The organism is Microbulbifer maximicatervae (SeqCode) (assembly GCF_052466985.1).
On sequence record NZ_CP174298.1, the window covers coordinates 2,193,465 to 2,251,135 of the forward strand.

Annotated in this window: 58 protein-coding genes (2 of these 58 cut by a window edge); 18 read left to right on the forward strand and 40 right to left on the reverse strand. The window is 51.5% G+C overall.

Translation table 11 applies throughout. From position 1 onward, the window contains the following. Together ACJJI3_RS09665 and ACJJI3_RS09670 are read right to left on the reverse strand one after the other, a co-directional pair. On the reverse strand, positions 1-321 hold the start of the coding sequence (locus ACJJI3_RS09665) for a condensation domain-containing protein (protein WP_444916556.1). The gene continues 978 nt to the left of window position 1, outside the view; only the first 321 of its 1,299 coding nucleotides appear in the window; it begins with the start codon at positions 319-321; its stop codon lies off the left edge, out of view. Between the two features lie 481 nt (positions 322-802). Continuing rightward, a complete protein-coding gene (locus ACJJI3_RS09670) occupies positions 803-2,086 on the reverse strand; it encodes a hypothetical protein (RefSeq protein ID WP_444916555.1) in 1,284 nt (427 codons plus the stop codon). 318 nt (positions 2,087-2,404) lie between these two features. Here ACJJI3_RS09670 and ACJJI3_RS09675 point away from each other — a divergent pair, with 318 nt between their 5' ends. The 3 genes from ACJJI3_RS09675 (at position 2,405) to ACJJI3_RS09685 (ending at position 4,413) form a co-directional block, all read left to right on the forward strand. Continuing rightward, complete coding sequence (locus ACJJI3_RS09675; RefSeq protein ID WP_444916554.1) at positions 2,405-2,860, forward strand: hypothetical protein; 456 nt, start codon at positions 2,405-2,407, stop codon at positions 2,858-2,860. A gap of 154 nt (positions 2,861-3,014) precedes the next feature. After that, positions 3,015-4,106: a PA0069 family radical SAM protein gene (locus ACJJI3_RS09680; RefSeq protein ID WP_444916553.1), complete on the forward strand. Its 1,092-nt coding sequence runs from the start codon at positions 3,015-3,017 to the stop codon at positions 4,104-4,106. Then, the gene (locus ACJJI3_RS09685; protein ID WP_444942289.1) at positions 4,081-4,413 is read left to right on the forward strand and encodes a GIY-YIG nuclease family protein; all 333 of its coding nucleotides are present in this window, start codon (positions 4,081-4,083) and stop codon (positions 4,411-4,413) included. Before ACJJI3_RS09680 ends, ACJJI3_RS09685 begins: the two co-directional genes overlap by 26 nt. A gap of 19 nt (positions 4,414-4,432) precedes the next feature. Here the strand turns inward: ACJJI3_RS09685 and tmpT are convergent, their stop codons facing one another. From tmpT to ACJJI3_RS09700, 3 genes are all read right to left on the reverse strand, one after another. Further along, on the reverse strand, positions 4,433-5,071 hold the full coding sequence (tmpT, locus tag ACJJI3_RS09690) for a thiopurine S-methyltransferase (protein ID WP_444942290.1): 639 nt from the start codon (positions 5,069-5,071) through the stop codon (positions 4,433-4,435). Positions 5,072-5,311: 240 nt separating this feature from the next. Next, complete coding sequence (locus ACJJI3_RS09695) at positions 5,312-5,821, reverse strand: DUF1097 family protein (RefSeq protein WP_444912525.1); 510 nt, start codon at positions 5,819-5,821, stop codon at positions 5,312-5,314. 360 nt (positions 5,822-6,181) lie between these two features. Continuing rightward, positions 6,182-6,877, reverse strand: coding sequence for an SDR family oxidoreductase (locus ACJJI3_RS09700; RefSeq protein ID WP_444942291.1), 696 nt, complete (start codon positions 6,875-6,877; stop codon positions 6,182-6,184). A 13-nt stretch (positions 6,878-6,890) separates the two neighbouring features. Between ACJJI3_RS09700 and ACJJI3_RS09705 the strand changes: the two genes are divergently transcribed. The 5 genes from ACJJI3_RS09705 (at position 6,891) to ACJJI3_RS09725 (ending at position 11,417) form a co-directional block, all read left to right on the forward strand. Continuing rightward, positions 6,891-7,253: a DUF3301 domain-containing protein gene (locus tag ACJJI3_RS09705; RefSeq protein WP_444942292.1), complete on the forward strand. Its 363-nt coding sequence runs from the start codon at positions 6,891-6,893 to the stop codon at positions 7,251-7,253. An 8-nt stretch (positions 7,254-7,261) separates the two neighbouring features. Then, entirely contained in the window at positions 7,262-7,483 is a 222-nt protein-coding gene (locus ACJJI3_RS09710) for a DUF1653 domain-containing protein (RefSeq protein WP_444942293.1), read from the forward strand. Positions 7,484-7,867: 384 nt separating this feature from the next. Beyond that, positions 7,868-8,374, forward strand: coding sequence for a phosphatase PAP2 family protein (locus ACJJI3_RS09715; RefSeq protein WP_444898054.1), 507 nt, complete (start codon positions 7,868-7,870; stop codon positions 8,372-8,374). Continuing rightward, complete coding sequence (locus tag ACJJI3_RS09720) at positions 8,371-9,444, forward strand: MJ1255/VC2487 family glycosyltransferase (RefSeq protein ID WP_444942294.1); 1,074 nt, start codon at positions 8,371-8,373, stop codon at positions 9,442-9,444. Before ACJJI3_RS09715 ends, ACJJI3_RS09720 begins: the two co-directional genes overlap by 4 nt. Before the next feature lie 170 nt (positions 9,445-9,614). Then, the gene (locus ACJJI3_RS09725; RefSeq protein ID WP_444942295.1) at positions 9,615-11,417 is read left to right on the forward strand and encodes an acyl-CoA dehydrogenase; all 1,803 of its coding nucleotides are present in this window, start codon (positions 9,615-9,617) and stop codon (positions 11,415-11,417) included. A 28-nt stretch (positions 11,418-11,445) separates the two neighbouring features. Here the strand turns inward: ACJJI3_RS09725 and ACJJI3_RS09730 are convergent, their stop codons facing one another. The 12 genes from ACJJI3_RS09730 to ACJJI3_RS09785 all read right to left on the reverse strand — a co-directional run bounded on the left by ACJJI3_RS09730 (position 11,446) and on the right by ACJJI3_RS09785 (position 20,668). Then, entirely contained in the window at positions 11,446-12,813 is a 1,368-nt protein-coding gene (locus ACJJI3_RS09730; RefSeq protein ID WP_444942296.1) for an ATP-binding protein, read from the reverse strand. Continuing rightward, complete coding sequence (locus tag ACJJI3_RS09735) at positions 12,810-13,484, reverse strand: response regulator transcription factor (RefSeq protein ID WP_282931897.1); 675 nt, start codon at positions 13,482-13,484, stop codon at positions 12,810-12,812. The genes ACJJI3_RS09730 and ACJJI3_RS09735 overlap by 4 nt, the downstream gene beginning before the upstream one ends. Positions 13,485-13,518: 34 nt before the next feature. After that, positions 13,519-13,836, reverse strand: coding sequence for a PepSY domain-containing protein (locus ACJJI3_RS09740; protein WP_282931896.1), 318 nt, complete (start codon positions 13,834-13,836; stop codon positions 13,519-13,521). Between the two features lie 65 nt (positions 13,837-13,901). Further along, a complete protein-coding gene (locus ACJJI3_RS09745) occupies positions 13,902-14,465 on the reverse strand; it encodes a glycine zipper 2TM domain-containing protein (protein ID WP_413664972.1) in 564 nt (187 codons plus the stop codon). Between the two features lie 143 nt (positions 14,466-14,608). Further along, on the reverse strand, positions 14,609-15,310 hold the full coding sequence (locus tag ACJJI3_RS09750) for a DUF3106 domain-containing protein (RefSeq protein ID WP_444942297.1): 702 nt from the start codon (positions 15,308-15,310) through the stop codon (positions 14,609-14,611). Further along, complete coding sequence (locus tag ACJJI3_RS09755; protein WP_444898060.1) at positions 15,303-15,542, reverse strand: hypothetical protein; 240 nt, start codon at positions 15,540-15,542, stop codon at positions 15,303-15,305. The genes ACJJI3_RS09750 and ACJJI3_RS09755 overlap by 8 nt, the downstream gene beginning before the upstream one ends. Continuing rightward, positions 15,526-15,912: a hypothetical protein gene (locus ACJJI3_RS09760; RefSeq protein WP_444916544.1), complete on the reverse strand. Its 387-nt coding sequence runs from the start codon at positions 15,910-15,912 to the stop codon at positions 15,526-15,528. The genes ACJJI3_RS09755 and ACJJI3_RS09760 overlap by 17 nt, the downstream gene beginning before the upstream one ends. Next, a complete protein-coding gene (locus tag ACJJI3_RS09765; RefSeq protein ID WP_444912518.1) occupies positions 15,909-16,433 on the reverse strand; it encodes an RNA polymerase sigma factor in 525 nt (174 codons plus the stop codon). Before ACJJI3_RS09765 ends, ACJJI3_RS09760 begins: the two co-directional genes overlap by 4 nt. A 362-nt stretch (positions 16,434-16,795) precedes the next feature. Then, complete coding sequence (locus ACJJI3_RS09770; protein ID WP_413664967.1) at positions 16,796-17,209, reverse strand: hypothetical protein; 414 nt, start codon at positions 17,207-17,209, stop codon at positions 16,796-16,798. Between the two features lie 149 nt (positions 17,210-17,358). Continuing rightward, the gene (locus tag ACJJI3_RS09775) at positions 17,359-18,723 is read right to left on the reverse strand and encodes an L-cystine transporter (protein WP_413664966.1); all 1,365 of its coding nucleotides are present in this window, start codon (positions 18,721-18,723) and stop codon (positions 17,359-17,361) included. A 162-nt stretch (positions 18,724-18,885) separates the two neighbouring features. After that, complete coding sequence (locus tag ACJJI3_RS09780) at positions 18,886-19,347, reverse strand: TlpA family protein disulfide reductase (RefSeq protein WP_444894511.1); 462 nt, start codon at positions 19,345-19,347, stop codon at positions 18,886-18,888. After that, positions 19,265-20,668 carry a YihY family inner membrane protein gene (locus tag ACJJI3_RS09785; protein ID WP_444905921.1) on the reverse strand — a complete coding sequence of 468 codons (1,404 nt, stop codon included), beginning with the start codon at positions 20,666-20,668 and terminating at the stop codon, positions 19,265-19,267. The genes ACJJI3_RS09780 and ACJJI3_RS09785 overlap by 83 nt, the downstream gene beginning before the upstream one ends. Positions 20,669-20,840: 172 nt before the next feature. On the opposite strand from ACJJI3_RS09785, the gene arsC reads away from it, so the two are divergent. The 4 genes from arsC (at position 20,841) to sppA (ending at position 24,115) form a co-directional block, all read left to right on the forward strand. Continuing rightward, positions 20,841-21,185, forward strand: coding sequence for an arsenate reductase (glutaredoxin) (arsC, locus tag ACJJI3_RS09790; protein ID WP_444916543.1), 345 nt, complete (start codon positions 20,841-20,843; stop codon positions 21,183-21,185). Continuing rightward, positions 21,185-21,805: an NAD(P)H:quinone oxidoreductase gene (gene wrbA, locus ACJJI3_RS09795; protein ID WP_444898064.1), complete on the forward strand. Its 621-nt coding sequence runs from the start codon at positions 21,185-21,187 to the stop codon at positions 21,803-21,805. The genes arsC and wrbA overlap by 1 nt, the downstream gene beginning before the upstream one ends. Positions 21,806-21,815: 10 nt before the next feature. Beyond that, a complete protein-coding gene (locus ACJJI3_RS09800) occupies positions 21,816-22,163 on the forward strand; it encodes a DUF2069 domain-containing protein (RefSeq protein WP_413664962.1) in 348 nt (115 codons plus the stop codon). A gap of 86 nt (positions 22,164-22,249) precedes the next feature. Beyond that, a complete protein-coding gene (gene sppA / locus ACJJI3_RS09805) occupies positions 22,250-24,115 on the forward strand; it encodes a signal peptide peptidase SppA (RefSeq protein WP_444942298.1) in 1,866 nt (621 codons plus the stop codon). Positions 24,116-24,145: 30 nt separating this feature from the next. On the opposite strand, the gene ACJJI3_RS09810 is transcribed toward sppA, so the two are convergent. From ACJJI3_RS09810 to trpB, 13 genes are all read right to left on the reverse strand, one after another. Then, positions 24,146-24,439, reverse strand: a complete 294-nt coding sequence (locus tag ACJJI3_RS09810) for a DUF3175 domain-containing protein (protein ID WP_444942299.1) — start codon at positions 24,437-24,439, stop codon at positions 24,146-24,148. Positions 24,440-24,514: 75 nt separating this feature from the next. Continuing rightward, positions 24,515-25,723, reverse strand: a complete 1,209-nt coding sequence (locus ACJJI3_RS09815) for an MFS transporter (RefSeq protein ID WP_444942300.1) — start codon at positions 25,721-25,723, stop codon at positions 24,515-24,517. A gap of 36 nt (positions 25,724-25,759) precedes the next feature. Continuing rightward, the gene (locus ACJJI3_RS09820) at positions 25,760-27,790 is read right to left on the reverse strand and encodes a transglutaminase TgpA family protein (RefSeq protein ID WP_444942552.1); all 2,031 of its coding nucleotides are present in this window, start codon (positions 27,788-27,790) and stop codon (positions 25,760-25,762) included. Beyond that, complete coding sequence (locus ACJJI3_RS09825) at positions 27,790-28,722, reverse strand: DUF58 domain-containing protein (RefSeq protein WP_444942301.1); 933 nt, start codon at positions 28,720-28,722, stop codon at positions 27,790-27,792. The genes ACJJI3_RS09820 and ACJJI3_RS09825 overlap by 1 nt, the downstream gene beginning before the upstream one ends. 82 nt (positions 28,723-28,804) lie before the next feature. Beyond that, positions 28,805-29,716, reverse strand: a complete 912-nt coding sequence (locus ACJJI3_RS09830) for an AAA family ATPase (protein ID WP_444942302.1) — start codon at positions 29,714-29,716, stop codon at positions 28,805-28,807. 148 nt (positions 29,717-29,864) lie between these two features. Then, positions 29,865-31,046, reverse strand: coding sequence for an O-succinylhomoserine sulfhydrylase (locus tag ACJJI3_RS09835; RefSeq protein ID WP_444942303.1), 1,182 nt, complete (start codon positions 31,044-31,046; stop codon positions 29,865-29,867). Positions 31,047-31,229: 183 nt separating this feature from the next. Next, positions 31,230-32,717 carry an amidophosphoribosyltransferase gene (purF, locus tag ACJJI3_RS09840; protein WP_444916537.1) on the reverse strand — a complete coding sequence of 496 codons (1,488 nt, stop codon included), beginning with the start codon at positions 32,715-32,717 and terminating at the stop codon, positions 31,230-31,232. A 45-nt stretch (positions 32,718-32,762) separates the two neighbouring features. Further along, positions 32,763-33,257 carry a CvpA family protein gene (locus tag ACJJI3_RS09845; RefSeq protein WP_282931877.1) on the reverse strand — a complete coding sequence of 165 codons (495 nt, stop codon included), beginning with the start codon at positions 33,255-33,257 and terminating at the stop codon, positions 32,763-32,765. Between the two features lie 241 nt (positions 33,258-33,498). Then, the gene (locus tag ACJJI3_RS09850; protein ID WP_444942304.1) at positions 33,499-34,143 is read right to left on the reverse strand and encodes an SPOR domain-containing protein; all 645 of its coding nucleotides are present in this window, start codon (positions 34,141-34,143) and stop codon (positions 33,499-33,501) included. Beyond that, a complete protein-coding gene (folC, locus tag ACJJI3_RS09855) occupies positions 34,124-35,398 on the reverse strand; it encodes a bifunctional tetrahydrofolate synthase/dihydrofolate synthase (RefSeq protein WP_444942305.1) in 1,275 nt (424 codons plus the stop codon). The genes ACJJI3_RS09850 and folC overlap by 20 nt, the downstream gene beginning before the upstream one ends. 76 nt (positions 35,399-35,474) lie before the next feature. Next, positions 35,475-36,329 (reverse strand): acetyl-CoA carboxylase, carboxyltransferase subunit beta, encoded by an 855-nt coding sequence (gene accD / locus ACJJI3_RS09860; protein ID WP_282931874.1) that lies wholly within the window; start codon positions 36,327-36,329, stop codon positions 35,475-35,477. Positions 36,330-36,489: 160 nt separating this feature from the next. Further along, on the reverse strand, positions 36,490-37,299 hold the full coding sequence (gene trpA / locus ACJJI3_RS09865; RefSeq protein ID WP_413664953.1) for a tryptophan synthase subunit alpha: 810 nt from the start codon (positions 37,297-37,299) through the stop codon (positions 36,490-36,492). A 92-nt stretch (positions 37,300-37,391) separates the two neighbouring features. Further along, on the reverse strand, positions 37,392-38,615 hold the full coding sequence (trpB, locus tag ACJJI3_RS09870) for a tryptophan synthase subunit beta (RefSeq protein WP_108732438.1): 1,224 nt from the start codon (positions 38,613-38,615) through the stop codon (positions 37,392-37,394). Positions 38,616-38,712: 97 nt separating this feature from the next. Here trpB and ACJJI3_RS09875 point away from each other — a divergent pair, with 97 nt between their 5' ends. Next, positions 38,713-38,910 carry a hypothetical protein gene (locus ACJJI3_RS09875; protein WP_444916534.1) on the forward strand — a complete coding sequence of 66 codons (198 nt, stop codon included), beginning with the start codon at positions 38,713-38,715 and terminating at the stop codon, positions 38,908-38,910. An 11-nt stretch (positions 38,911-38,921) separates the two neighbouring features. Here the strand turns inward: ACJJI3_RS09875 and ACJJI3_RS09880 are convergent, their stop codons facing one another. From ACJJI3_RS09880 to leuC, 8 genes are all read right to left on the reverse strand, one after another. Then, complete coding sequence (locus ACJJI3_RS09880; protein WP_444916533.1) at positions 38,922-39,530, reverse strand: phosphoribosylanthranilate isomerase; 609 nt, start codon at positions 39,528-39,530, stop codon at positions 38,922-38,924. A 125-nt stretch (positions 39,531-39,655) separates the two neighbouring features. After that, positions 39,656-40,549 carry a tRNA pseudouridine(38-40) synthase TruA gene (gene truA, locus ACJJI3_RS09885; RefSeq protein WP_444916532.1) on the reverse strand — a complete coding sequence of 298 codons (894 nt, stop codon included), beginning with the start codon at positions 40,547-40,549 and terminating at the stop codon, positions 39,656-39,658. A gap of 131 nt (positions 40,550-40,680) precedes the next feature. After that, a complete protein-coding gene (locus tag ACJJI3_RS09890; RefSeq protein ID WP_444942306.1) occupies positions 40,681-44,064 on the reverse strand; it encodes a motility hub landmark protein FimV in 3,384 nt (1,127 codons plus the stop codon). Between the two features lie 197 nt (positions 44,065-44,261). Next, positions 44,262-45,257, reverse strand: coding sequence for an Asd/ArgC dimerization domain-containing protein (locus ACJJI3_RS09895; RefSeq protein WP_444916531.1), 996 nt, complete (start codon positions 45,255-45,257; stop codon positions 44,262-44,264). A gap of 189 nt (positions 45,258-45,446) precedes the next feature. Then, a complete protein-coding gene (gene asd / locus ACJJI3_RS09900) occupies positions 45,447-46,562 on the reverse strand; it encodes an aspartate-semialdehyde dehydrogenase (RefSeq protein ID WP_444942307.1) in 1,116 nt (371 codons plus the stop codon). Between the two features lie 69 nt (positions 46,563-46,631). Next, positions 46,632-47,690: a 3-isopropylmalate dehydrogenase gene (gene leuB / locus ACJJI3_RS09905; protein WP_369974284.1), complete on the reverse strand. Its 1,059-nt coding sequence runs from the start codon at positions 47,688-47,690 to the stop codon at positions 46,632-46,634. 30 nt (positions 47,691-47,720) lie between these two features. Then, complete coding sequence (gene leuD / locus ACJJI3_RS09910; protein WP_108732431.1) at positions 47,721-48,368, reverse strand: 3-isopropylmalate dehydratase small subunit; 648 nt, start codon at positions 48,366-48,368, stop codon at positions 47,721-47,723. Continuing rightward, positions 48,368-49,816 carry a 3-isopropylmalate dehydratase large subunit gene (gene leuC / locus ACJJI3_RS09915; protein WP_444942308.1) on the reverse strand — a complete coding sequence of 483 codons (1,449 nt, stop codon included), beginning with the start codon at positions 49,814-49,816 and terminating at the stop codon, positions 48,368-48,370. The genes leuD and leuC overlap by 1 nt, the downstream gene beginning before the upstream one ends. Positions 49,817-50,013: 197 nt before the next feature. Here leuC and ACJJI3_RS09920 point away from each other — a divergent pair, with 197 nt between their 5' ends. The 3 genes from ACJJI3_RS09920 (at position 50,014) to ACJJI3_RS09930 (ending at position 52,970) form a co-directional block, all read left to right on the forward strand. Continuing rightward, the gene (locus ACJJI3_RS09920; protein WP_282931865.1) at positions 50,014-50,886 is read left to right on the forward strand and encodes a LysR family transcriptional regulator; all 873 of its coding nucleotides are present in this window, start codon (positions 50,014-50,016) and stop codon (positions 50,884-50,886) included. Positions 50,887-51,049: 163 nt separating this feature from the next. Beyond that, a complete protein-coding gene (locus ACJJI3_RS09925; RefSeq protein WP_444942309.1) occupies positions 51,050-51,787 on the forward strand; it encodes a TIGR04219 family outer membrane beta-barrel protein in 738 nt (245 codons plus the stop codon). Positions 51,788-51,917: 130 nt separating this feature from the next. After that, complete coding sequence (locus ACJJI3_RS09930) at positions 51,918-52,970, forward strand: NAD(P)H-dependent flavin oxidoreductase (RefSeq protein WP_444942310.1); 1,053 nt, start codon at positions 51,918-51,920, stop codon at positions 52,968-52,970. Between the two features lie 39 nt (positions 52,971-53,009). Here the strand turns inward: ACJJI3_RS09930 and ACJJI3_RS09935 are convergent, their stop codons facing one another. Together ACJJI3_RS09935 and pcaB are read right to left on the reverse strand one after the other, a co-directional pair. Continuing rightward, positions 53,010-53,750 carry a carbon-nitrogen hydrolase family protein gene (locus ACJJI3_RS09935; protein ID WP_444942311.1) on the reverse strand — a complete coding sequence of 247 codons (741 nt, stop codon included), beginning with the start codon at positions 53,748-53,750 and terminating at the stop codon, positions 53,010-53,012. Between the two features lie 322 nt (positions 53,751-54,072). Next, entirely contained in the window at positions 54,073-55,422 is a 1,350-nt protein-coding gene (gene pcaB / locus ACJJI3_RS09940; protein ID WP_444942312.1) for a 3-carboxy-cis,cis-muconate cycloisomerase, read from the reverse strand. Between the two features lie 671 nt (positions 55,423-56,093). On the opposite strand from pcaB, the gene ACJJI3_RS09945 reads away from it, so the two are divergent. Together ACJJI3_RS09945 and ACJJI3_RS09950 are read left to right on the forward strand one after the other, a co-directional pair. Then, positions 56,094-56,864, forward strand: coding sequence for a class I SAM-dependent methyltransferase (locus ACJJI3_RS09945; protein WP_444927224.1), 771 nt, complete (start codon positions 56,094-56,096; stop codon positions 56,862-56,864). Continuing rightward, a protein-coding gene (locus ACJJI3_RS09950) for a TauD/TfdA family dioxygenase (protein WP_444942313.1) crosses the window boundary here: on the forward strand, positions 56,857-57,671 show its 5' portion. 121 nt of this gene lie beyond the right edge of the window; only the first 815 of its 936 coding nucleotides appear in the window; it begins with the start codon at positions 56,857-56,859; its stop codon lies off the right edge, out of view. The genes ACJJI3_RS09945 and ACJJI3_RS09950 overlap by 8 nt, the downstream gene beginning before the upstream one ends.

Consider the following 57,671-nt stretch of genomic DNA (forward strand, 5'->3'; position numbering starts at 1 on the left):
TATGTCAATAAATTGATTTTGCTGCCTAAGGTATTCACTTTCGTATTCTAATGGTTCATTTAACTGCTTTATGCTTAGAGGCACCTTTTCAAAGCTGACATCACAAACCCAAAAAGGCTTGGCGCCCATTTTGATCCTCGCCCGAAGCATTGGGTGTTTTCCATGTAAAAAGATAAAGCCTCTGCATAACTGTTCGACAGTAACAGAATCGCAGAGACGAACAAACGATATTAGCTGAGTTCCACCACGAGACTCACTGGTCAATTCAACAAATAGAGCTTCTTGGGGGCCCAACTCACGTGAGAGTGGCTCATTCTCCATGCAGGCCTCACATTTGCTAATGGGTAGATCACCTGTGATACAAGAAGCACTCTCCTCAGTATAGGAAAATAGTTAGAAACTGTTTGTTGATATTGGCTATTGATACAGAGAGCGTATCACTAAGACAGCCAGCACAATCACAATGTAGTTAACAATCGATTGATTCCTTCGTCTATACAGATTAAAAGGTTAAAAATACATTGCTAATGTATAGATATCTTATTATTCCTTACTTAAATAGGATTCAACTAATCTTCATATGAAAAGCAATTCTTAATGACCTCTACAAGAATTTCTTTCCACCAAACCGTCATCACTACGATGGAGAAACTCACCGCAACCGAGTACGAAATAGCAAATACGCTTAGCAATTTATGTATTTAAATTAACAGCTTAAACAACACAAAATAAGAACAATTCAATTCTCTTGTGAAACCCTTACATAAAAACAAAAAAGCATTCTAGAAACCCTGAATAAAAATCAACGAATTAGACTACCAATAATATCCATATACCGCTTTACATACAGAAGAACACTATTTCGACTCAAAAGTGGTTCACAGTAACCAAATACAAAAACTGAATTCTTATTGGTTGTATACGAAATTACCATCAATGGGTTTATTCCATTAGTTTGAGTCACCATTCCTTTTTCGATATCAAAAAATTTCATCCTCCCACCTAATTTGTTCAAACTCCCTACATTAGATATGCAAATACCAGCAAAGAAGGATTCAGAGCCAGAGATTGTCTCTCTTGCCATAGCCTCCACCTCAGCAACAGTGTATGCAGACACTATTTTTTTTGCCAATGGACGTTGTTTAGTTAATACCGTGTATATTTGGGACTGTAAATCTTCAGCAAAATCTATAATATCAACCGATGTAGGATCTTCAGGAATAGATAACTGAATAGTTTGCGAAAAGGAACCAATGTGCTCTAATGGAATCGGGGGGGTACATAAGCCTCTTCCATCCAAAGCTAAAATAATCTCCTCTCCCTTTTTATAGGTCGGTAGGACTACTGAAGCAATGGAAGCAATTGCACAAAGAATTGCGGTTAACTTTACTCCTCGGTCCTTACCTATTTTTGCTAGCTGATGGAGATCTTCAGGACACAATAGTCTCGCTATTGCACCAGCCTGCCGTTTACTTGCCGGTGCAACCTTCTCAACAGGCCAGTTTAATTTTTGATCATCCGCATCATGAAATATATGTTTTTCACCTGCATATCCAGCAGCTTCTAAAATTTTAGCGATACTTTCTCCAAGAGGTTGTGTTTCATTGCCTTTAAAGGGTTTATTTTTTTGCACTAACTGATCCAACTGTAAAAACAGAGTCATAATAGAACGACCATCCATAATCGCATGAATGTTGTTGACAATAACCCACTGCACTAAACCTTCATGATTGCAAAATATACTTAGACAATATGCATATCTATCACTATCTATATATTTTCTGGCTTGATTTGAGTATTCTCCCTCAAAATCCATCTCCTCATCTAGCCGGTACACATCTATAGGGATTTCGGAAAAATCCACATCACAAACCCACCGATATTTATTATCTTTCTCGACTCGAGCTCGCAAGAGAGGATGATACTGATGTAGTATTTCAAGGCCAGAACGTAGCGTATCAATTGCTAGAGGCTCACAAACTCGAATAAAAGAAATAAGTTGCAGCCCCCCTTTTGACTGCCTAGACAGCTCTACATAAAGAGCTTCTTGGCGCCCCATCTCCCGAGAGGGTATCTCCGATTTCATGGCTGAAACTACCGTACCTAATAGGTATTCATACCAATTATAGAAAATAATAAAATTACATATAATTCAAACAATTACGGCATAATAAGAGAAGTGACTCACTATCTCGTAGCTATGCACACCTAGCGGCTTTGTAGATAAGCTCACTTTCAGTTGATATCATAATGACAGCGTTGCATCTGCTCACTAATGATAGCGCTAAATATTCAAACAAGTCGCCATGGGTATTTTCAATATACAAAATAGAATTAAATATTAACCCAGGGTCACCAGCTAGATAATCAAAGTTCTCAATTGAAATTAGACAAGGATAGCAATATGAAAGATAACATGGGAATACAAGAGGTTATTGACGAACTATATAGTGGAATCTCTGGCCCTTCAGGTTTTCAACGCGACTGGGAAAGACAGGCATCATTATTTTCCTCTGATGCGAAAATGATTCGCACATTTGTGGATAGCAATGGCAAGCCCCAGTCTACGATCCTCAGCGTCCAAGAATATCCAGAAAATTTTGAAAACCTAATTGCAAATCGCCCTTTCTATGAAGCTGAAATACACAATATTATCGAGCAATTTGGAAATATTGCTCACGTCTTCAGTGCTTATGAGGCCTGGAGCGATAAGGAGAAAACCCAATTCCTAAAAAGAGGGATAAATAGTATCCAACTTTTGAACGATGGCGAATCCTGGAAGGTAGTGCATATGATTTGGGATGACGAAAGACCCGGGCTGACAATGGAATCGAAATATAACCCCGCAGTCACTGCCTAAGCAGTATTTACGAGTACAATTAGACCCTAAGAGGCATTGCCTCTTGGGGAAACCAAACCCAGACTTATTTTCCTCTCCAGGTAAATCCGCTAAGGCTTGCAATCCTTCAAAATTAAGGCGTAAACTGTACATTAATACAGTTATCGCTAAAAAAATGTCAGATCATCCTTCCACTAAAGCGCCATCCCCATGCAAGGGCCGAGGAACCGCTTCTAACCTCCCTGGGCGCTTTGCTGAACTATCCAGCTCCCGTGAAACTGATGGCTGGCAAATGGAGCCTGATCAGCCGGTGAGACTAATAACCTCATCCATTGAGGAAAAGGCGAAAACTATTATCTCAACTAATCAATCACCAGACATCCCTTTCTCCCAATCGATAAACCCCTACAGGGGATGTGAGCATGGGTGTATCTATTGTTATGCCCGCCCAGCCCATGCCTATATGGATTTATCGCCAGGCCTCGATTTCGAGACCAAGATTTTCTACAAGCCGAATGCTGCTGAGCTTTTAGAGAAAGCGCTACGAAAGAAGAGCTACCAGTGCAGTCCCATCGCTCTGGGAGCCAATACCGATCCCTATCAACCTCTGGAACGAGAGAAAGAGATAACCCGTAGTTTGTTGGAGCTTATGCAGGAGTTTCGCCAGCCGGTAACCATTGTCACCAAAAGCCAGCTAATCTTACGAGACCTCCCACTGCTGGCAGAAATGGCACAAGATAACTTGGCCCAAGTCGCCATTAGTGTGACCACGCTAGATAATGCCCTTAAGCGTAAGCTTGAGCCAAGGACCGCTGGACCTGCTGCTCGTCTGCGAACAATTGAACAGCTTAGTACAGCGGGCATTCCTACCGCAGTACTCGCTGCGCCTATGATCCCCGCTCTCAATGACTGTGAGCTGGAGTCGATTCTTGCAGCTGCACGGGAATCAGGGGCTGTAAGAGCCGCATATATCCTATTGCGCCTCCCCTATGAAGTTGCCCCTCTATTTCGGGAATGGTTAGAGGTACACTACCCAGAAAGAGCAAAGCATGTCATGAGCCTGGTGCAGCAAAGCCGTGCAGGTAAGGACTATCAAAGTGAATTTTCCCAAAGGCGAACTGGCACTGGCATATTTGCTCAACTACTCCAAAGACGCTTTCAAGTGGCTATGAAAAAGCTGGGTTTGGATCATCGGCGCCTTACCTTGGATTGCTCCCAGTTCAAGCCGCCGCCTCGCACTAATGAGCAGCAGGATTTATTTTCTTGAATCTATGGGCCATATAAAAAAGAAGGAAGAGCTGAGCGTGAATTGGTTTCTCTATCTTGTTCGAACGGCCAGAGGAACACTCTATACCGGTATAACCAATGATTTGGAGAGGCGTTTTGCTGAGCACTGTAGTGATGGCCCAAAGGCGGCAAAAGCACTACGAGGTAAGGGGCCCCTTACGCTCGTGTTCTCTGTGGGGCTACCCGATAAATCAACCGCCTTGAAAATGGAGATAGCCATTAAGAAGTGGCCAAAATCAAAAAAGGAAAAACTAATACTTGGCTCTCATTCCCTGCCAGAAATTTAACCTGCAGAGAAAGCCATTATCACTTTGGTGTTAACAACCATGCCTCTTCTCTTGCAGGAACCTTGCCTTTAAGTCCACCAACAACGCCTCTTGTCGCTAATACTTGTAGGCTATAATCGGCATCATAATATTCGTAAATCAAACGGCTCCCAACAGAAAAAGGTGGGCCAGGCATCTGAGTTTGTTCATACTCGAAGGATACGAGGAGTTGAGGTGCGACTTGGGTAATAGCCATTAAGTGTCTGACATATTGCTCACGAATATCTGTGGGGAGGGCTACCAGTGCAGCCCGATCATAAATCGCTACAACCGGCCCCAACTCCTCTCTACCCAAATCGAATATATTGCCAACAAAAATATCGATGTTGGCACCAGAGTAGCACTTCAGATTACCAACCTGGCTTACCTGTGGGATTACTGCCATTTCACTGAAGAGCTGCTTCACGGCCTCCTCATTGAGTTCACAGCCAGCGACTGAGATATTCTGCTCTAATAACCAAGCAATATCTTTGGTTTTGCCACATAGCGGCAAGAAAATCCGATCACCCGGAGACAGGGAGAGACTGGAAAAGAACTCTGTCAACAACGAATTGCCGGCCGCCTCGTGAAAGCCAATATCATTTCTTTTCCACTTATCATGCCAAAATTCTTCCTTCACAACTGGCTCCTACAATCCAAGGTAAAAAAATAGATAAGAAACGAATTACATCAATGAAGAAGTGTCCTGTAGTATTCCATTTCGATACTACTTTCAGACTCATAGGGTTCAGTAAACGCCAAAGCCGTAACAAATACCATTGCTGTAGATAGCAATATACGTTTTAACATTGAACTACACCTCTATTCAATCTTACTGACCCCCTTACAACCCTTTCCCTCAAGCACTCAGATTAATCTTTCAACAAGTCCTTACTGCTCGTTGCTGACGCGGCCATAAAATATCAATCAGGCCGGCAAATACTGCACCGATAGATACCGTTGCAATCAGTTGAAAATAGGCATCCAAGGTAATGTCCAACTGCGCAAGAAACGCAATAATGATACCAATGGCATAGCTGGTGACATTCCGAATACCGGTCACCATTCCCATTGCCCATACACTGATAATTGAGAAGAGAAGTGCAATCGGCCCAACCAGAATACTTGGGTCAATTTGCCATTTATGTGCCGCTGTTTGAGCGCCCAACCCCAACCCCAGCCCGGTCACCACACATGCGAGATTGTAGGCACCTGCCCGCCAATCACGCCCCCTGGAGTAATAGGCAATAACACCCAACACCGCTACCCATATTGGCATTCCGCCCAGATAACCGACGAGTGCCGCAACAATGAGAATTGCAAGGATTGGTGACTTCAGTAACTGGGGGGACAAGCTTTTACGCTTGGTTAAAACACTGGGCCACTTCATGATTTCCACTCCTTCGAGGACACCCTGATAAGAGGTAAGATTCCTTGCCTAAAACGTAAAACCCGCCAACACTCTGAAAGGATCTATCAGAACCATTCCTTGATATGAAGCTATTTTCAGGTAGTTCCCACTCTGGGGGATAGAAAACTTCTTCCGTATTCTTGCCCAATCTTGCAATCAGCAGGCAGTAGCACGAAGCAGACAAAACAGACTCACCCGCCGGCCAAATGCAAAAAAGTTGAAATGCATAAATTCGACTGATCAAGGCTACTCAAACGACCGCGTATTCAGGCCGGCAGAGTGTGGGAGCTGCATTCTATTAGATTCTCAAAGGAGTTTTGTCACAGCCCATTACAAGCTTTACCAGGGAATTTCTGTCCCGTCATAGTTATAAAATCGACCCGTTTTTGCTGGCGTTGCTGATAAAAGCAGCTTTTTTAGTCCGCCGACACTTTCCTCAGCAGAAATCAGTGCTCCGGGGCCGCCCATAGCCGTTTTTACCCACCCCGGATGCAAAGCGAGAACCGTGATTCCTCTCGGCTCTAAATCGATAGATAAGCTTTTGACGACCTGGTTTACGGCTGTCTTTGAAGTTCGGTAGATATATCCCCCGCCAGAGCGATTATCAGCGATACTCCCAACCTTGCTGCTCATCACCGCGATTAGCTTGTGCTCGCTGGCCGCAACATTGTCACAAAAAGTTTCTGCCATCATATAGGGGGCGATAGTGTTGGACTCTAAAACTCGACGCCACTCTGCTCGGTCAACAGCGCCAAATCCCACGCCCTTCGGCCCGTAGTAACCTGCATTGTTGAGCAATATGTCTATCGGCTCTCCTTGAAAGGCCTTACCTAGAGAGATCATCTGTTCGTAGTCGGTCACATCTAGGCGAATCAACTGTATCGAGGGGTAGCGCTCTTGCAACACCGCGAGCTCAGCGGCTTTCTTCGGTTCCCGGCAACAAGCCAGGACCTTCCAGCCAATTTCGGCAAACTGGGCACACAACTCAAGCCCAATTCCCCGATTGCAGCCAGTAATTAAAATCGTGCCGGACATTGGCGCTCCTTAAATGGTATTCTTGCGGGAAAGCGATCATAGCAACTGTATAGCAATGTATTACACTCTCAGCGACATACTGTGGCTTTCCCTGTTCTTTGTGGTTCTTTGGTATATCTGGGCCAGTATGGCCGCTAAAGAGCACGTCCGGCGAGCCGCTTCTGATCACTGCCGACAGCTCGGTGTCCAACTGTTAGACGACACCGTGCTTTTGGTTCGTACTCGAGTCAAAAAGGATAAGAGGGGGTTTTTCAGCCTTCACCGCAGTTACAAGTTTGAGTTTACTTCTACAGGCGAACATCGCTATTCAGGCACTGCTGTACTTCACGGGAATCGCATCCAACAGTTACAGCTTGCCCCCCACCACGTAAGTTAGAGGTACCCATGCAACGCGGCCTATATCGTCACTACAAAGGAAATCTGTACGAGGTTTTACATACCGCAAAACATAGCGAATCCGAAGAGGTTATGGTGGTGTACCGAGCCCTTTATGGGAGCTATGGCGTCTGGGTACGACCAATAGACATGTTTAATGAAACAGTTTCTAAAAACGGCGTTAAATCTCCACGCTTTGAATTAGTCCAGGCATTTGACATAGCTGCCTGACCTGCCTGAAATATCATTAATTTTGGAGGGGCCATGCTTCCTCCAAAGTCACATTATATGTCTATTATTTTTTCCAATAAGATAAGCAACTTTCTTCAGTTATATTTGCACCCAATCCAACTCGATTTTTTGTCTAATTTGCTGTTACTCAAGTGTACTATCAGCTCACAAATGGCCCCGCCCCCCCCATCATTCATTAATCGAATTACTTATAATTTTGAATTGGAATAAGCTTGCGCCAACTAATCGTTGGATTTTTCAGCCTTTGAAATAAGCTCTTTCATTCTATTCTTCCCGCCTGGTCAAGATTTCATTATTGCGACATAAATCGGTCAAGTCCGTGCAATAATCGATTTGTAACTTGTCGGCATGCGAGGCTTACCGATGAATCTAAAGAGTTTTGATGTGTCCATAGTGCTGTATATGGTTGAGCGGGCATCACGCCCCAGCTCTCGCCGGCGCTATCTGTGGCTATCTAAATCTGGGGATGGGTGGGCAGCCGGGGCACTTTTATTCACCTATGTATGGCTCAATTCAGCCATTCAACTGCTGTACTTGGCATGTACCGCAGTTGCCTTGGAGCGCGGATTGTACTGGGGGATAAAAAACACGACACGACGACTTCGTCCACCTCAAGCAATCCCGGGCATGCGTCCCGTAATTGTGGCGCACGATCGTTTCAGCTTACCGTCGGGCCACACCTCATGCGCCTTCCTATTTATAACCGCGATGTCTATACAGGTGAGCCCCATGTGGAGCTTCGGTTATATCTGGGCCACCGGGGTCGGAGCCGCCAGGGTTGGCCTGGGAGTTCATTTCCCGTCTGATATTTGTGCCGGCGCTATTTTGGGGACCAGTGTCAGTTTAATTGTGAGTGCTGCCTTTATATGAAGATACTTTACGGCGTTCAATCCACGGGCAATGGGCACATCAGTCGCTCCCGTGCGCTGGCTAAGCAATTCGAAAAGTATCCAAATCTCGAGGTCCAGTGGTTGTTTTCAGGCCGTCCTAGAGAAAGCTTATTTGAGATGTCTTCTTTTGGAGACTATTGGTGGCGGGAGGGAATGACTTTTATCCACAGTCATGGCCGCTTGAATAGTTTCGCAACACTGCGAAACATCAATGCAGTAAGAATCATCAAGGATATAAGAACACTGCCGGTTAATAATTTTGATTTAATTATCAGTGACTATGAACCTGTTACGGCCTGGGCAGCGAAATTTAAGAAAAAACGCAGCATCGGTATCGGCCATCAATACGCCTTTGAATTCCCGATCCCTGCACCTCGAAATAAGTGGGCATCCCGCACAGTACTAAGATCATTTGCCCCAACACAAGAGAGTATCGGTTTGCATTGGCACCACTTCGGCAACCCAATACTACCGCCAATCGTCCCTCAGAAACCTGAACTCTCCCAGGAGTTGGGTGAACATATTCTAGTTTACTTGCCTTTCGAACAGCCTATTCCGATGCTGGACGAACTTTCCAGGCTGCCCTATCGGTTTATCGTCTACGGTATACCCCACAATTTACCTACCTCTAGTAATATTCAAGTTAAGGCCCCCTCAATTAATGGCTTTCAGAAGGATCTGGCAACCTCTAAAGCAGTAATCTGCAATAGCGGATTTGAATTATTGGCTGAAACCCTGGCTCTGGGAAAACCCATTCTCAGCAGGCCTCTCGCCAATCAATTTGAGCAGGAAGCCAATGCCAAAGCGCTCGATCAGCTCAAACTGGCCACAATCGTAAAACAGATAAATGCCTATACGATCGACAAGTGGCTAGCCAACTGCCCCCCTCCACTTCGGATAGTTTGGCCTGATGTGGCTCAATCACTGGGCAACTGGATTGCTTCCGGGTGCCGACAAAGCCCAGCTGAACTATCCTCCCAACTGTGGCGCAAGGTGGTACCAAAGCCCGTTGCAGAAGCAGCACCAGTATTTCAAAGAATATCCGAGTAAAAGCACTCTAATAATCGCCAAGTCTATTCATAGAATCAGTCATTGCCCAGTGCACCCTCTCCACGTTTACATATACACTTGAATCGTAGTGTTCCAGCATAAAAATATTCAATGGAAAACTACCTGGAAATTAAACGGATTACCCAAAAAGAATAATGTAAGAGGTAAACATGGCCCATCAGCTGCTCAACGAGCGTGAAATCGATTTTTTGCTTTACGAATTTTTAGATACCGAGGCCCTAATCAATCGCCCTCGGTACAGTGAGCATTCCCGTGAAATTTTTGATGCAACACTGAATACTGCACACACCATTGCAGAAAAGTTTTTCGCTAATCACAACGCCAAAGGCGATGAAATTGAACCGAGCTTTGATGGTGAAAACGTCAGCGTTATCAAAGAAACCAAACAGTCCTGGGATGCTTTTGCCTCTGCAGGATTTCTTGCCGCTCACTGTGATGCTGAGGAAGGCGGGCTGCAATTGCCAGAAGTTATTCTGCGCACAGCACTCGCTTATATGGCTGCAGCAAACGTTGCCAGTGCTAGCTACCCGTTCTTGACCATAGGCGCGGCCAATCTGGTTCGCACTTTCGCCAGTGAGTCGCTTAAAAAGCAATTCCTTCCACAAATGTTGGACGGGCGTTTTGCCGGGACTATGGCACTAACTGAACCGGATCAGGGCTCCGCGCTGTCAGACATTCGCACTAGCGCCGTACCAGAAGAAGACGGCAGCTACCGCATTCATGGGCAGAAAATGTATATTTCTGGTGGCGATCAAAACCTCACTGAGAATATCGTTCACCTGGTTCTGGCAAAAATTAAAGGCGCACCCGCAGGTGTGAAGGGAATATCACTTTTTCTGGTTCCCAAATTCCTTCTGGACGAGCAGGGGAATCCAGTAAAACGCAATGATGTAAAACTCGCAGGCCTGCTACATAAAATGGGCTACCGCAATACCACATCAACGGTATTGAGCTTTGGTGAGGACAGTGGCGCTGTAGGCTACCTGATCGGTGAACCCCACCAGGGCCTGAAGTATATGTTCCAAATGATGAATGAAGCCCGTATCAGTGTGGGAGCTGGCGCTTCTGTACTTGGATACCAGGGGTACACTTACTCTCTTGAGTACGCTAAGGGCCGCCCACAAGGACGTATGCCCTCTAACCGAGATCCTGAATCCAAACAGGTCCCTATCGTCCAGCATGCCGATGTTCGCCGTATGCTACTGATGCAAAAAGCCTATTCTGAAGGTGGCTTAAGCTTGAGTATTTATGCCACCTCACTTTACGAGGATGAGCATACAGCTCCTACAGAAGAGCAGCGCAACAATGCTGCAACACTGCTCGATCTGCTAACTCCCGTAGTAAAATCCTGGCCTTCCAAGTACTGCCTAAAAGCTAATGAGTTGGCGATTCAGGTTTTGGGGGGAGCGGGTTATATTCGTGAATACCCGGTAGAGCAGTTGTATCGAGACAATCGCCTTAACGCAATTCACGAAGGTACAGAAGGCATCCATGCCCTGGATTTACTGGCCCGGAAAGTACCGTCAAAAAATCTTGCTGGCTACCAATTGTTACAGGCAGAGATCCGCAATACGATTATGCAGGCCAGGGATAAACCTAAGCTCGAATCTATGGCCAAAATGCTGGAAGAAGCCCTGGAAAAATTAGATGAGACAAGTTTTGCATTATTCTCCCAGCTTCAGGAAGATGTGGATCGCGGCCTGGGTAATGCCACCCTATACCTGGATTTATTTGGCTGTACCGTAGTCGCCTGGTTGTGGCTGCAGCAGGCAGTTATCGCTGAAAAAGCACTGGAAAAGAATCCTAACAGTGAAGCTCAGGATTTTTACCTGGGTAAATTACACACTGCGAAATACTATTTTGAATGGGAGCTGCCAAAAACAGTGACAGCTATCGCACTGCTGAAATCAGGCAATAGCGTTCCTTTCGACATGCAGGAAAATTGGTTCTAGTTAAACGACTTGTCGAGCAAAACGGAAATTACAGTTGTACCGTAATTTCCGTACCTCCCTGAGGAAGAGGGGCCGCATTTATTTGCCCTTCATAGCTCTCAACAATATCCACTACCACGGCAAGTCCAATACCCTGCCCAGGTTGCTGTTCATCGGCACGAACGCCCCGCTGGGTAACCGCTTGCCATTTCTCACTGTCCAGCCCTGGGCCATTGTCTTTAACCCGAATAGACAGTTTGCGAGTATCTTCCATATTCTCAACGGCAACCGATAATTTCCCGTCACCATATTTATAAGCGTTATCCAGCAAGTTACCCAGGACTTCCATCAGGTCACCTTCGTCACCATAAAACAGGGTGTTTTCAGCACAGGAACTTTCGACATCACACGGCTTACTGCGATACACCTTTTCAAGCGCATCCAGTATTTTATGGAGCAGTGGCGCGACTGGTGTCCCCCGTATAATGGATTTCGGCGAACTGGTTACTGCCCGCTGCAGTTGATAGCTGATAATACTGTCCATCCGCTGCACCTGATCCGTTAGCGTCTTGCCGGCGGTTGTTGAATCTCCAGAAAATTTGAGACCTTTCAATACCGCTAATGGCGTCTTCAGGCTGTGGGCCAGGTCAGCTAATGTATGCCGGGTTTTTTCTCTCTGGCGGCGCTCATTTTCAATCAACAGATTTAAGTTATCTGTCAGTGGGCGTAGCTCCCGAGGAAAATTACCCTCCAATCGATCAGCACCCCCACGCTGCATTTCCTGAAGCGCATTAGCCAGGGCTGTCAGCGGGGCAAACCCCCAGCGCAGAACCAACCACTGTGCAAGGATTAATAACAATGCTCCCAACCCCAACCAGTGCCACATGGTTGAGCGAAACTGCCCCACTTGAGCCTGTAGCGGGGCCGCATCCTCGAGCACTGCAAAGGTAAACAAATTTTCATCTTCCAGCCCCCAGGCAACCCCTTGGCGGAAACTGCTATAACTTCCCTCTTCTCCCGGAACCGATACCTGCGAATAGGACTGCTGCCCCTGGGAAAGCGGATAGAACTCCAGCTGCGGCATTGCCAGGGCTGACTCCGAACGCCAGATAATCTCACCCTCCCGATCAATAACAGCGCCCACCAAGCCGGAATCAGGCTGGTTGAAGCGTTGCTCGGGCAAACGCGGGGGCAGAATCAGGGTTTTACCTTCCGGCTCAGCAACCGCCAGCAGGGTGTAAATGTAGACCTGCAGCTCCCGCTGCTTGGCTTCATTCAGGGACGTGCGGTAGGCGTGCTCAAGGACTCCAGAGATAAGAAGAATAAAGCCGACCAGCACAAAACTGGTAACCAGGGCCAGACGCCCCTTTAAGGAACCCAGAATATAGGAAAGCAGGGGGAAATTGATGGATCTCACTGCGGAATCACAAAGCGATAGCCGCGCCCGCGCAAAGTCTCGATAGGCTTAAGCTTGGCTGCCGCATCAATTTTTTTCCGCAGGCGTCCAATAAACACCTCTATCACATTGCTGTCCCGGTCACAGTCCTGCTCATAGATATGTTCTGTCAAGGTAGTTTTTGACACCACCTCATCCGGATGTAGCATCAGGTATTCAAGTACCTTGTACTCAAACGAAGTCAGGTCCAATTCAACTTCATCCACACTAACCCGTTGCGCACTGGTATCCAGAACGATAGGTCCGGCTTTAATCGTCGGCGATGAGAAACCTGCGGAACGGCGAACCAGGGCATTCAACCGTGCGAGCAGTTCTTCAGTATGGAAGGGTTTTACCAGGTAATCGTCCCCGCCAGCTTCCAGGCCGGAGACCCTTTCCTGCCAGTGTCCCCGAGCCGTTAAAATCAGGATAGGAAAATGCTTCTCTTCACGGCGCAGTGTTTCAATAACCTGGATACCATCAATTTTGGGTAAACCCAGGTCCATTACTGCCACGTCATAGGGATATTCCCTTCCCAGATAAAGTGCCTCTTCTCCATCGGGGGCTTCGTCAACGGTGTACCCGGCCGTGCGCAGGGACTCTGCCAGCTGCTGCCGCAGTAATGCTTCATCTTCAACTAATAGTGCGCGCATAGTAATTACCTTATTGCGGCTCGCAATTATTCTGCTAGCGGGATATACGGCCGCTCTGTTTATCGACAAACACCACATAAACCTGGCTTTTGGCCGACAGTCCCTTCACCCGATACACGGCTCGCCCCTGTTTTTTGGTCTCAGAAATGGCGAGAATTTTTCCACCAAAGCGTTGTTTTACGATTGAAGCAGCCCGATCCCTTGAGATTTCTCCCCCTTGAACACGAAGAAAGTGGGGCTGGAAACTCTCCCGCTCATAAGCGGGGTAGCTGTGTACCGTGGCACTGCAGAGCGCCGGCAAAAACACAGCGGTAAAAGCAATAAAGCCAAGTAAGGTACGATTCAGTTTCACGGCGCGGCTCCTGTGGATATCCAATTTTCCACCCTTTATAAACTCCCTGCCGCCCTCAACCGGGCTCAAAGAGCCGGTGAGACGTCGACATGGACCCGGATTCTATCGCCCGGATGATGGTCAGTGCGAGTCAAGTAAACTTGCCCATTATACCGATAGCGGACATCGTATCCGACTAATTCCCTTCTTGTAGAGTATTCATCTACAACATGGCAACGGGACTCTGTTGCATAGTGGACTGGAGCATTGGCACGGCTGATCTGGTTACCTACCAGGGCGCCCACCAAAGCCCCTGCGATTGTGGCGCCGCCACGATTGTGACTGCGATGATAACCGTAGCGTCCACGGTGGCCGTGATCGCCTAAGTTATTGCCGATTGCAGCACCTATAAGTCCCCCCACTACAGTACCTGCCGGGGAAGTCGGCTCGCGATAGGCAACCTGTTCATCGCGACACTGAGTCGTCGGTGTAACAACCTGAACATCGGTGTAGACGGGAGTAACCTCGGTAACTCGCGCATAATCATAGCCACCCGCAGCATAGCCTCGGGGGCCCGCGCTGGCAGTAGAACTTAGACCCACCAGTGCCGCAACTGCCGCACCCGCGATTAGCTGTTTGTATAGTTGCACGATATATCTCCCGCTAGTCATCAACGGGAGCCAGATTACTTAAGATGATCTGAATAGACGCTGAATTACACTGTCGTACCAGCGTAGCAGCGAGGTAAAACGATAAGCCAGCCTCTCAGGATTGGAATTTGAATGGCAGGGCACTATTCAGGAGCCCCAGATGAACTATCAGTCTCCTCATCACCCTCTCGTCGGTCACTGGCCTCTCGATCACGCCTAGGCCGAGAATCCTGGTGCCTTCTCCCCCTTTCGTGCTCCCTTCTGGGCCTATCTCCTCTCGCCCGGTCGCCCCTTGGTCGGTCTTCTCTGTGCCGGTTTCCTCTAGGTCTATTCTCATCGGACCTATCCCTCCTAGGCCCATCTTCCCTGAGTCTATCCCCTTGCGCTCGCTCTCCCCGAGCCCTATCACCCCTGGGCCTTTGCGGTTCACTCCTATCGCCCCTAGCTTCCCGCCAGCGCTCGCGCACTTGCTCTCTCTGTTCGGGGGACATCTGCCGATATCTCTCACGAGCCTCACGGATACTCTCACGTCTGCCTTCCGGCAGGGCACGGTACTGTCGATAAGATTCCCGCAGCTGATTACGGCGTTCCTGGGGCAGAGACTGCCATTTTTCATAGCGCTGCCGAGCATTGTCACGCTGCTCAGGGCTCATTGAGTTCCATCGACGCGCACCCCGCAACAACCTCTCCTGCTGGCTATCAGACATGTTGGGCCAGCGCTCTTCCATGCCCTGTAACAGCTTGCGATCACTATCACTTAGGCTTTTCCACTCCACCGACCACGCCATACCAGCCCAAATCAGAGAGGCTGCCATCAAACAAGTTGCGACCAGGGTTTTAATCATGACTGTCCCCCAGCCATATATCTTTGCTTTTGGTGCCTTCTTGGGTTTGCCCGGGACCTTGAACCAACTCGGGATCTTCAGGGATAACGACATCACCTTGTTCATCGACCCACTCTTCCAGGAATAACAGGAATTCCTCCGGCAGAGGCTCAGCTTCCTCCGCCTCGGTAGTACCTGGAAATACGAGCGCACACATAGATATGATGAATAAAACACTACGAAGAGTGCCCATCCAACTCCTCCGCCAACCACTGATAAAACTCCATATCCTCAATCATCTCGATATCCATATCTTCATCCAGCAGCCAATCACCACTCACTAGCAGCTCTGTACGACTTTCATTATTGATAACAGAACTGGGCCACCATAGAGCAAGAAATAGCACTGCGGCAGAAGCCGCTGCAACTGGAAGGTATGGATACAAGGTATTGAGTGAAAAGTACCGTTTTTTATTATTTTGATCTTGCGCTGCGGAGCGGATTCGCCGCAACTCAGCCAGGGTTTCCGTATCGAGCGATCTCTCTCTACGTATAACAGCGGCACTGGCCGCTCCGAGTATACGCTTCTCGTTAGTCGATGAATTGTTTTCTAAATTACTCATTCCATCGCCTCCAAATGAACCCGCAGGCTGCGCAATGCTCGAGAGAGGTGAGTCTTCACACTTCCCTCGCTACAAGCCATAGCCCCTGCTGTCTCACTGACATTAAAGCCTTCAACGCAGCGCAACAAAAAAGCCTGCTGTTGACGCAGAGGTAACTTTTCAATGGCGCGGTCAATGGCATCAATCGTACGTTCACCGATTAGGACACTATCCGGGCTGCGGCCGTTGGGGTCGGGAAATTCACTCAGATCCCATTCATCGCCTTCGCTATTAATAGGAAGTTTATCTTTCAACAGCTGCCAACGGGACAGGTTTTTCTTGCGACGATGCCAATCGGTTATGCGGTTATTAAGAATGGTAAAAAATAATGGGCGCCACTCCGCACGGTCTCGGCAGCTATAGCTTTTGACGAGTGCAAGCATAGAGTCCTGAACTATATCCAGCGCATCATCACGGTCCCCTACAGCATATTTCGCCATAGTGAATGCCCGCTTTTCAACTGAAGCGAGAAACTGATCCATAAAAGCCGATTGAGGTCCCTTGACGAGGATGCAATCCTTCTACGGCTATTGCGGAGCCTCTAAATAATTCCGTGATATTTCTTTGCCTGTCAGGGCAGCTCACAGTCTAGGCGCAGCTTCACAGGAGTGTTTAAACCTTTCGAGAAGTCGCAGCGCAGAGTATGAACCACTCTGAAATCCCCGTAGGACAGACTTAGAAGGCCCCAGCTACTGCATAGCTCTTGCAAAGGACTAAGGCCTTTATCAGCAGGCTGCGCCTAGCGACTGCAGTCTTCCAAGACTATAGAAATATCACGGAATTATTCAGAGGCTCCTTAGTTTGCCGCAACCCACTAGATAATGCCTGCTACAACCAACAATCACTAATCGTTATTGTTGTCACGGGATCTACGATGGTGCTTTTTTGTCCGCTCGCCGCGTTCGTTCTTCCGATCGTATCTATTATCTATTCGCTCGCCTTTTTTATCGAGGCGCTCGTTTATTTTCTCACCTTTGTTATCCAGGCGCCTATCGATACGATCACCTTTTTTATCTAAATGTGCAGCTAATTTGTCTCTCCCATTAGCGGCAGCCTGCTCAGACCGCTGGTCCAAGCGCTCATTAATACGATCACCTTTATCATCAAGGCGCTCTTCAATGCGATCCCCCTTTCTGTCGAGACGATTTTCGATACGGTCGCCGCGATCATGTCCATCATCCTCACTGCTTTCAGCTTGCAGCGAGAGGGGAAAACCAAGGCTAAGCGCCAGTACTGACAGTCCTATCAGTTTATTCATAAGTTGCTCCAGTTCCGTGAACAAAAAACTCAATGCGTTAACAGCACTGACTATAACGTCAGGCACTAGAGCTGGTTGACAGGACTCCTATGAAAAATCGGCAAAATCAGAAGACAAAAATAATCGGTGCGCAAAGTACCGTTCTCTGCTCAACCCTCTACAACTTCCGGGCCGGGCACTTCATCACCGAGCCAGCGTTGTGTCAGGGTGCCAGCAGTCATAGCGCCGTTAACATTCAGCGCGGTTCGCGCCATATCAATCAGAGGTTCAACAGAAATCAGCAGAGCCGCGATAGTGACTGGCAACCCCATCGCCGGCAATACCACCAAGGCTGCAAAGGTCGCCCCGCCACCAACGCCCGCTATACCGAAAGAACTGATCATTACAACCGCCACTAAAGTAGCGATCCATACCGGGTCCCATACATTGATCCCCATCGGCACTGCCACCATCACTGCCAGCATAGCCGGATAAATGCCGGCGCAGCCGTTTTGCCCAATAGTCGCACCGAAAGATGCAGAGAAATTGGCAATTGCTGGAGACGTACGCAGCTGGTCTACCTGAGTCTCGACATTCAGGGGAATAGTTGCAGCACTGGAGCGGGAGCTAAAGGCAAAAACCAGCACCGGCCATACCTTGGTGAAATAGTGCAGTGGATTGATACCATTAATCAGTAGCAGCAGACCGTGCACCAGGAACATCAAACCAATAGCCGTAAAGGAGGCCAGTACAAAACTCAATAAGTTAAGAATATCCCCCATACTGGATTTAGCGATCAGGCCGGTAACCAAAGCCATCACGCCGTAAGGGGTAAAAGCCATCACTAGTCGCACCAGCTTCATAACCCAGACTTGAGCCACATGAACGAAGCGCTCAATCGCTGCGCCCTCTTCGGGAAATTCACGGCGAACCGCCAAGGCTGCCAACCCTAAAAGCACCGCGAATATAACCACCGCTATAACAGAAGTAGAGCGAGCCCCGGTCAGGTCCAGAAAAATATTGCGCGGCACAAAAGAGGTAATAATCTCAGGAATGGAAAGGTCTGTGACCTTGCCAATGCGCTCATTCAGCACTTCCACTCGCGCAGCTTCCCTGGAACCCTCAACCAATCCCGCAGCCGACAAACCAAATAGCTCGGCCATAGCCACGCCAATTAGAGCGGCCACCGCCGTTGTTCCCAATAGCACCCCCAGGACTGAAATACTGATTTTGCCCAGCGCCTGGGTATGGCTGACTTTAACTACCGCCACTAATATGGAAGTCAGCACCAGGGGCATCACGAGTAAATACAATAGATTTACGTAACTGTCCCCTATCATCTCTACCCAAGGTATCACCTCTGCGGGTGCAGCCCCCCATCCGCGAGACAGTTGCAGGGTGCCTCCAAAGATAACCCCAAGAATAAGGCCTGCCAGCACTGCTGGTGCGAGGGAGTCACGGCCTCGCTGCCAGCGAAAAAGTCCGTATATAAAAACAATAAATAGAAGCAGGAAAGCAAATGAACTGATATGCATAAGGTCTGGGTCCCACCCGGAACGAAAGGGGAAAGTGGCGGCATGCTATCAGCGATCCGCCACAAGCCTATAGATGTGTTAGTTATAGTTTTATAAAGTTTGGGAGCTTCTAATAATCCACTGTTACCCCGCCGGCTTTTACCAGCACTCCATTAGTACTCGCTATAGATTGAGAGCCGAAATGAAGTCGTCTCTATCCTGCGGCCCAACCAATGTTTTATGCCAGCGACCATCGGTACCAATAATGAACGTAGAAGGCAGCACCTCCGGCTTCTCCTGCCCCCAGCGCCCTTGCGGTTCGGCCACTAGAACGGGAAAAGTAATACCCAACTTATCCGCCTGTTTTTGTATTTCCGCAATCGGTAAATTGTCGAAGTTCACCCCAACAACAACGACATTGTTGTTACCGTCGGCCAGTTGGTTAAGGACCGGGATCTCCTCTCGACAGGGCTTACACCACTCTGCCCAATAGTTAACCAGCAAAACCTTACCCGATACATCCAACTCTTCCCCATCAATGGCTAGAAGCGATTTATCGTCTTTAGCGCAGGCGCTTATTCCGCATACCAACAAAAGAAAGGTGACCGCTGCTGCTCTTGCCATCTTCACTTTGACTATTTTCATCAGGCCCACTTTCTCCCCCGCTTTCAGAGTTTGTTTGCTTATCATCAGTCCCGCCGTCGTGGCCCAGCTCAAGGGGCTTATCTTCAGCTTCCTTTTGCTCGGCCTCCAGGAACAACTCTCCAACAGTGATACCTAATTGCTCCCGGGTTGACTCTCTGGCATTGGCAAAGCGTTGCTCTACCTCTCCATACCAGGGCAATCCATCCAGACTCGCAGGAATTCCACTGGGCATCCAATCCGAACTCAGCCAACCTGCCAATTCAACCAGGGACACCGTATTCAGGTCCCTCAGCAAAACATAATCATTGCGATCAGTCTGGGTCACCATACGATTAGCCTGAAGGATATTCCGCAACCTTCGCCACTGAACAAACTTGATTCCCATACGGGAAATATCTCGCTCCTTCAGAGGCCTCCCCTTCGCGCATTTCTTATACATCTGCCAGAGAACAATAAGGAGGGCAACCAGGTCAGAATGCTCCCGCTCCTGGGTCGCAGCTTGATAAACCGATAGTGTGCGCACCAACACACAGCCGGCCAATACCAGTATCCACATCAAATAAATCCAAAGCAGGAACAGGGGAACAACAGCGAATGCCCCATAGATTGCCTGGACCGAACTCCGCGCTACCAACAAGCCGAATAAGTACTTCATAACCTCGAAAACAATCGAGATTATGATCCCCCCCTCTATTCCGTGGCGCAACGGGACATAGCAATTGGGCACAGCTATGAACAATAGGGTAAAAACTATGGAGCTGAAAACAAACGGTAGAATCCTGAATAACAACGAAGTTACCTCAAAGGAATCCGCTCCACCCAAGAAAAATTTTTGTGAAAAGACAAAAGTACTTGTCGCCAGTCCCGCCCCTAATAGGATTGGACCGAGACTCAATATCGCCCAGTACAAAAGAAAACTCGAAACGCCGCTGCGGCCTTTTTGGACGTCCCAGATAGAATTAAAGGTCCCCTCGATACCGCGAAGGGTCAAACCCGCAGTAATAATCAGCATCGCGATACCAACGCCAGTCAAACGCTGTGCCTGTTCGGAAAAACTGCTGATATATTTTTGGATCTCGCGCCCACTCTGAGGCAAAAAGTGGGTGAACAGTTGATCCTGTAACCTACTCTGCAAGCCGGCAAAGTCGGGAAACAGTGACAACATGGCGTAGCTCACCGTCACCAGGGGAACTATGCCAAACAGTGTCAGGTAAGTGAGAGCAGCCGCGCGTTGCCGACAATCCTTTTCATCAAACAGTTTCCACAGTGACGTCGCAAAGCGCAGCCAGTGGTTTCCCCAATCCTTTACGGTGCTTCTCATTGTGATCTCTCTATGCCTGAACATCTCGCCCAGGCCGCAGTATTACTGCCCCAAATAGCCAAGGAGCTCCCGAAAACCCCGCAGGACGTTGGGGGAATTATTCAGAAGCGCCTTAGAACTCCGCAACATTCTTCGGTTAGAATACGCCAAACAGTAACAGGATGCCGCCACAATGTGGACGATTTACCACAACCCCCGCTGCTCAAAATCCCGCCAAACCCTACAGCTATTGCAGGATAACGGTATTGAACCGGAGGTGGTTCTCTATCTACAAACCCCACCTTCTGCCGAGGATATTCAGAAGTTACTGCACAAACTGGATATTGATGCACGACAGTTGTTGCGCACTGGTGAAGAGCCCTACAAGCAGTTAAACCTGAAAGACAAAGATCTGGCCGAATCCCAGTTAATTGACGCAATGGCTCAAAACCCTATTTTGATCCAACGTCCAATCGTTATAAAAGGCGACAAAGCAGTGATAGGACGGCCCCCTGAAAATGTACTGGGGCTGATCTGATGGATCGGGACAACGAAGGCTATGTCCTCATCCTCTACTACAGCCGCACCGGTGCCACGGCGCGTATGGCCACCGAACTGGCTCGCGGCGTAGAGGCCAGCGGGATTACCGCTCGCCTGCGCACCGTGCCCGGCGTATCCCCAGACACTGAAGCCAGCGAGCCGCCGGTACCCACCGAAGGTGCCCCCTACTGTACAATCGAGGACCTGCGCAATTGCTCCGGTTTACTGATGGGCAGCCCCACCCGCTTTGGCAACATGGCCTCTCCGCTGCGCTATTTCCTTGACCAAACCAGTGATATTTGGCTCGATGGCAGCCTTACCGGTAAGCCGGCTGCGGTATTTACCGCCACTGGCAGTCTTCACGGTGGTCAGGAAACTACGCTGGTATCCATGATGCTGCCCCTGCTGCACCACGGCATGTTAATCGCCGGCATCCCATACTCCGAAGCCGCCTTAATGCGCACCCGCACTGGCGGCACACCCTATGGTGCCTCACACTGGTCCGGTGAACATGCCACATCGCTTTCCGATGACGAAGTAACCCTGTGCCGGGCACTGGGCAAGCGAGTCGGCAGCCTGGCACAGACGCTGGATAATTCGCATAACGGCGACAACTAGAGGATAAAGTGTGAACGATTCTGTACAGCGCAAGCTCAAGATAGCGCTGCGAATTAACTGGATTTGTTATATCGGCATGCTCGTACTGTTTGTCGTCTGGAATCTATTCCTCGAAGGCGGCTCATTGTTCCTGTGGTGCTTGCAGACCATACCACTGCTGTTGGTACTACCTGGGTTACTAAAGCAGCACTATCGCAGCTATCTGTGGCTCTGTTTTATTCTTTTGCTGTATATCACTGCCAGTATTGTCGACGTAATGATGCCTACACGCGGCTGGCAGGATGGCGTACTGGTAGTCCTTAGCCTTATCCTATTCTTTTCATCAATGATGAGCAGCCGCTGGCATCGCATGCAATAGCCACCGGCAATACTCACATTGCTAATGATTTTGTAACTGATAAATAGACAACGCTTGCCCCTCAGCGCACTAAGGAGTTTTGAGGTTTGACTGATTCATCCAATGAGAAAGGACTGTTCCGCAGCTTTTTTGGTGCCATTGGCGGCTCAATTACCTGGCTGAGGCGAGTGTTTACCAACCTGGTATTCCTGTTAATACTGGTATTCCTGGGTATCGCAATTTTTGGCAAGGACGAACAGCTGGTAGTCCCACAAGGCGCGGCCCTGCGCGTGGCTCCGAGTGGATTTCTGGTAGATGAGCTCAGCCAGCCCAGCGGATTACCGATTTTCTTCGGCGGCTCCCAGGGGCCAGCGGAAATCAGGGTTAAGGATCTTGTCGACTCTATCGACAAAGCCGCACAGGACAAACGCATTTCCGCACTGGTGCTGGAGCTCGACAATATGGTCGGCGGCAGTCTCAGCAAGCTCGACGAGATTGGCGCAGCCCTGCAGCGCTTCAAGGCTGCCGACAAGCCCATTTACGCGGTGGGTGATAACTACACCCAGGCGCAATATTTCCTCGCCAGCCACGCCGACAAGGTGTACCTGAATCCAATGGGTTCCGTGATGCTCACCGGCTTTGGCGTCTATCGGAATTACTATAAAAGCGCACTTGAAAAGCTCAAAGTCAATTTCCATGTGTTCCGCGTTGGCGACTACAAGGATTTTATCGAACCCTATACTCGCGACGACATGTCTCCGGCTTCCCGTGAGAATAACCAGCGCTGGCTGCATGAACTCTGGAGTGAGTACACCGAACAGGTAACCGGCCTTCGCAACTTGCCAACTGAGAGCATCGATCTATTTATCGATGAGTTACCCCAGAAACTGCAGCAGCATGAGGGCGACTGGGCACGTACTGCTCTGGCCAATAAACTGGTCGACCAACTCGCCAACCGCAATATGGCAGTGCAGGAATTACGCAAAACCATCGGTGAAGATGAGAATGATGAGCGCAGTTATAAAGCCATCGATGCCCTCACCTATTTGCGCAGCCAAAAGCTCAGCGAAGTCACCGCCAAGAAAGAACCCAATAAGATTGCCTTAATCACGGCAAGCGGTTCTATTGTCGATGGCCGTGCCCCCGCCGGCAGAATCGGCAGCGAAAGCCTGGGAGAACTAATCGCACAGGCGCGCAAAAAAGAAGTTGATGCACTGGTTCTGCGCATTGACAGTGGCGGCGGTTCTGCCTTCGCGTCAGAAGCAATTCGACAAGAGTTACTCGCCACCCGCGAAGCGGATATCCCTGTCGTTATCTCCATGGGCAGTCTGGCCGCATCTGGAGGCTACTGGATTGCTACCGGTGGCGATCGAATCTGGGCCTCTCCCGCAACCCTGACAGGCTCCATTGGCGTATTTGGCGCCTTCCCGACCTTCGAGGATTCGCTTGAGGCACTGGGTATTTATACCGATGGTGTGGGCACTTCAGACTTGGCCGGCAGCATGCGCTTGGATCGTGCCCTACCCGAGGCAGCCGCCAGTATCCTGCAACAGGGAGTTGATAATACCTACGCCAGGTTCCTGAGAATTGTGGCCGAGTCCCGTGGCAGCACTCCCAAGGAAGTGCACAAAATTGCCCAGGGCCAGGTCTGGACCGGTCGCGCGGCTAAAAACCTGGGGCTGGTAGACGACCTGGGCAATCTCAACGACGCCATTGCCGACGCCGCACAGCTTGCTGAGATCGAAGAATACGATGTAATAGAGATCCAGCGCGAGCTGACTCCCGGCGAAAGATTCCTGCGCGCCCTGAGCGATAATGTGGATGCACGTATCGCCGCCAGCCTTGAGGCAAACCTGCCACTCGGCGCCTGGTTAAACAGCTTACAACCGGTTTTGGCACCAATCGGCGAACTGCAGAGCTTCCGCGACCCACGCGGACTCTACGTGCGCTGCCTGCCCTGCCTAGCCCCCTAAAAGACTTCATCGCCTCTACCCTGCGCCGGCTCAATGCCGGCGCGGACGCCCATAAAGCTCACGCAATTCATTTTTCGCAGCCTCCAGGATTCTGCGCCTGCGCGCAGGTAGGTGGTGGCCCGCACGGTTGATATAAAAAGTGAGCATAGACATGGCTGAGCGGAAAGGCTCTGATTTGCGCTGCTGACTGGCCTCAGCTGCACTCTTCAGGGATTTGGCTATCGCTTTGGGGTCATCCAGGCTAAATACCCCCTCCTCAAGATGAAGTGCATGGCTACTGGACGTGACTTTCTGTGACCACCTGGCGCTTTTCGTTGAGACCAAACCTCACCTCCACAACAGCGGCTCCTTAAATATATGGTGGTTCAATGGGATTTGGTCATTGATGGGCAATCCAACCTATACCTCACTATCGGTAATTTTCACCTGCCGCAGGGCGCCGCTCAGGGCAACCAGCGCAAAAGCCAGCAGACTCAGGATTCCCGCCCACAACAAGGTGGTCAGAGGCGCCGCTACCTCACTCAGTACTCCCGCTGCCAGCGCACCCAGAGCCGCAGATCCAAACAGGGCAAACTGGTAAATAGAGATAATGCGACTGCGATATTCTGCCGGCGCCAGCAACTGTACAATTCCTCGCCCCAACCCTGCGGAGGCTGCCGCAACCGCCCCCCAGCACAGGCACAGCAGGATCAGCCCAAACTTGGTGGGCCCCAGGCTGATAGCAATCAAGAGTGCAGCGCTGTAAAGCAAGCACATCAAAATTCCCCGCCCAGGCTCCTGTCCCTGGCCCCGTCTCAACATGGTCACCGTCGCGATCACCGTGCCCGCTATAAATGCCAGCTGCAGGGTCGCGTAGTAACCAGCACCGCGACCGTAGTCTTCAGCCAGTAACGGTAAGACCACCAGGAAAACCCCAATATGCACAAAGCCATTGAATGCCATCAATGCGGTCAGCTCTCGCAAAACCGGATGTTTCCAGGCCTGACTAAGGCCATCCAGAATCAGGGTGTGGGGTCGCTTCTCTGGTGCCTTTTGACGCTCTAGAGGCTGGCGCAAGGAGAGAAGCAATAATGAAGCCACTAGCACAACGGCAATCTGTACACCCAGCAAGTGCTGCAAGCCCCACTGGTCAAATCGGCTCGCTAGCAGCATACCCACTGCCTGGCCGCCGTACTGCGCCAACATCATCCAGGTTACGGTTTTTTGCACGCCTCGCTCAGTGGCCTGCCCCTTGCGGTTGCGGGCACTGCGCTGCACCAGGTTGTCCCGTGCCGGCTGTAAAAAAGCACTGCACACCCCCAGGCAAATTCCGTAAACCATCAAGGTGGATAAATTCAGGACATGGAAGGTGAAATACAACAACAATGCGGTATGACAAAGCGCCAGGCCCAAACAGGCCAGAGCCGACACCAGAGCCGGGTCTCGCCTATCTGCCAATGCACCGCCAAACAACAGGAATACCAGGTTTGGCAGCAATACTGATGCCTGAATCCACCCCAATTGCAGGGCGGGAAGATCCACGATCGTCAGCGCAATCCAGGGCAGTAATATCACCTGCAACCCGGTTGCCAGGGAGGTGCCGCTATAGCCCAGCAGAAATCTTTGCAATCGGGTTGGCATTCTAAATACGAAATAACTCAATGATTAATAACCTGCCAACTCACGCTTGTGCGGCGTCAAATTTGTCGAGTGCCGCAACCAGAAATGCCAGCTTGATAGCTTCCGAAGTATTCTCAGCCCAGAGCCATCACCACCATAGGCGGCAGACTCAAAAGCCTCTGTCACTGCTGCGGCATAACCAGACATCTCCGGTTTTTCCTCGGCAATCCGGCGGGCATAGGATCCTGCAGTCTCACCGGAATGCCGCTGGACCCCATTGCGGGCCATGCGCCGGCAAAAGCGCTGGTAGAGCTTCTCCGCAGGCGCCAACTTGGGGCCTCCAGCGGAGCGGGCCGCCCATAAACTGATACCCAACAAAAGCACAAGAATCGGCGCCCCCAGTAATAGGGCGATACGCATTGGAGACAGATCACCAAATAGCCGCTGTAACAAATTCTGCTGTCGATCGGCATCGAAGCTCACTACGGTTTGATACCAACGGTAGTTGATCATATCCCACTGTAAGCGCAACTGGCTGAGAATACCGATACGGTGTAGAGGAAATAGGGAGTCCTGCATAAACTCCTCACCGGCTGCACTCTCCAGACCGTCGCGCACCCGCTCCGGAGCTACTGCCGCTGTGGGGTCTACACGTTGCCAGCCTTGGCCGTCGAGCCAAATTTCAGCCCAGGCATGGGCGTCGTACTCTCGCACCAATAAGTACTCTTCTCCACTGACCCACTCACCGCCCTGGTAACCAGCCACTACTCGCGCCGGTATCCCCGCTGCGCGCATGGCAAACACATAACTACCGGCAAAGTGCTCGCAGAAGCCCTGCTGGCTATCGAAAAGAAACTCATCAATAGTATCGCCGCCCAGTGCTGGAGGCTTCAGGGTATAAGTGAAAGCACTGTGGAAGTGCGACAGCAGCTGGGAGGAAACCGCCTCAGCACTGAGCCCCTGGTCCCGCAGGGAAGCCATCCACTGACGAGTACGGCTATTGCCGAAACTGGGAAGTTGCAAATTCCTGCGCCGCTCCGCATTGCTGAGAGTAGCACTGAGCGACAGGGTTTCTCTCGGCCAGGAACTGACTTGGTAAGAAAAGCGGTTGAAAACCGGGGTCCGTTTTACCAGGCGATCATCTGTTGTCTCTCCCACACCCGCGCTCTCTGAAGCCGGTTTTGCCATAGCGAATAGCCAGGGGCTGCGGCTCGCTTCCTGGATAACCTGGTAGCGATAACGAGGACCCACTTGCGGAAGCACCTGCTCACCACTTCGCCAATACACTCGCCCGCCATTTCGAGGGTCAACACCATAGCCCTGGCGCCAGGTACGCCCATCAAATTCCGAGTACACCAAGCCCCTCCAGTAGCGCTGCTCTGGCGGGGGGACAGGTCCATCAAAGGAGATACGCAAGGTCGGCTTGCTGGATTTGGAAAGCTCAGTAAAGTCTCCCGGGGCCATCGAATCACTGACACCGGTACGCCCAGCGGAGGTATTCTGCGGCACAGACCAAAGGGGCCCCAGCCGCGGCATCACCAAAAACAACAACACCATCAACGGCGTGGCCTGTGCCACCAACCGCAGGGATAACCCCAGAGCCCGGCGCGGGCGCGCACTAAAGTGTCCCAGCTGCGCCGCCAGGGCTGCAGTAATTACCAACACACTCAGTAAACCGTAAAGTGCATAGGGAATGGTCTGCTCTTGCACAAACAGAGTGGCGGCTACGAAGTAGGCCAGCAGCAGACTGACAAAGGCATCCCTGCGGCTGACCAGCTCGAGATTTTTCAGGGTGAATGACAGCGCCAAAAGTGCAATCATCGGCTCCAAAGCAAACAAGCGCCGATAGGACAGAGCCAGTCCCGCCACCGTCAACAGAATCACTGTCAGTTTAAGAGCCCGGCCGGGTAAATCCCTGCGCCCGCGAAAAACTTCCAGGCGCCAATAAACTGCAAAGGCCCAGGCAAAAGCCACCCACAGTGGCAGCATTGTGAATTGCGGCAACAGGGCGACAAACTGGGCAGCAAAAATCCACAGTAAACTTTCCCTGGGCAATAAATCCTTATTCGCAATCATCACTGGCCTCGCCCTGGGTACAGGGCCAATGCCTGCAAGACCTGCTGCTGATGCTCGGGACCGAGCGAAGGCTCTATTGAAATGCCAGGCAGGCACAAACCGTATGCAATGCCTTGCTTTTCCGCTTGTAGGGTCCAGTCACAGAGATTGCTCAGGCGCATCTCTATATCCCTACCATCGAGTAAACCCCAGTCGAGCCACAAGCGCGTGTCAGTTTTGCGCTCATAGTCCTTGCTGTAAAGATCGCGTCCGGCCGCGTATTGCTTCCAGGCTACATGGCGTAACGAGTCACCCGCTTGATAGGGTTTTAGCGCGGCAAAACCATCTCCCCCCCGCTTCACCTCACCAAACTCCCCCTCGGCAACAGTCTCTCCTAGCGGTAGAGGGCCCGCAGAAATTGGACGGGGGTAAACCAAAAATTCAACATCCAGGTCAATGCGGCTCCAGCAGCGAAATAACCCGAGAGGGAAACGACTTTCAACCCTCAACCGAGGTGCCTGCACTCGCCCACGTTTTACTACCGGCATAGAGATACAAATATCCGCACTTTTCTGCTCGCACAAATCCACGCGACTGCCCTGCTCCGGTGGCCAACTAAGCTCGAGCCATTCCCGCTCCCGCTTGCCCTCACAACTGACATTAATTTCCGCCTCGGCAAAATCACCAGCAAAAGCTGCTCGGGTATCCACGAGGCGCAAGTGCACGCCACTTAAATTGGCAAAGGTGTGTAGTGGTAGCACCGCCAAAATGCTGACCAACAAAAATGTCAGAGCGAAAACCAGATTGTTTTCATAATTGGTGCCCAGCAACCACAATAATGCCACCACTATTAGGAAACCTAAGCCTGCGCGCGTGGGCAGGATAAATAATCGGCTGTGGTTCAAGGTAATCGCTCGGGCCCGCGGTGCCCGGCGACTAAGCCAGCGCTGCATAAGGTTGCGCCAATATTCCACCAGTAGGTGTATCGGATTGCGGGAAGGGTTCCGACGTTGGGGGTGACTTACACTCATCGACTCAGGCCGCAATCACATCCACTTGGCGCATCAGACGCTCAACCAACTGCTCGCCGTTGCTGCCATCGCTCTGTAATCGATGTCCTGCCACCGCCGGCAACACAGCCTGGATATCCTCCGGCAAAACATGGCCGCGATTGTGAATCAACGCCCAGGCTTTGGCTGCGCGTAAAAGGGCCAAAGCGCCTCGGGGTGATAAACCCACTGCGCAATCCGGGCTCTGGCGGGTTTGCAAAACCAGTCGCTCAAGGTAATCCAACAGGCTGTCAGAAGTTTTCACCTGCGTAACCAGGTTTTGCATTTTTCCGAGTGTGGCGACATCAATTCTGGGTTTTAACTTCGCCAGCTGCTGCCTGGGATCGGCCCCCAAATACAAAGCTCGTTCCGCCTCCCGGGTGGGATAGCCGAGACTGATACGCATTAGAAAGCGATCCAATTGGGATTCCGGCAATGCAAAGGTGCCCGATTGTTGCATCGGGTTTTGCGTGGCAATCACAAAAAATGGCTGGGGCAGTGTGCGGGTCTCGCCATCGACACTCACTTGGCGCTCTTCCATGGCCTCTAACAGCGCACTCTGGGTTTTTGGCGATGAGCGATTAATCTCGTCCGCCAATAACACCTGACTAAATACAGGTCCCTCGTGAAAGTGAAATTGGCTGGACTCCCGATCAAAAATCGAAACACCAAGAATATCCGCCGGTAACATATCGCTGGTGAACTGTACCCGCTTATACGTTAACCCCAGCACCTGTGCGAGTGCATGGGCCAAGGTGGTCTTACCCATGCCCGGTAGGTCTTCAATTAACAAGTGGCCTTTTGATAACAAACAGGCCAGCGCCAACTTCACCTGGCGCTCTTTACCCAATAAAACGCTGCCGATATCAGACACTATGGCGGAAACTATTTTTTGCACGGCAAATCCATTACTGCTCAATTTTTCTCAAGGGGGCTATTTCTGCACACCGGCAGGGGCGCGACAAAATGCAAACGCTACCGGTAGCAGCGAACAGTATTTCACTGTCCGCTAATAATCATAGGTAGCTGGGCGCTTACGCCAGCGCTTATAACTGGGATAATCCACGCATCAGGTCGCGCTTGAGGTCCTCAACATTTTCCAGCCCTACCGAAACACGAATTAAATTTTCGGTAATTCCGGCGCGAGCCTTATCTTCATTACTAAGGCGGCCGTGGGTTGTCGTGGCAGGGTGCACGATAGTGGTTTTCGCATCCCCCAGATTGGCGGTGCAGGAGAGGATTTTACAATTGTCGATCACTTTCCAGGCAGCTTCGCGACCACCGCGCACAGTAAAACTCAGCACTGCGCCAAAAGCGTCTTGCTGTTCCCGCGCTAGGCGGTGTTGGGGGTGTTTAGGCAAGCCGGTGTAATTTACCTTCTCAACCATCTCCTGCTCATCGAGCCACCAAGCCAAGTCGAGTGCATTGGTGCAATGCGCCTGCATACGCAACTTTAAAGTTTCCAGGCCTTTGAGGAATACCCAGGCATTAAACGGGCTCATGCTCGGTCCGGCAGTGCGCAGGAAAACCACCAACTCATCCATTACTTCCTTGCGACCAACGGCAACACCGCCCAGGGCCCGGCCCTGGCCGTCGAGGAATTTGGTTGCGGAGTGCACCACAATATCGGCGCCCATGGATAGAGGTCGCTGCAGTGCCGGGGTACAAAAACAGTTGTCGACCACCAGCATGGCACCAGCGCTGTGGGCGACCTGTGCCAACGCGTGGATATCGGCCACTTCACACAGCGGGTTGGAAGGCGTCTCCATAAACAGCAGCTTGGTGGAACCATCTACGGCCTGCTTCCAGGCATCCATATCGGTCAAATCGACATAGCTCACCCGCACGCCGAACTTTTCCATATAGCGGCCAAATAAAGCCGTGGTGGTGCCGAAAACACTGCGGGAACAGATAACGTGGTCGCCACTTTTCAGTAGCGCCATACAGATACTGAGAATGGCAGCCATTCCGCTGGCAGTAGCTACCGCAGCTTCACCGCCTTCGAGAGCAGCGATGCGCTCTTCAAAAGTGCGCACTGTGGGATTGGTATAGCGGGAATAGACGTTACCGGAGCTTTCGCCAGTAAAACGCGCGGCAGCTTCCGCAGCGGAGGGGAAAACATAACTGGAGGTAAGGTAGAGTGCCTCGGAGTGCTCTCCTTCTGGTGAGCGAACCTGGCCGGCGCGCACCGCCAGGGTTTCCAGAGCGTAGCCGTCGTCTTCAAACATATACCACTTCCCGGTCAGTATTTTTGGAAGCGGTCATCTTAACCGAAACAATCTGAGCTGGCGCCCTCTTCTGCCGCGAGAAAAGGACGCTTACGCTTTTTTACTATCGGCAGGCCACAAAACTGATTTTTTACCGCCAGCCAATCAGAACAGGAATATTTAGAGATTCCGTTCAGCGGTTAACTACAGAGCGCTGACATCGGCCTTTTTACGCTTGGCCGTATCATTGCGCTGAGCGTGCAGATCGTTCAGGTATTCCTCGTCCACATCACCGGTGATGTAATTGCCGTCGAATACAGAGCAATCAAAGCGATCAATTTTTTGCTTACCGCCGCTGGAGCTAACTACCAGATCTTCCAGCTCCTGGTAGATCAACCAGTCTGCGCCAATCTCCTCACAGATTTCCTCGGTGGTGCGACCGTGAGCCACAAGCTCAGTGGCGGAGGGCATATCGATACCGTAGACATTCGGGTATTTTACCGCTGGTGCAGCACTGGCGAAGTACACTTTGGCAGCACCGGCATCGCGGGCCATCTGGATAATCTGCTTACAGGTAGTACCGCGCACAATGGAGTCATCTACCAGCAACACATTCTTGCCACGGAATTCCAGCTCGATGGCGTTGAGCTTCTGGCGAACCGACTTCTTGCGCTGCTTTTGACCGGGCATGATAAAGGTCCGACCGATATAGCGGTTCTTCACCATACCCTCACGGAATTTCACCCCCAAGCGGTGGGCTACCGTCTGACCTGCCGTGCGGGCAGAATCCGGGATCGGGATAACCACGTCGATATCGTGATCCGGGCGCATACTGAGAATTTTGTCCGCCAGATGCTCACCCTGACGCAAACGCGCCTTGTGTACCGATACGCCATCCATAATGGAGTCAGGACGGGCAAAGTACACATGCTCAAAAATACAGGGAGTCAAAGACGGGTTATCTGAACACTGCTCGGAGTGCACAGTGCCATCCAGCTCGATATAGAGCGCTTCGCCAGGAGCGACATCGCGCACCAAGGTGTAACCCAGTACGTCCAGAGCCACGGACTCGGAAGCCACCATATATTCGGTGCCCTTCTCGGTTTCACGCTTGCCGTAAACCAGTGGGCGAATTCCGTTGGGATCGCGGAAAGCAACAATACCGTAACCGACAATCAGGGCAACGCAAGCGTAGGCGCCGCGCACGCGCTTGTGTACAGAGCGCATCGCACTGAAGATATCTTCGGCTTTCGGCTGCAGCTTGTGCAACTTGTGCAGCTCGTGGGCGAACACGTTCAGCAAAACTTCCGAATCAGAATCTGTATTGATATGGCGCAGGTCCTGCTGGAAGATCTCATCGACCACCTCGTGCACATTGGTGAGGTTGCCGTTGTGAGCCATGGCTATGCCGTAGGGAGAGTTCACGTAGAACGGCTGAGCCAGCGCCGGGCCGGAGCTACCGGCAGTGGGGTAGCGGACGTGACCAATACCAAAATTGCCTTTCAGACGCTCCATGTGGCGCGCGCGGAATACGTCGCGAACCAGACCATTGGCTTTCTGCTGGTTCAGGCGATCATCGTCACAGGTAACGATACCGGCGGCATCCTGTCCCCTGTGCTGTAGCAGAGTGAGCCCATCATAGAGCTGCAGATTGACGTCACTCTTACCGACGATACCGACGATACCACACATATATTTGACCCTATTGACTCGAGAAGAGCGCTTTTGGCGCTCTATTTAAAACAACTTTACGAAGAATTCCTTAACGGAGCCCGCCAGCTCCCGCGCACTATCCTCAAATTCGAGGAAATGGGGAATCAAAACAGACTGACTCCACCAGCTGTCCTGTTCCACCGGCACCAATGCCGGGGCCAGGATCAACAGCGCCATCACGACAATGGCTCCCCGCACCAAGCCAAACGCCATTCCCAGCACTCTATCTGTACCGGATAGCCCAGTTGCCTCAACAAAGGCAGAAAGCACCATGTTGAGACCGGCGCCAGCGAGTAAGGTGCCGATAAACAGGATGCCAAAAGCTGCAATCATTTGGAGAGAAGGGGTGTCGACGAGGTTGGATAGCATTGGCGCCAGCTGGTCGCGAAACATCATGGCGACGATAAAAGCGGCAATCCAGGTAAGCAGAGACAAGGTTTCCTTGATGAAACCTCGACTAAGGCCGATAAGCGTGGAGATACCCACAATAGCCAGAATGATCCAGTCAGCCCAATTCATTCAATCCTACCTGCGTGGCGGCTGCTGCCGCGAAGAGCGCGCATTCTAACTGAAGGGACTAAGCGCGTGAAGCCGTAGGCCAACCGATTGGAATTTATTACTTGTAGTACCGCTTTCCCTGGACGTTTGGCACAGTGGCAATCGGTTAATTGCGAATAAAAGTGCAAAGTGGAAGTCTGCCAGCAAGTTGCCACCATCCGCCTCGGGCTGAAATGGTGGCAACCTGAAGTCAAAGGCCCGATCAGGCCTTGAACTGAAGCACGAGAGTCTGGGCTTTCAGAAGGGTATCCAGTTCTTTTTTCAGCTGATGGGCATCGGCCTTGTTGACCTTTGGCCCAACAAAGACCCGCACCAGGCGACCCTTGTCTGTATCCACTGCCCGAGTATAGGCACTGTAGCCCTCGTTCATCAGGCGCAAACGCAGCTTGTCCGCATTGGACTCATCCCGGTAGGAAGCCACTTGAACCACCCAGGCCACAGGCAGGCCATAGGCATCCACAAGGGGCGAGGCCCCCTTTTTCGGCGCGGCCAGTTTTTCCTCCGGTTCATCACTCTTAGCGACCTCTGACCGCTCCTCTCCCTCATCAGCTACTGGAGCCTTCGGGTTGGAGAAGTTCTCTGGCAAGTCCGGCTGGAAAGCCTCACCCGGCGCCGGTGCAGGCACAGCATCTGCCACCGGTTGCGGCTCGGCAATTTCAATAGGGCGTATATCCGGCTCCGCCGGAATCTGGCTGGTTTCACTGATATTGCCTGCGGCCTCCCGGTCCAACAGGCTGGGCAAGAAAATAACGGCAAGCGCAGCCAAAACCAACGCACCGACAATGCGCTGCTTAAATCCGTCGTTCAATCGCCCTCGGCGGGAGGGTTTACCCTCGCAATTCTCCATTACCTTCGTCTCGCATCTGCTGCAGAACCTCAGCCACAGTAAAGAAGGAACCAAATACAAGCAACCTGTCTTGTGGACCAATGGTCGGCAGCAGCTGTTGTAAACCATCGGCGACAGTTGGACAGCGACTATTGGCGTTCGTTGCCTCAACACCTGCTGCGGCCAGACCTTCCAGCAAGGTCTCTCCGCTCGCAGCGCGGCTATTGCCCGGTAACTCTGCGGGGTGCCAGGCATCCACCACATCACGCAAAGGCGCGAAGAGTCCCACCAAATCCTTATCGGCCATAGCCGCTACCAGCGCATGGGTCTCACCATCTACAGGGTGATCTGCAAGCCATTTAGCCAAGTGTTCCGCCGCTGCCGGATTGTGCCCCACATCCAACAGCAAGTTGCGCCCCTGCCATTGAACCTGCTGACAGCGCCCAGGCAGGGCAATTTCAGCCAGTGCAGATTCGATCCCACTCTGGGGCAATACATTGAGCAGAGCCAGCGCGGTAATCCCAGCAGCGATACTTGGGCGCGGCAAGCTGATCGGGGGGATCACAAGTTCCAACTTACCAAAGCGGTAAAGTTCTTTTTTACCCTCTCCCAAATTAAGAGAGAAATCCTGACCTATAAAGTAACTGGAACTGGATAATTTTTCTGCCGCAGACAGCACAGATTGGGTGGAATTGCTATCAGCACAGACAAAAGGCGCCCCGGCACGCAGGATACCGGCTTTTTCACGGCCGATTATTTCCCGGTCACTGCCAAGCCAGTCCTCGTGATCAATGGCAACACTGGTGATAATGGCGAGATCCGCATCCACCAGGTTGACTGCATCCAGGCGTCCACCCAGGCCAACTTCCAGAAGTGCAAACTCGACGCCTGCCCTTTGAAATAACCAGAGCGCCGCCAGGGTGGTGTATTCAAAATAGGTCAGGCTGGTCTCACCGCGAGCAACCTCGATAGCCTCAAACGCCAGCACGAGATCTTTATCGGCAACCTCTTCACCCCCGATACGCACCCTCTCGTTAAAGCGCAGAAGGTGTGGGGAACTGTAAGCGCCTACGGAGCGCCCTCCCTTACACAGCAGCGCCTCCATAGTCGCCACGCAGGAACCCTTACCATTGGTGCCCGCCACAGTAATTACTGTCGGTGCCGGTTTCTGGATACCCAGTGCATCGGCCACAGACGCGACGCGCTCAAGACCTAATTCAATTTCGGAAGGGTGTAGCTGCTCCAGGCGGGAGAGCCAATCTTGCAGTGAAGGCATAGTTGAAAACATCGATGATGGGGCTGCAATCAGCGGAAATTAAGCTGATCACAGCATTACCCCAAGGGAATGGAAATCAGTTGCCGGTCAGTTTACCCAATATGCGGGACACTGTAGAGCGCATTTCCTTGCGAGGAATAATCATATCAATTGCGCCGTGCTCCAGCAGGAACTCACTGCGCTGGAAACCTTTCGGCAATTTCTGGCGAATGGTCTGCTCGATAATATTCGGGCCGGCAAAACCAGCGCGCGCTCCGGGCTCCGCCGCATTGATATCACCCAGCAGGGCCAGGGATGCGGAAACACCACCGTATACCGGGTCAGTCATAATGGAGATATATGGCACACCGGCCATCTTCATTTTTTCCAGCACCGCCGAGGTTTTGGCCATCTGCATCAGGGAGATCAGGGCCTCCTGCATCCGGGCACCCCCGGTAGCAGAGAAACAAACCAGCGGGATACGCTGCTCCAAGGCACGCTGAGCGGCACGGGTAAAGCGCTCGCCGACCACATAGCCCATGGAGCCACCGTGGAAAGCGAACTCAAATGCTACCGCTACCAGGGGGGCACCATTCAGGCTGCCCTGCATGGCGATCAGGGCATCCTTCTCACCAGTCGATTTTTGTGCCTGTACCAATCGGTCTTTATATTTTTTGACGTCTTTAAACTTCAGGCGATCAACCGGCTGCACATCGGTGGCCAGCTCTTCACGACCTTCCTCATCGAGGAAGATATCCAGGCGGCGACGGGCGCCGATTCTAAAGTGGTGATCGCACTTGGGGCACACATCCAGATTGCGTTCCAGCTCCGGGCGATAAAGCATCGCATCGCATTTGACGCACTTCTTCCAAACCCCCTCGGGGACCTTGCTGCTGCCGGTGCGACGCTCTGTGCGAATTACCGCAGGGACAATTTTTTCTAACCAGCTCATCTCGTTTCCAAATCCGGAGGCTTTCTTTGGGCCGGCACATTTTACCGACCAGTGGGTTTCAGGCTAGGAATTAAAACACTAAGCTGAACAACAAACCCGGCCAGATCAGCCGCTATTTTTGGCTTTCTGGCCAGCTTTGTGCTTAGACCTATAGCTGCTTTTAGCGATCCAGGGCTTCGCGCATCTCGCTGACAATAGCTCCAACCGCCGTTTTAGCGGCTTCCAGGTCTGCCGCCGCATCTACTGCCGACACCAGCACGCTACCGACTACAGCACCGTCGCCATGGGCACTGACCTGGCGGGCCGAGGTACCATCTTTAATACCGAAGCCAACACACAAGGGCAGATCGGTAAACTGGCGAATATGGTCCAGATTGTCACGCACTGAATCCAAATCCAGGTGGCCTGCTCCGGTAACCCCTTTCAGGGATACATAGTAAACAAAGCCACTGGCAACATCGGTAATTTCACGAATACGCTCTTCAGTGGTGGTAGGCGTCAGCAGGAAGATATTGCGCAGGTTGCGCTCCGCCAAAAAGGCATTCAGGGAACCGGACTCTTCAGCTGGCAGATCTACGGTCAGGGCACCATCGACACCCGCAGTGGACGCCGCTTCAGCAAACTCCAATTCACCCATACGCTGAATAGGGTTGGCATAGCCCATCAGGATTACCGGGGTGTCACTATCCGACTGACGAAATTCTTTCACCAATGCCAAACATTTGCGCAGCGAAGCCCCATTGGCCAGTGCGCGCTCATGCCCTTTCTGAATTACCGGGCCCTCTGCCATGGGGTCGGAAAACGGCACCCCCAGTTCAATAACATCGGCCCCGCTGGCCACCAACTGATGCATCAACGGCACAGTATTTTCCAAGCCGCCATCGCCAGCGACAATATAAGTTACCAGTGCCTTGCGGCCCTCATCGCGCAACTTGGCAAAGCGGCGATCAATTCTATTTTGTTCTGTCACAGTTTATTCCCTGAGCTACTCCTGGCAAAAAGCCAGCTCAATTATTTGATCTTCACCCATTTTGCCCGCCTCAGAGGCGGGCGGTGATATTGCTACACCTCGATACCGTCGATAGCGGCAACGGTGAAAATATCCTTATCGCCTCGGCCGGAGAGATTTACCAGGACATTCTGCTCAGGGCTCATGGAAGCCGCCAACTTGAGCGCGTACGCGACTGCATGGCTGGATTCCAATGCCGGCAAAATGCCCTCAGTGCGAGTGAGTCGACGGAAGGCATCCAGGGCTTCATCATCATCGGCGGTGACATATTCCACCCGGCCGATATCTTTCAGCCAAGAGTGCTCAGGGCCAACACCCGGGTAGTCGAGCCCCGCAGAAACCGAGTGAGTCTCGATAATCTGGCCGTCGTCATCTTCCATCAGGTAGGTGCGGTTACCGTGCAGAACACCGGGAATACCATCATTCAGTGGTGCAGCATGCTTACCGGAAGCCAGGCCTTCACCGCCGGCTTCGACACCAAACATTTTCACTTCAGCGTCATTCAGGAACGGGTGGAACAGGCCGATCGCATTGGAACCACCACCGACGCAGGCCACCAGCGCATCGGGCAACTGGCCAAAGCGCTCCAAACTCTGGCGACGGGCTTCACGGCCGATAATAGAGTTGAAGTCGCGCACCAATTGCGGATAAGGGTGAGGACCAGCCACAGTGCCTATAATGTAGAAAGTATTATCGACATTGGTTACCCAATCGCGCATGGCTTCATTCATGGCGTCCTTTAGGGTCTTGGAACCGGATTCCACCGGCACCACTTCTGCCCCCAGCAGCTTCATACGGTATACGTTGGGGGACTGGCGCTTAACGTCTTCCGCACCCATATAAACCGTACACTGCAAACCGAGACGCGCCGCCACGGTTGCCGTAGCCACACCGTGTTGACCAGCGCCGGTTTCGGCAATAACACGGGTCTTACCGCTGTGTTTGGCCAGAAGTGCCTGGCCCACCGTGTTATTTACCTTGTGCGCACCGGTATGGTTCAGGTCTTCCCTCTTAAGCCAGATTCGCGCACCGCCCGCCTGCTCAGTCAGTCGCTCAGCAAGATACAGCGGCGATGGCCTGCCTACGTAGTGCGCCAGATCGTGATCAAAGGCAGCGACAAAATCCGGATCATCTTTCAGGCGGCTATACATTGCCTGAAGCTCATCCAATGCGCTGATCAGCGTCTCCGATACAAAGCGACCGCCGTAGGGACCAAAATGTCCGCTCGCATCCGGGAAGGTGGAAAAATCGATAGCACCTGGCTTACTCACACTCATACTCCGTGGGTCACGTGGGGTTAAAACTTTCTTTTTACCTACTGTTTGAATAGTTCTTCCTGAACTATTCAAACGTCGCCAGAAAATACTGGCGCAGATGCGTCGATCTGCTGGTATTTACTGGCTCGCGCCGGCCAAGCCGGCAAGCGGCACTTCCCTGTGTCGCCTCAATACTATTAGCCGTAGTTCTTCCCGAACTATTCAAACGTCGCCAGAAAATACTGGCGCAGATGCGTCGATCTACTGGTATTTACTGGCTCGCGCCGGCCAAGCCGGCGGGCGGCACTTCCGGTAACGCCTCTAAATCTATCTCTTCGCCGCGCTGACAAACGCAAAAACTTTTTCTCGATCCTTGCGTCCCGGCTGACGCTCTACACCTCCGCTCACATCCACCCCTTGTGGGCGCGCAGCTTCTACTGCTGCAGTTACATTCGCGGGATTCAAGCCACCGGCAAGAACGATCGGGCGACTGCTATCCTGGGGAACCCTGTCCCAATCAAAGGTCTCTCCGGTGCCACCGGGGATACCGGGCCTGTAAGCATCCAATAGAAAACCCCGGGCTTTGGGGTGCTCAGTCATTGCGGCTTTGACATCGAGGTCATCTTTCATCCGCAACGCTTTGATATAGGGGCGCCGGAATTGTTCGCAGAAACGGGCTCTTTCATCGCCGTGGAATTGCAACAGGTTGAGCGGCACCGATTCCAGTACAGCGTCCACCTCACTCTGTGCCGCATCGACAAATAACCCCGTCAGGGTGACAAATGGGGGAACTGCTGCTGCAACTTTAGCTGCCATATCAAGATCGATATAGCGCGGGCTCGGCTTATAAAATACCAGGCCCAACGCGTCGGCACCCGCATCTACAGCCATCAGAGCATCTTCTATACAAGTGATGCCGCATATTTTTACTTGCATCGTGTAACCTGGACTCAGCCGGCTGGCCGATCAAAAGAGGGAACGACGGATACTAGCAGATAGTCAGAAGGCGCGAAATGCACGCCCTCTCCCAGATTTGCTTTAGCCTCGAAAAATTCAGCAGTCTAACTGGAAAGCAAAGCACCCAAAGGCTGTGGCACCAGCAGTGGCCCAGGCTCACATTGGGGAAGCTGGAAATGATCCGGATAGCGCACATCAACGAGATACAAGCCAAACGGCGGTGCAGTCACGCCTCCGGCGGAGCGGTCCCGCTGATCCAGCACCTCTTTTACCCAAATTGGTGGACGCTCACCTCGCCCCACAGCCATCAAAACCCCGGTGATATTACGCACCATATGGTGAAGGAATGCGTTAGCACTAATTTCCAAGGCAACCAGCTGACCCACTGGAGCAATATCCAGGCGGGTAATTTCACGCACCGGGCTCTTGGCCTGGCACTGAGAAGCACGGTAGCTGGTGAAGTCGTGGCGGCCGATCAAGTAGCTGGCTCCCTCACGCATCGCTTCCAAGTCCAGTGAGTGCTGGGTCCAGGTTACCTCAGCGGCGCTGTGGGCTGAGCGGGTCGGCGCACTGTGAATCAAATAGCGATAACTGCGTGCGTGAGCGGAAAAACGTGCATGGAACTGCGCCGGCATTTCCCGCGCCCAGCGCACCCGCACAGAATCCGGCAACTTGGTATTAACTCCCTGCACCCAGGCGCGGTCCGGGCGCTGCGCTCGGGTATCAAAGTGAATGACCTGGTTGGTAGCATGAACGCCCGCATCGGTACGCCCGGCACAAACCAGGGTCACATCCTCCGCTGCAATAGTGGATAAAGCCTGCTCCAGATGAGCCTGGACAGTCTCCGATGCAGACTTCTGCTTCTGGAAACCGTGCAGTTTGGCTCCGCAATATTCAACGCCCAGGGCTATACGGCGCAGCCCTTCGGGCAGCCCCTCACCTTCAGGGACCTCCCCATTTGGCTTGTAAATATATTCCCTCTGCGTCACCTGACTCATATCACCAAAACCACTTGCTCTCCCCGCTGCGACTGCGCCGGGTAAAAATCACTGCCGGAAACTTCCCGGTAAAAATAAAAAAACCTCGCAACCAGTGCGAGGTTTTTTCAAAAACGGAATACGCTGCTAGCTTACACCATCCGCTCCAGCATTTCCTCGGCGCGGTCTTTGTGTTCACCGCCACCATCCTGGGCGACCTCTTTGAGGATATCCTTAGCGCCCTCTTCGTCACCCATATCCATATAAGCTTGAGCCAACTCCAACTTGGTCGCCATCTCATCGCCGCCTTCCAGCAAACTCAGCTCTGAATTGAGGTCGCTTTCCAGGTTGAAGTCGAGGTCACCAAAGTCAGAATCTGACGGCTTTTCGACAATCGCCTCAACCTGCTCTATCGCTTCAGGCTTAGCTTCAACCAGGGGTTCTGGCTCAAGAGTCAAATCACCCTCAGTGGATTCATCGATGAGAGCCAGCTCATCCTCCAGGGAGAACTCCTCTTCGATTGCATCCGCATTGAAGTCCAGGTCGCTAGCCCCGGCCAGCTCCATACCTGCCGCATCGAGAGTATCCAGGTCAGCATCGAGGGATAAATCTGCTGCCGGCTCACTGCTGGCCGCGGCTACCTCTGCCGAGGGCTGCTCAGTTGCGTTGAGATCCGCAGCAATATCATCCAGATCGATACCGTCGAGATCCAGATCGGAATCCAAGTCGCCGCCGATCATCTCCAGATCACCCTCAGAGAAGTCATCCATAGATAACTCTTCTGCAGGCTCTTGGGCAGAGGAGACTCCTTCTGTCAGGGAGATCTCCTCGCTCAAACCGCTGTCAACGGAATCCAGCTCCAGAGCATCATCCAATTCAAAGGCCGTATCCAGCTCAACCGAAGTCTCTTCTTCTTTCTGGGGCTGAATCTCTTCCTCCATCATGGAAAGATCCAGCTCAAAATCCAGGCCCGGAACGGAACCACCGCTTGTAGTTGCCTTTTCTTCCAGCTGGGCCTCAACTGAGGCCTCAGAGTTTTCTTCTGCCGCCGGCTCCAAGTCGAGGGAATCCAGATCCAACTCAGAGGTATCGAATTCTATTGGAGCATCGACACTCTCTTCTGTGTTATCAGAAAGCTCAAGCCCCAAATCGTCTTCAATCAAAGCGGGCTCTTGATTACTTGAGCCCAGATCACCCAGGTCCAACTCACCCAAATCAAGTTCATCAAGATTTAAGTCGTTTTCAATTTCTGGTTCCGATACTTCAGCAGTAACTCCCTGGCTGTCTCCATCAAGGGCACTGTCCAGGTCCAAATCATCCAGATTGAACTCAGTATCCAGCGACTCGCTTTGATCTGCGCTCGCCTGCAACGGCTCTTCAAAGCTGCTATCCAACTCCAGGTCCAGGGACAGCTCTTGCTCAGAATCAGAGCTTTCCTCACCCAATGACAGATCCATGGTCAGGTCATCGAGAAGAGAGGTATCGGGCTCCAGCGCGTCACCGCTACCAACCAGCCCCGGCTCGGCGCTGGTGAAGTCATCGTCCAGGGCCGCGCCGATATCGTCGAGCTGCGCCGCTTCGAAGGACTCATTGGAAAGACCCATAGCTGGGGCTTCAAAATCCGGCGCACCAGCAATGGATTCACGCAGGCGAGCAGCGCGATCGGCAGCAGGACCGTCGCTGATGCTAAGCAGCTGGCGGTAGTGATCGTCAAACTTTTCAACGTCCTGGTTGTGGGCGTAAACCTCCATCAACATCAGGCGCGCGTCGACTACCTGCGGGTCCTTTTCCAGGCCCAGCAGCAGCTTGCTTTCCGCTTCCTCATACTGTCCCAGGGACAGGTGAATCTCCGCTTCAGAAATTGGGTCATCAGTGCCTACATCGCCGAGATCGCCCAGATCGAAGGTATCGTCTGCCTCCATGCTCTCAACTGCAGCGAGAGTTTCATCGGGTTCGGCGATATCCTCAGGAATATCCAGCGGCTCTTGTTCCATAGCCATCTGCTGTTCAAGTTCCTGCTGCGCCTCTTGTTCAGCCTTGCGGCGACGCCAGGTGAACAATCCAAATATAGCGGCCAGCAGACCCGCACCACCCAGGCCAATCAACATTCCGTTATCGGCCAGCTGCTCCATAAAGGTTGGCTTGGGCTTGGTTTGAACTTCAACTACACGATTACGCGTCTCTGCTGGAGCCGGTTCGGCTTCAACAGTTTCTTCTTCCGTATCAGCAGCAACATCAAACTCTTCGCTGTCTTCAACAGTCAGGCTGTCATCTAAAGACTCTACTTCAACGCCATCCGCCTCAGTGGGGTCGAGCAACACGTCTGACTGCTCCGCGGCGGCCTGCACCGCAGCCAGTTCCTCATTGGAAACATCAATCAGCGTATCCATGGTATCGATCTGCTCGTCGAGCTCGGCGATACGTTCACGCAATTCAGTGTTTTCGAGCTTGGATTTATCCAGCTCTTCCTCGGCTACGGTGAGATCGCCCTCCAGCGCTTCACTGTCATCAGTGCCGGTTCCAGAACCGGAGGTAACGGACTCATTGTCCCCCGGAGCGGCCAGGCTAACGCGCCCTTCAACCGTTTCGCTGACAAAGGACTCCTCCTCAACCGCACGAGCATCCAGCGGTGCGCCGGTAGCCACTTCCACATCGGAGCGCTGACGCCAGGAGTCATTCTGCTGGGCCACCTCAGAAATCGCCTCCGTCATAGTCAGAGTGCGCAAATCTTCAGTGTTGGGCAGGCGCAGTACGGCGCCTTTCTTCAACAGGTTGATATTGTCATTAATAAAGGCTTCCGGGTTCAGCCTTTGAATCGCCAGCATGGTCTGCTGAACAGAGAACTCGCGACTGGCACGATTTTGCAGCGCGATTTCCCACAATGTATCGGAGGAACTTACCGGGCCATATACCTGGCTGTCGCTTTCACTGGTGTCTGTAGCCGTATAGCGTGGCTGCGGACGAGCGGGCTCGCGAGTTTCTGGTGCAGCTCTTTCAGTTGGGGCTGGCTCGGCCGGTGCCTGACGAGCAGCCGGGGCCGGTGTTGTGCGAGGCTGGGGCTGCTGAACTGGGGCTGTGCGACGCACTTGCTGCCGCTCGCGCTCAGCTGCGCGCACGGGTTGCTGCGCAGCCGTTGGGGAAAACGCCGGCAGGTCCATCAACAGCGTATATTCGCGCAGTAGACGGCCACTGGGCCAGCGAGTCTCAACCAGGAAATTCAAAAAAGGTTCGCGAATGGCTTCGCGACTGGAAATACGGATAACCGGCTTGCCACCGGAGTAGTCCACTTCAAAACTTAAAGAAGTAAGGAGGTAAGAGCGCTCGACACCAGCGCGTTCGAATTCTTCAGGACCTGCGAGGCGAACCCTAATTTCGGTATCTTCCAAACCGCGAGTCTGCAGCAGTCCGATTTCCGCATCGAGAGGCTGGTTAAGGGTCGAGTTGAGCTTGATCTCACCTAGTCCAAGCGCCAGAGCCGCGTTGCTTCCCAGTGCACCGACTAGACCAACTGCAAGTGCCAACTTACGCACACGCATATCCGATTCCCTTTATTGTTAGAACCTTCCCAGGGTTTCCGAAAAGCGCGCCTTCAGAATATCCCCATTACTGAACGGTAATCGTTCAACTAATTAGCCGCCGTTTAGGCAGCCGCCAACTATGGCGAATTTTTCGCCAGTCTCAGCCAGGCCAAAGTTAAGATTACACCTTCACTATGGCCGCTAAGTATTAAATATCAGTAGTTTTTTAGCAACAAGTGGGCAATTTGTGCACAGTTTATTGCTACATCTTTACGCAGGTTGTCAGACACCGCACAAAGATTTAACTGTCGCTTGTTGAGTAGACTTTGGCGCAAACGGCCGATGATTGTCACGTCACTACCCACCGCACTTTCTGCCGAGGGTTGCTCCGCCATTTTGAGGCCAGCGCCATTTGCCAGCAGCGCACTCACTTTTTCCAGATCGACATCTTCAGTTAAAGCGACACCCAAATTAGCTAGCTGACCGTGGAAAACAGAGACCGTATTGATGCTGGCATCGACTGCTACCGCATCTCCGAATAAACGGCGCAGGTCGTGAACTAAAGTCAGCTCACTGAGGGTGTGGCCACTGGCAAGCAGAGCCTCGCAGGCACTGAGCTGGTTAAATGCCAATCGGTGGCCAATTTCAGGATCAATTTCTGCGTCCTGGCCACTAAACATCCGCGCGGTTTGTGCCGCCATAGCATCAATTGCGGCCTTGCCCAGAGCAGACACCGGCTGATTGAGCTGTACCTCTACCGCTTGCAGTTTATCTTTCAGGGGCGCCAGGGCTTCCGCCACCATGGAGGCGCCGGCACTTGGCAGGGCAACAACGCGGCGCTCGACAGAAGCGAGTTCACCGCTGTTAAACATTGGATGTACCAGGGCAACACTTTCATCGCCACGGGTATTGTTGGCCACGTCTACAATCCAGGCGCCATTTTGTTCTGCTGCAGCCATGGCGGCTTCAACGGCTTCGCCGGCGCTCAGCAGAATTACGACCTGCTTATCGTTAAATGTAAATTTCTCCAGGGACTCCACCGGAATATTGCGATTGGCAAATACCTGGGGGTCTACTTCCCGTTCGTCAGTCTCCAGCAAACTCAGCTGCTCGGCGGAAATTACTTCACGCTCTTCGAGTACTTCCAGCAGGGGACCAAAGGCAGCGTTATCAACACCGACAATGACCAGTTCGCGGGTGGCTTCGGACATGGCAAATCACTTCATTGAATTGGAAAGGGAAAATGAGGGGCGATTATACCCGTGGGGAAAATTCGAAAAAGGCGCTATGACAAACAGTAGCCGTTTTTTACGCGAAGAAGTTCACAGCTTGGCAAAAAGTCCTCCACTAAAGTGGCCTATTTCCACTCTTAGTAGAGGACTTACTCAGGTCCGTACCAGTTACAGTTTGCCGAGTAAAATCAGCAGGATTCTACGCAGGGGCTCTGCGGCGCCCCATAGCAGCTGATCCCCTACAGTAAAGGCGTTTAAGTACTCTGGACCAACGCTCAATTTACGCAGTCGACCGACAGGAATATCCAACTTTCCGGTAACTGCTGTTGGCGTCAGATTCTGCACCGTAGCCTCACGCTCGTTGGGCACTACATTCACCCAGTCGTTGGCACCATTTAACAATTGTTCAATGTCGGCAAGTGGCAAATCTTTTTTCAATTTTATGGTGAAAGCCTGGCTGTGACAGCGCATGGCACCGATACGTACGCAAGTGCCGTCCACAGGAATCGGGGTTTCGGTCTGTAAAATCTTGTTTGCTTCAACTTGCGCCTTCCACTCTTCGCGGCTCTGGCCACTCTCCAATTGAGTATCGATCCAGGGCAGCAAACTGCCCGCCAGTGGCGCGCCAAATTCTGCAGTGGGGAATTCTGCTGAGCGCATATCTGCTGCTACTTTGCGATCAATCTCCAGAATGGCGCTGGCGGGGTCGGCCAGCTCTGTTGCCACACCATCGCGCAGCGCACCCATCTGCGAAATCAATTCGCGCATATTGCGCGCACCGGCACCGCTGGCCGCCTGGTAAGTCATGGCGGTAACCCACTCGACCATGCCCGCCTTAAACAGCCCACCCAGAGCCATCAACATCAGGCTCACGGTGCAGTTGCCACCGATAAAGTTTTTCTGCCCGGCATCAATCGCGCGATTAATCACATCGCGATTAACCGGGTCCAGCACAATCACAGCATCATCCTGCATTCGCAGGCTGGAAGCCGCATCAATCCAGTAACCCTGCCAACCGGCCTCGCGCAAGCGGGTAAAAACTTCCTTGGTGTAATCACCACCCTGACAGCTGACAATCGCATCCAGCTGGCTCAGTGCATCAATATCGTAAGCATCGCCCAGTGGCGGCAGGGGCCTGCCGATGTCCGGCGCCGTGCCTCCGGCGTTGGAAGTTGAGAAAAAAACCGGTTCGGCGATATGGGCAAAGTCATCCTCTGCTCGCATGCGCTCCAGTAATACCGAGCCGACCATGCCGCGCCAGCCGATAAAACCTATTTTTTGCATTGCGGTGTCCTGTATGTGAGGTGGTCAAAGTGCGCCGCCGGGAAAGCGGCGCGATAGTGGAATCGAAACTTAAAGTGCGGCTACAACGGCAGCGCCCATCTCTGCGGTAGAGACTTTCTGGCAGCCGTCGGTATAAATATCGGCAGTGCGCAAACCCTGCTCCAACACCTTGCTCACTGCTGCTTCAATCGCATCTGCCGCCTCGTTCATATCGAGGGAATAACGCAACATCATGGCAGCAGACAAAATAGTCGCCAGCGGGTTGGCGATACCCTGGCCTGCAATATCCGGAGCGGAGCCATGGCACGGCTCGTAAAGACCAAAACCGCTTTCGTTCAAGGAGGCGGAGGGCAACATACCAATGGAACCGGTAAGCATGGCGGCAGCATCGGAGAGGATATCGCCAAACATATTGCCAGTTACCATCACATCAAACTGCTTGGGCGCCCGCACCAATTGCATCGCCGCGTTGTCCACGTACATATGGGACAGCTCTACATCGGGATATTCCGGAGCCAGGCGATCCAACACCTCGCGCCAGAGCACTGTCACTTCCAGTACATTGGCTTTGTCTACAGAACAGAGTTTGCCATTGCGCTTTTGTGCCGCCTCAAAGGCAGAGCGGGCAATGCGTTCGATTTCTGATTCGCTGTACACGTAGGTGTTAAAGCCTTGGCGCTCACCATTTTCCAGTGTCTTGATACCGCGCGGCTCACCAAAGTAAATGCCGCCGGTCAATTCACGCACAATCAGAATATCCAAGCCGGCGACCACTTCAGGCTTTAGCGAAGAGGCATCGGCCAGTTGCGGGTAGAGAATTGCCGGGCGCAGATTCGCGTAGAGGCCCAGGCCGCTGCGAATTTTTAACAGGCCTTTTTCCGGGCGAATTTCCCGCTCCAGGGTATCCCACTGGGGGCCACCTACCGCACCGAGCAGCACCGCATCGCAGTCACCCGCCGCCTTCAGAGTTTCGTCGGTCAGAGGCTCACCGTGGGCATCGATAGACGAGCCACCAATCAGGCCCTGCTCAAAACTGAGCCCCAGATTGAATTTTCCCGATGCAACTTCCAGCACCGCCATGGCTTGTTCAACAATTTCCGGACCAATGCCGTCACCCGGCAGAATCATTACTTTTTTCGTCACAGGAATTTCCTTTAATTACTGAACCGCATCAAAAAGCCAGGGGGCTTTCTCTCGGCGCGCCTGCTCATAAGCGCGAATATCGTCGGCGTGCTCCAGGGTCAGACCGATATGATCGAGACCATTTAGCAAACAGTGCTTGTAGAAAGCATCCACTTCAAATGGAATCAGCTCGCCACAGGGCTTGCGCACATGCTGCTGTTCCAGGTCGATGGTGAGCGCATAGCCCTCCTGCCCGTGTGTTTCCTCAAACAACTGATGCACGACATCTTCCGCCAGGACAATCGGCAAAAGACCATTTTTAAAACAGTTATTGAAAAAGATATCGGCAAAGCTGGGCGCGATAATTGCGCGGAAGCCGTGATCTTCCAATGCCCAGGGCGCATGCTCACGGCTGGAACCGCAGCCAAAATTCTCCCGTGCAATCAGCACTGAACCACCCTGGTAACGGGGGAAATTAAGGGGAAAGTCCGGATTGAGCGGACGGCCGGAACAGTCCTGCCCGGGAACCCCCTCATCCAGGTAGCGCAACTCATCAAACAGGTTCGGGCCAAAGCCAGAGCGCTTAATGGATTTCAAGAACTGCTTGGGGATGATCAGGTCGGTATCCACATTGGCCCGATCCATCGGTACCACGAGACCCTCGTGCTGGGTAAACGCTTTCATCAGGCCATCTCCTCTTCCAGCTGTACCGGTGCCATCTCTCGCACATCGACAAAGTGGCCGGCAATTGCAGCCGCTGCCGCCATACTGGGACTCACCAGATGCGTGCGGCCACCGTAACCCTGGCGCCCTTCAAAGTTGCGGTTGGAGGTGGAAGCACAGTGCTCTCCCGCCCCCAGCTTGTCCGCATTCATCGCCAGACACATGGAACAGGACGGTTCGCGCCACTCAAAACCGGCTTCAACAAAAATCTCGTGCAACCCCTCACGCTCAGCCTGGGCTTTTACGGCCTGGGAGCCCGGAACAATCAGCACCTGCTTGACGCTATCCGCCTTGTAACGACCCTTGGCAACTTCTGCCGCTGCGCGAAGATCTTCAATTCGGGAGTTGGTGCAGGAGCCGATAAATACGCGATCCAGTTTGATATCGCTGATATTCTGCCCGGCGTTCAACCCCATATATTCCAGCGCTCGCTCCATGCCCGTACGCTTGGTGGCATCGCTCTCGTCACTGGGAGTAGGCACCTGGGCGCTGATCGGCGCCACCATCTCAGGGGAAGTGCCCCAGCTGACCTGCGGCTCAATATCCTCACCGATCAATACCACGACTTCGTCGAATACCGCATCGTCATCGGAGTGCAAATGGCTCCAGGCCTCAACTGCGCGATCCCACATTTCGTCTTTCGGCGCGTAGGGCTTGCCTTTCACGTAATCGAGAGTGATCTGGTCTACCGCCACCATCCCCGCGCGAGCACCGCCTTCAATGGCCATATTGCACACGGTCATACGGCCTTCCATGGACATGTTGCGCATCACTTCGCCGCCAAATTCAATCGCAAAACCGGTACCGCCAGCAGTGCCAATTTTACCAATGATCGCCAGCACCACATCTTTTGCAGTGACACCTGGGCGCAGCTGGCCGTCGACGCGAACCAGCATATTCTTCATTTTCTTCTGGGTAAGGCACTGAGTAGCCATCACGTGCTCCACCTCAGAAGTGCCAATACCGTGGGCCAAGGCGCCGAGTGCCCCGTGGGTGGAGGTATGTGAGTCGCCACAAACCACCGTCATACCCGGCAGTGTCGCACCTGTCTCAGGCCCGATCACATGCACAATACCCTGCCCCGGCTCATTGATACCGAACTGGACTACATCAAAGTCACGGCAGTTCTCATCCAGGGTCTGCACCTGGATTCGGGAGATATCATCGCGAATACCACTGACGCCAGCGGCGCGCTCGGCCGCCTCGGAAGGCACATTGTGGTCGGGAGTGGCGACTAGCGAATCCTTGCGCCAAGGTTTGCGACCGGCCAGACGCAGGCCCTCAAACGCCTGGGGGGAGGTCACCTCGTGAATCAGGTGGCGGTCGATATAGATAAGTGAGGAGCCATCATCACAGTTCTTGATCAGGTGGTCCTGCCAGAGTTTGTCGTAGAGTGTTTGCCCTGCCACAGCCATTCCTCTCAGTAGTTAAGAGCCTGAGTCTACCCAGCCCCGCCAAATAACACCAATTTATATTTATTATCCAAAGTATTCCTAAATGGAATTCGAAAGCCAAACTGGGGTAATATCCATCTTCTGGCGTCTCTGCCATTTATCCAGCGGCTCAATCTGAGCCTTTATCGACAAACCGCTTCAGGGGAAACAGCTTGGAACTACAGTGGCTGCGGGCATTTCTGGCAATCGCGGAACAGGGTTCGGTATCTGAAGGCGCCGAGCTGCTGCACCTGACCCAGCCCGCGATGAGTAAGCGCCTGGCCGCCCTGGAACAGCAACTGGGCTCCCCGCTGTTCGATCGTATTGGACGGCGATTGCAGCTCACCGATGCCGGCCGCGCCCTGCTGCCCCGCGCCCGCCATATACTTAATGAAATCAGCGACACCGAGCGGGAATTGCGCGCTTTGAGCAACTCGGTCAGCGGCAGCTTGCGTATCGCCACCAGCCACCACGTGGGTCTGCATCACCTACCCCCGGTGCTGAAAGAGTTCAGCTTTCGCTATCCACAAGTTGCCTTGGACATCGATTTTGTCGACTCAGAACAAGCTTACGAAGCCCTGATGGCCGCCAAATATGAATTGGCCGTGGTCACCCTGGCACTTAAGGAGTATCCGCACCTGAATGCCGAAGTGATTTGGCCCGACCCCTGTGTTGTGGTGGCGGCCCCGGATCACCCCCTGGCAAAGCTACCGGAACTGGAACTCACCGACCTCGCCAACTATCCCGCCATACTGCCGGATATGAATACCTATACCGGGCGCCTGATCAAAAGAGAGTTTGATGCCCAGGGGTTAAAACTCACCGCGAAGCTGGCAACCAACTATCTGGAAACCATTAAGATGATGGCCTGTGTCGGTCTCGGCTGGAGTGTTCTGCCCCACACATTGGTGGACAGCAGCCTGGCAGTGCTGCCAGTCAAAAAGCTGCAAGTACTGCGAAACCTTGGCGTGATCAGTCACCGAGGCCGAACATTGAGTAATCCCGCCAGCGCGCTACAACAGATGTTGTTCGAAGCAGCTATTTAAGAGAGGCAGGAAAAAAGCGACCAATTTACTAACAGGCAATACCCAAACGCACCATTTTTACCAGTGCAAAAGGTTAAAGATTTGTAAAAATGTGCAACTTAGCCACGGCACGGGAAAAATTTATCTGTAAACTCCGCGACAAATTCATCACGGAGTGAAGTCAATGAAGAAATCCGCACTTGCCTTGAGTACCCTCCTCGCCTGCGGCACCGCAAGCGCAGATACTATCCTCGGCCTTGATGCTACTGCCGGCGCATGGCTGCCAGGCTATAGCGGTAATATCGGTACCGACGAATACAAGCTGGATAACCTGTCCCTCTCGGAAGATAACATTACCTTCCTGCAGGTTGCCCTGGAACACCCCATTCCCCTGGTGCCCAATGTGCTTCTGGCCCACAGTAATATCGATACCGACGGTGACGATACCCTGGCCACCTCCGTTACTTTTGATGATGAAACCTTCACTGCCAATTCAGAAATCCGCACAGATCTGAACCTCACCCATACCGACGCCACCCTTTACTACGAAATTTTGGACAACTGGGTAAACTTGGATGTCGGTTTAACTGCGCGTATGTATGACGGTGAATTTACCGCAGTGAGCGATACCCAGGCAGAGACTGTCGACCTCACGGGCTACCTGCCAATGGCCTATGGCATGGCGCGCTTTGACCTTCCATTTACCGGCTGGTCTGTAATTGCCCAAGGCAATGCAACGGCCTACCGTGGCGATACCCATACCGACCTGACAGCTAAACTGCGCTGGGATTTTGTACCGGCTGTCGACTTTGCTATCGAAGCAGGTTACCGCGTAATGACTCTCGACCTGGAAGAGCTCGACGACTTGCAGAGCGATATTGAAATCAAAGGACCATACATCGGTTTCAACCTGCACCTGTAAGCAATCCACCTAGGATTGCTGTTCGCGCTCCCCAAAAACTTTTGCAGCAGTAACGCCTGCGAGGTATAGCTACCTCGCACAATCTGCACTAAGGTGGCCCAGAAGGGGAGCGCAACTCACAGGTAGGGCCATGAATCCATTACTCGAAAAACTCGGAATTTCCCATCCCATTTTTGCAGCACCCATGGCCGGGGTATCCACACCCGCTCTCGCCGCCGCTGTATCCAATGCAGGAGGACTCGGCTCACTTGGACTCGGCGCCTGCTCAGTAGAAAAAGCCGCAGATGAAATTCGTTGTACTCACGACCAGACCGAGCACCCCTTCAATGTAAACCTCTTTTGCCACCAGCCCCCAACAAAAGATCCCCAACGGGAGCAAGCCTGGCTTTCCCATCTCGCCCCACATTTTGCCGCCTTCGATGCACCGGTTCCCAAGCTGATCAATGAACCCTACTCAACATTTATCGGCAATAAGGCCATGCTGGAAGTTTTGCTCGAGCAAAAGCCACCGGTTGTCAGCTTCCACTTTGGCCTACCGTCAGAAGAGTTTATCGCCGCACTAAAAGGTGCAGGGATTATCTTGATGGCCACGGCAACTTCCCCTCAAGAAGCCAAACTTGCTGAGGATGCTGGTATCGATGTTTTAATTGCCCAAGGTATTGAAGCTGGTGGGCATAGGGGGGTCTTCCACCCAGAGGGCGACCAGGAAATTGGAACTCTGGCCTTGGTGCGATTGCTGTGTTGCCACAGCAGCCTACCAATCGTTGCTGCGGGTGGCATTATGGATGGCGCCGGCATTCGCGCTGCACTCTCTCTCGGGGCTAGTGCCGTGCAAATGGGAACCGCATTTGTCCTCTGTCCGGAATCTGCGGCCTCCGACAGCTACCGCAGCGCCTTGCAAAGTGAGCGCGCACAGCACACAGAGATCACCGCCAATATTTCCGGGCGCCCCGCTCGCGGTATCAGCAACCAATTCTATAAAGCGCTAAGTAAGGGCGCTCCCCCTCTGCCGGATTACCCGATCGCTTACTCCGCGGGCAAAGACCTGGCTCAGGCAGCTACAAAAGCGGGCAATGACGAATATGCCGTTCAATGGGCCGGACAAGGAGCCCCTCTCGCACGAGCCCTGCCCGCAGCCGGATTGGTGACAGCTTTAGTAGCAGAGCTGGAAGCGAGTCAATGAGGGGAGCTATTGGCAACTACCATTTATAGAGCTGCACAATTAAAGAGATACAATCTCCGAACACCACCCTTCATCATCGCGCTCAACGCAAACTAGTTGGCTGGCTGTATCACTCGCACTGACAATCTCACCTTCGGGGCCCCAAGCTGCACTACAGCCGGCTGTGGAATAACCACCCGTCGGCTGATTAAAGTTCGCAATAGCCACCAATAAATTGTGCTCTAAAGCATAATTTGCCAACTGTTGACTATCCTCCGGGTATCCCATCGGAGTAATCAATACCCCTGCCACATAAACTGAAGCCCCCTGCTTTTCATAGGTGGCAACATGACCTGGGTTACACACATCTGCACAAATAGCCAGAGCTACGGTCTCACCTTCGATGTTCAGTGATAGATATTCAGATCCGGGAACGAACCATTTTTCTTCTCCTGGGTGCAAATGTATTTTCAAATAAACAGAAATCTCACCCTGAGGAGAAAATACGAGCGAACCGATCGCAATACCATTCTTCTGACGAATAGGCGCACCCACAACTAGCCAAACATCACTGTCAGCTGCCAAGTCAGCTAGAGGGCTTAACTGTGGATCGTCGATCTTAAGCGCTAATTGTTCAGCCAGATCCGGCTCATAACCAGTTAAAGAAAGTTCAGGAAACACCACAATAGAGGCCTTTTTCCTTACTGCGACTTTTACAGCATGGATATGTGACTCAATATTGCGTTCTATATTTCCTTTCACTGACGGCAACTGTGCCAATGCCAGTTTAAACCTGCCCATCATCCCCCCCCTCAGATCACCACTTAAATACAACATGAACCGAATAAATTACTGTATATGTTACACCACAAGTAATAAGCATCGATTCTTGATTGTGTTAATTTTTAAGTTACGCTCGCCTCTAGAATCCTTATCTTTAAATAAATAACCTACATTTTCTTCAGGTATCTATTTAAAAATAAAATAGTTGACTGAAAAAATAACAACCAGCCAAGATAAATATTTAGACTCTAATCTTAGAGAGTTTGCATTAAGAGCAGCGGACACAAGAATCAATCCACAGCAGCTAGCACTGACAATTGGGAAACGGCAGGTTACTGAGTCAGCGCTCTTTTCCAGCAAGCGTTGCATCAACCATCTCCCCGCATGATCCAAGATAGTTATGAGGGTCAAGAAGTTGATCTAACTCCGCATCAGAGAGAGCCCCCGACACCTGTCTATCTTCCTTTAACAAGTCAGAAAAAGGACGACCCGTCTCCATTGCCTGGCAGCAAATCTGGTAAACCAAATCGTGGGCATTCTCACGCCCCAGTTTCGGTCCCAGTCCCATCATTACAGCCTCAGAGAGCACTAAACCTCCAGTCATTTCCAAGTTTCGCATCATTTTTTCTGGAAATACCTGAAGTCCTTCTAGCGCAAAACGTGCCTGGGATAATACCGATGCGGTAAGACAGAATATTTCCGGCAGAACAATCCACTCTATCTCCCACGGGCCCGTAGCCCGCTCATGGTCTTCAACCATCGCTTCCAGCAAAGAGGCAACCTGCTGTCTAACCACTGGGACAGTACCGCTGATAAGAACTGCTGATAGAGGATTGTGTTTTTGGGGCATTGTACTAGACGCACCCCGGCCAGATATAAGAGGCTCCGCCACCTCCCCGACTTCTGTCTGTGCCATTAGTTTTATATCGAGGGCTATTTTTCCCAAGGTGCCAGTAATCAGCCCCAATAGACAAGCCACTTCGGTAACGCGATCTCTCATCGTATGCCAGGCGATACAAGGGACTCCGAGATCGAGTTCCTGCATAATTCCTCTTTGAACTTCTAGCCCCTGATGCCCCAGGGAAGAAAGATTACCCGCCGCACCACCAAATTCCCCTACAAACGCCCTAGACTTTATCTCTCTTAAGCGCGTTTGATGGCGATGAATACCAGCCAACCAAACTGCCGCCTTGTAGCCGAACGTTATAGGTACCGCTTGTTGAAGATTGCTGCGCCCAATCATAGGCGTATCCCTGAAACGCTTGGCCAGGCTTGCTAAAGCATCTGCGATTGCATTGACCTCCGTCTCAACAATTTCAAGCGCCGCCCTAATCTGTAAGACGGTTGCCGTATCCGTAATATCTTGAGTAGTAGCCCCCCAATGACACCACTGACCTAAATCTCGACTACACAGTGACACTAGCTGCTCTACAACACCCAGCACCGGATAACCAATCAGCTCCGTTTGCTCCTTAAGCTTTACAAAATCTATCTGCTTGGCGTCACAGTGTTGAGTAATGTCCTCTGCAGCCTCTGTAGGGATTATTTTTAACCGGGCCTGTACTTTGGCCAGCGCCGCTTCAACATCGAGATAGCGCTGAACACGCTGTTCATCCGAAAAAATCTTCCGCATTGCTGAAGTACTAAAAATATCGCAAAAAACGACAGAATCAATCGCGGTTGCTCTCATATCAAATCACGCTTAACAAGATGCCTAGACGCCAACAGGATCAAAACCACAACAACATCAGATTAGCTAAGGAAGAGATATTCTAAAAAATTAACCTAAGAATCGAGGCGCCAAGAATATGGGGAACTAGAGGCGCCGCTAATCAAGCACTGCAATCCAACCTAAGAGAATTGAATACAACAAGCTAAAACATATCCCTGATTACATTACCCCCTACCCAAACAGCATCTTAAAGCGAATTTAATCCATTAAATTCAACCCCAAAAAATTAGTTTTATTTGACATATATCAATTCCAAAAACAAAAGTACTGCTAGCCTGAGCGGCATGAATAATATAAATAAAATGTGAGCTATAAATATTCTATCTGAACAAAAAGACTTTGAGGCTCCTCCTCCAGCTTTGCACACTTAACCAAGCAACAAAATCAAACAATAAAAAACTGCCAGCATGCCCACGCAAAACAAGCTGCAGAATACAAAAAAACACCAAGTGGATTTCCTGGTAACGACTAACTTTATATATTTAAAATGCTAGCCTTATCAAAACAGCAGTTAAACTTAAATAATTAAAGCCGCAAATACCTAAAATTTCACCAGCCATGTAGTAAACACCAATACACACATCACTGCATAGCATACTTTATCCCAAAAATTGAAGGAGCAGTTCGGGATGAACTTACCACTATCAACTGAAACCATCTATAACAAACAAGCTCACAGCTGGAACCGCTCTGAGAAAATCCTACTCAGTGATTTCACTGCTCGCCCCAAAGTTTTGGAAGCAATCGGAGATATCTCCGGGAAAAACATATTGGATATGGGCTGCGGTGAAGGCTATGTATCCAGGATGCTGCTCGACAAGGGAGCAGGTTCAATCTTTGGTGTTGACTCTTCCTCAGAGATGATTTCCCAGGCAAAGGAAACAGCTTCTGCCGGAAATTTGACGAAAGCAGAATATGCAGTTGGAAATGCCGTTACATTTACAGAATTTCCTAGAGATAAGTTTGACCATGCTATTGCTGTATTTCTTTTCAACTATCTAACCATAGAAGAAATGAAAAAGGTCATTAGTAAAGTCAAGAGTCTATTAAATAAAGGGGGCACATTTATTTTTACAGTGCCTCACCCTTGCCTTCCATTCATGAGGGAAGAAATTCCTCCATTCTACTTTCAACACGGCAACTTGACTTATTTAGATGGCATAGATCAAACATTTGAAGGAAAAATATGGCGCAGAGATGGAAAACCAGTTTCAGTGCGATGTGTGCATAAAAATTTTTCACACTATTTTGATGCTCTGGCACAAGCTGGTTTTAAATCCCTACCAACTGTTCAAGAACTCTCAGTGACTCAAGAGCACCTCGACCTAGATCCAGATTTTTTCTCACCACTAGCCGGCTATCCACTACACGTATTATTTAAGGTGCAAGTAAATGACTAACTTAGCCCCAAGTGAAGTAGTTCAAGCTCAAGCCTGGACTGCTAATGATATGAACGCAACTTCCAACTGGAAGTTTCTGTGGCCTTCAAACTGGAAATATGAAGTCGAGGCATTGGAGAGCTGGGCCAAACAACAAAACAACCCGATTGAAAATCTGACCCAAGAATCAGTTGCCACACCTGAGTTCGACCAACTTGCCAACCAGATAAAAAATGAAATAGAGCATGGTAGTGGTGTGGCATGGATACAAGGCGAGGAATCATTAAGGAAGCCAACGCTTAACCTACTATTTCTAAAGCTTAGCCTGGCAATGGGCAATACTATAGATACTTATGGCCGGCTTTATGGGATTCTCGACACAGGAAAAGACTACACTAGCGAAGCTATTCCTGTGTCCCAGACAAATGCACCCACTGGCGTCCATACTGATAGCTCACAACGTACCGTACAACCAAAGATACTTGGATTATGCTGCCTTACTCCGGCAGTTGAAGGTGGAAAATCGAAAATCGTTTCTGCGGCTCAAGTTCATGAAAACTTGCGAAAAACTGCTCCACAAAAACTAGAGATCCTGTATAACAACTATATTAGAGATTTAGTTACTCCAGGCAGTAACAAAAACATAAAAAGCATACTTGAGAACTGTTTTCCTATTTTCGAATATTCAAACGAAAAGCTCAGTATTCGTTATATGCGGTACTGGATTGAGAAAGGCCATCAGCGCGTGAACCAGCCTTTATCAAAAGAAGTACTTAAGGCTCTGGATATACTAGATAAGGAATTAAACAGTGCGGAGAATACATTAAG

Excerpts from the sequence above, each read along its gene's own strand:
- ACJJI3_RS09670 (WP_444916555.1), bottom strand. The coding sequence starts at position 2,086 with ATGAAATCGGAGATACCCTCTCGGGAGATGGGGCGCCAAGAAGCTCTT.
- ACJJI3_RS09675 (WP_444916554.1), top strand. The coding sequence starts at position 2,405 with ATGAAAGATAACATGGGAATACAAGAGGTTATTGACGAACTATATAGT.
- ACJJI3_RS09680 (WP_444916553.1), top strand. The coding sequence starts at position 3,015 with ATGTCAGATCATCCTTCCACTAAAGCGCCATCCCCATGCAAGGGCCGA.
- ACJJI3_RS09685 (WP_444942289.1), top strand. The coding sequence starts at position 4,081 with ATGAGCAGCAGGATTTATTTTCTTGAATCTATGGGCCATATAAAAAAG.
- ACJJI3_RS09695 (WP_444912525.1), bottom strand. The coding sequence starts at position 5,821 with ATGAAGTGGCCCAGTGTTTTAACCAAGCGTAAAAGCTTGTCCCCCCAG.
- ACJJI3_RS09700 (WP_444942291.1), bottom strand. The coding sequence starts at position 6,877 with ATGTCCGGCACGATTTTAATTACTGGCTGCAATCGGGGAATTGGGCTT.
- ACJJI3_RS09705 (WP_444942292.1), top strand. The coding sequence starts at position 6,891 with ATGGTATTCTTGCGGGAAAGCGATCATAGCAACTGTATAGCAATGTAT.
- ACJJI3_RS09710 (WP_444942293.1), top strand. The coding sequence starts at position 7,262 with ATGCAACGCGGCCTATATCGTCACTACAAAGGAAATCTGTACGAGGTT.
- ACJJI3_RS09715 (WP_444898054.1), top strand. The coding sequence starts at position 7,868 with ATGAATCTAAAGAGTTTTGATGTGTCCATAGTGCTGTATATGGTTGAG.
- ACJJI3_RS09720 (WP_444942294.1), top strand. The coding sequence starts at position 8,371 with ATGAAGATACTTTACGGCGTTCAATCCACGGGCAATGGGCACATCAGT.
- ACJJI3_RS09725 (WP_444942295.1), top strand. The coding sequence starts at position 9,615 with ATGGCCCATCAGCTGCTCAACGAGCGTGAAATCGATTTTTTGCTTTAC.
- ACJJI3_RS09735 (WP_282931897.1), bottom strand. The coding sequence starts at position 13,484 with ATGCGCGCACTATTAGTTGAAGATGAAGCATTACTGCGGCAGCAGCTG.
- ACJJI3_RS09750 (WP_444942297.1), bottom strand. The coding sequence starts at position 15,310 with ATGATTAAAACCCTGGTCGCAACTTGTTTGATGGCAGCCTCTCTGATT.
- ACJJI3_RS09755 (WP_444898060.1), bottom strand. The coding sequence starts at position 15,542 with ATGGGCACTCTTCGTAGTGTTTTATTCATCATATCTATGTGTGCGCTC.
- ACJJI3_RS09760 (WP_444916544.1), bottom strand. The coding sequence starts at position 15,912 with ATGAGTAATTTAGAAAACAATTCATCGACTAACGAGAAGCGTATACTC.
- ACJJI3_RS09765 (WP_444912518.1), bottom strand. The coding sequence starts at position 16,433 with ATGGATCAGTTTCTCGCTTCAGTTGAAAAGCGGGCATTCACTATGGCG.
- ACJJI3_RS09770 (WP_413664967.1), bottom strand. The coding sequence starts at position 17,209 with ATGAATAAACTGATAGGACTGTCAGTACTGGCGCTTAGCCTTGGTTTT.
- ACJJI3_RS09775 (WP_413664966.1), bottom strand. The coding sequence starts at position 18,723 with ATGCATATCAGTTCATTTGCTTTCCTGCTTCTATTTATTGTTTTTATA.
- ACJJI3_RS09780 (WP_444894511.1), bottom strand. The coding sequence starts at position 19,347 with ATGAAAATAGTCAAAGTGAAGATGGCAAGAGCAGCAGCGGTCACCTTT.
- ACJJI3_RS09785 (WP_444905921.1), bottom strand. The coding sequence starts at position 20,668 with ATGAGAAGCACCGTAAAGGATTGGGGAAACCACTGGCTGCGCTTTGCG.
- arsC (WP_444916543.1), top strand. The coding sequence starts at position 20,841 with ATGTGGACGATTTACCACAACCCCCGCTGCTCAAAATCCCGCCAAACC.
- wrbA (WP_444898064.1), top strand. The coding sequence starts at position 21,185 with ATGGATCGGGACAACGAAGGCTATGTCCTCATCCTCTACTACAGCCGC.
- ACJJI3_RS09820 (WP_444942552.1), bottom strand. The coding sequence starts at position 27,790 with ATGATTGCGAATAAGGATTTATTGCCCAGGGAAAGTTTACTGTGGATT.
- ACJJI3_RS09825 (WP_444942301.1), bottom strand. The coding sequence starts at position 28,722 with ATGCAGCGCTGGCTTAGTCGCCGGGCACCGCGGGCCCGAGCGATTACC.
- ACJJI3_RS09835 (WP_444942303.1), bottom strand. The coding sequence starts at position 31,046 with ATGTTTGAAGACGACGGCTACGCTCTGGAAACCCTGGCGGTGCGCGCC.
- purF (WP_444916537.1), bottom strand. The coding sequence starts at position 32,717 with ATGTGTGGTATCGTCGGTATCGTCGGTAAGAGTGACGTCAATCTGCAG.
- ACJJI3_RS09845 (WP_282931877.1), bottom strand. The coding sequence starts at position 33,257 with ATGAATTGGGCTGACTGGATCATTCTGGCTATTGTGGGTATCTCCACG.
- ACJJI3_RS09850 (WP_444942304.1), bottom strand. The coding sequence starts at position 34,143 with ATGGAGAATTGCGAGGGTAAACCCTCCCGCCGAGGGCGATTGAACGAC.
- folC (WP_444942305.1), bottom strand. The coding sequence starts at position 35,398 with ATGCCTTCACTGCAAGATTGGCTCTCCCGCCTGGAGCAGCTACACCCT.
- accD (WP_282931874.1), bottom strand. The coding sequence starts at position 36,329 with ATGAGCTGGTTAGAAAAAATTGTCCCTGCGGTAATTCGCACAGAGCGT.
- trpB (WP_108732438.1), bottom strand. The coding sequence starts at position 38,615 with ATGAGTGTGAGTAAGCCAGGTGCTATCGATTTTTCCACCTTCCCGGAT.
- ACJJI3_RS09875 (WP_444916534.1), top strand. The coding sequence starts at position 38,713 with ATGCGTCGATCTGCTGGTATTTACTGGCTCGCGCCGGCCAAGCCGGCA.
- ACJJI3_RS09880 (WP_444916533.1), bottom strand. The coding sequence starts at position 39,530 with ATGCAAGTAAAAATATGCGGCATCACTTGTATAGAAGATGCTCTGATG.
- truA (WP_444916532.1), bottom strand. The coding sequence starts at position 40,549 with ATGAGTCAGGTGACGCAGAGGGAATATATTTACAAGCCAAATGGGGAG.
- ACJJI3_RS09890 (WP_444942306.1), bottom strand. The coding sequence starts at position 44,064 with ATGCGTGTGCGTAAGTTGGCACTTGCAGTTGGTCTAGTCGGTGCACTG.
- ACJJI3_RS09895 (WP_444916531.1), bottom strand. The coding sequence starts at position 45,257 with ATGTCCGAAGCCACCCGCGAACTGGTCATTGTCGGTGTTGATAACGCT.
- asd (WP_444942307.1), bottom strand. The coding sequence starts at position 46,562 with ATGCAAAAAATAGGTTTTATCGGCTGGCGCGGCATGGTCGGCTCGGTA.
- leuB (WP_369974284.1), bottom strand. The coding sequence starts at position 47,690 with ATGATTCTGCCGGGTGACGGCATTGGTCCGGAAATTGTTGAACAAGCC.
- leuD (WP_108732431.1), bottom strand. The coding sequence starts at position 48,368 with ATGAAAGCGTTTACCCAGCACGAGGGTCTCGTGGTACCGATGGATCGG.
- ACJJI3_RS09925 (WP_444942309.1), top strand. The coding sequence starts at position 51,050 with ATGAAGAAATCCGCACTTGCCTTGAGTACCCTCCTCGCCTGCGGCACC.
- ACJJI3_RS09930 (WP_444942310.1), top strand. The coding sequence starts at position 51,918 with ATGAATCCATTACTCGAAAAACTCGGAATTTCCCATCCCATTTTTGCA.
- ACJJI3_RS09935 (WP_444942311.1), bottom strand. The coding sequence starts at position 53,750 with ATGGGCAGGTTTAAACTGGCATTGGCACAGTTGCCGTCAGTGAAAGGA.
- pcaB (WP_444942312.1), bottom strand. The coding sequence starts at position 55,422 with ATGAGAGCAACCGCGATTGATTCTGTCGTTTTTTGCGATATTTTTAGT.
- ACJJI3_RS09945 (WP_444927224.1), top strand. The coding sequence starts at position 56,094 with ATGAACTTACCACTATCAACTGAAACCATCTATAACAAACAAGCTCAC.